Genomic DNA, 41153 nt, shown 5'->3' on the forward strand with positions numbered 1-41153 from the left:
GCGTGCTTCCTTGTACATGAGTCGATGAAGCGGGAGTTTTTCCGCTGTTCTTGTAGTTCGCGGAAACATTTTAAGTCCGACTTTGCCCGCGATCGACTTCATGCTTTCCGTTTTTCGTGTAGTCCTTTTCTGGGCGCGCATGAATTGCAGGTGATTTTTGCTACTGAAGGTGGCGATGGCCATCGGTGGGGAGCAACGATCTCGCCATGCAGTCCTTGCAGTTGACGATGGTCTCATTGACCTTCGTCTGCACATGAATGGCCAGGGAGCCGCAGGCACTGCAGCAGATTTCGGCAGTGCCGGGGCCGTAGGCTGCGCTCGGTAGTGCCGTGATGTAATTGCCAATCCTGCGCTCGCGACCGTAGTCGTCATGCTTGAGCAGCAGGTCGTGGAGGGCCTTGCTGAATCCGGAGCGGGGAGACCTGACGCTGTGCTTGTGCCATTTTGTTGTCCATGCACCTTCCACGGCCTTTTGCCCCAGCGCCAGCATGCTGTTGGGGATGCCATTGCTGGCTTGGGTCTTGCTCACCGAGCCCTTGTTGAAATACACGACTGCATTGTTCACAGCCAGTTTGGCGAGGTACCAGACCTGGCATACCGGTAGCTCTTCCAGCAGCTGCGCGATGACTTCACGGCCTTTCTTCCACGCCTGGAAGGGCAGGCTGTGTTCAGCGCAGTAGCTTTCCAGATAGCCGTAGACCTCTTCTAAGGCGAGGGTGTGGATGGCCTCGGCAATCTCTTCGCGCCAGGCGGGCATGGGGCCGCGCGACAGTTCGCGATGGATGGCGCGGTACAAGTCGGCGAGGTTCGTGCGTTGCCCGTCGCCCAAGCTGACATTGACCCGCCAGTAGACCCTATCGAACCGGGGCGTGGGTGTAGGCCCCGAATCGAAGGCATCGAGCGGCGACGTCGGATCAACCATCAACACTTTTGCCTCGCGCAGCGACTGCAGAACTGCCTGCTCCATCGCTTCTGACGGGGCGATGCAGGCATCACCTTTCACCGCCCGTGCCGGTAGAAGGCAGTCGAGGCGCCAATCGCTGCGGGCTTCGAACAACGCCATCAGTTGCAGCTTGTGGGTCAGGCTCAAGCTGGAAAATGGCACAGGGGTAACAGCCTCCAGCCCATGGAACGCTTGCACGCGCTGGCGCAACTCAGCTTCACGCTGCAGTCGCGCCTGCTCCCGTGCCAGCTGGCAAGGGCTGCACTGGCACGCCTGAGGGGGGCGGTGATAGTAGGGGAAGTGGTGCTGGTGCTCGCAGCGCGAGCAGAACGCCGGTTGCTTTGCCCCACCCAGGGCGGACTTGGCGGGGCGGCGCTGAAACAGCGGCGTGTTGCAGTATGGGCAGATGAGGTCTTCGATCAGTCGGGGTGGCAGGGCCTTGATGAGCTGGGTGGGTTTCAGGTCGATGGCATAGCGATCGAGCAGCACGGAAACTTTTTCGCCAGCGAGATACTGCGCGTAGAGTACTTCGATCTGTTCTGCGGTCAGGTGCTGCAGTTTTTTTTCAAGTTCCGACAAGCTTGAATCTCCCCTGGACTACGGTACCTAGCGTCGTTGGGGAAATCATAGGGAAGCGAATTACGGTGTGAAGCCACAAACGCCTGAGTGCTTCCCAAATTGTTGTAGGGCATTTCTTGATGATGCAGTGGTCGCCTCAGCCCACCCTCAACCAGATCGCCGACGCATCGTCACTCATCTTGAAGCGCGGGTAGCGCACGCAGGCGGCGTCGTCCTGCTCGATGCCGCGCAGGGTACGGGCCAGGTCGGCCAGCCCGTGGCTCAGCAGGCGGGTGATGAATGCGGCCGGGTCGTAGGCCCGGTAGGTGTCGAACAGTGCGGCAAAGCCGTCGCTCATCAGCAGCACATCGTCGCCCCTGGCCACCGGGGTGCGGCTGTAGCAAGTGCCGGCGCGGGCCTGTTCGGGTTCGACACCCAGCACGGCCCGCGGCCGTTCGCGGGCGGCGCGGCGGTCGGCCAGCACCGCCGGTGTGCGCACACCGAAGGCGCCGGTGCCGGGGCCCAGGGCAGCGGCTTCGGCGCGTTCGGCCTCGCGGTCGGGGGCCGGGGTGAGGAAGGCCACGCCCTGGGCGCTGCGGTGCAGCACCACGCAGTCGGCCAGGTGCGCGCAGACCAGTTCGTCGCCCTCCAGGGCCACGGCGGCGAAGGCCGCGCGGGGCAGTTCCCACGGGGCCAGCGGCTCGCGCTGGCGGGCTTGCTCGTAGTCCTGGGCCAGGGTGTCGAATACCTGCTCGCAGATACCTTGCAAAGGCCCGCAAGCGCCAGCGAAGGCACGCTGCGCCGCGCCCGCCAGCCAAGCCGCACCACCACGCTCGCCGAGCAGGCCGGCCGGGCCGAGGTCGGTGGCACCGTCGATGACCCAGGCATGGCGCTCGGCGCAGCCGAGACGATCGTCGTTGGGCACATCCGGCTTGCCGGCCAGGCTCAGGGTCTGGATCAGGTCGAAATGCATGGCGGTCTCCGCGTCAGTGGGGCTGGGTGCGGCACTGACCTTGAACGCTGCGGCGCCCTGCGTCAAACCTGGCATCGAGCCGTGCGCTTGTCGCCCAGAGTGTTTGCAGCAATGATCCATAGCCCAGCAACCTTTTTCGACGAGGCCGCCATGCCCATTGTGCTCGGTCAGCATCGCGCCGAAGAAAAGGCTCGCTGAGACTGATTGCGCTGGCTACGCGCAAGAACGATCAAGTCGTCCGCCAACACCCTTGGTAGTGTGGCGGCGCTGACTGAGGAGCAAGGGAATGCGAAGCATCGAACACATCCTGTGGTACATCGAGACGGCCCTGGACACCGACCTGGACCTGGGCCGTGTCGCCCGGCACTTCGGGCTTTCGCCGTTCGCCCTGGCACGCCAGTTCGCCGCCGCCACCGGCTGGCCGGTGATGCGCTATGTGCGGGCCCGGCGCCTGAGCCGTGCCGCGCAGGCCCTGCGCGGTGGCTGCCCGGACATCCTTGAAGTAGCGCTGGCGGCTGGCTACAGCTCCCACGAAGCGTTCACCCGGGCCTTCTGCGAGCTGTTCGGCATGCCGCCGAGCCAGCTGCGCGGCCAGGCCCACGACCCCTCTGCCTTGCTGGAGCCCCTGCGCATGAAAACCCTCGACTTCATCCCGCTTGCCGAACCGCGTTTCGAACACCGCGATGCCTTCATCATCGCCGGCCTCGGCGGGCGCTTCACCTTCGAGCGCAACGAAGGCATCCCTGGCCTGTGGCAGGCTTTCGACCCCTACGTCGGGCGTGTGCCCGGCCAGGTCGGCGACGCCACCTACGGGGTGTGCTGCAACCCCGGCGACGACGGCAGTTTCGAGTACATCGCCGGGGTCGAGGTGGCCCGCGCTGGCGACCTGCCGCCGAACTTCAGCCACTTCCGGCTGGCGGCACGGGACTATGCGGTGTTCCGCCACCAGGGCCATGTGTCGATGATCCACCAGACGGTCTACACCGTGTTCAACCAGTGGTTGCCGGCGTCCGGCTACCAGGCGGCCGATGCGCCGGAGTTCGAGCTGTACAGCGCCGATTTCGACCCGATTCACGGTGGCGGTTACGTCGACCTGTGGATCCCCCTGGCCGGCCGCTGATCGCGCACCGCCAGTGCCGGCGGGCACGGGGGCTAGACTCGTGGGACCTTCGCAAGACCACAGGAGACCTGCCCATGCCCCCTAAGAACAGCATCTGTCTCTGGTACGACACCGATGCCGAAGAGGCGGCGAATTTCTATGCCAGGACCTTCCCAGACAGCCGGGTGATCGCCGTGCACAAGGCCCCCGGCGACTACCCGTCGGGCAAGCAGGGCGATGTGATCACCGTCGAATTCACGGTAATGGGCATCCCCTGCATCGGCCTCAACGGCGGCAAGGCGTTCAGCCACAGCGAGGCGTTCTCGTTCCAGGTGGCGACCGACAGCCAGGAGGAGACCGATCGTTATTGGAACGCCATCGTCGGCAACGGCGGCCAGGAGAGTGTGTGCGGTTGGTGCAAGGACAAATGGGGGCTGTCGTGGCAGATCAGCCCGCGTGTGCTGACCCAGGCCGTCGCCGGCAGCGACCGGGCGGCAGCCAAGCGGGCCTGGGAGGCGATGATGGACATGGGCAAGATCGACATCGCAACCATCGAGAAAGCCATCAAGGGATGAGCCGTGGACCATTGGTCTGAATCCAGCGCTTCGGCCAATAAAAACATATTTTGATGCTTAAATTACCCTTGTTGGGGGCCATCCACTTCGAGGGTGTCGTCATGAACATCAAGATTGCTGCACTGCTGTTGCTCGCCCTGTGCGCGCAGCCGCTATACAACCAGGCCTTGGCCAGCACCGATGCGCCCGCCGCCGAGCCTGCGGCACTGAGCACGCGCCTGGCGTTGCGCGATTTGTGGGTCGAGCATGTGTTCTGGGTGCGCAACTACGCCGTTGCCAACCAGGCCGGTAACAAGGCTCAGGCCGACACGGCGGCCAGGCAGGTGGTAAGCAACGCCACCACCATCGCCAACAGCCTGGCGCCGTTGTATGGCCAATCGGCGGCGGAGCAGATGCTCAAGCTGCTGGCCGGGCACTGGGGCGCGGTCAAGCATTACAGCGATGCCACGGTGGCCAGGGACAAGTCCGGGCAGCAGGCGGCGGTCAACGAGCTGTCGGGCAACGCCAAGGCCATCGCGGGGTTCCTGGCCAAGGCCAACCCCTACCTGCCCGAACCGACCTTGCTGACCCTGCTCAGTGCCCACGGCGGCCACCATGTGGCGCAGATCGACCAGCTGGCCGCCCGCGACTATGCCGGCGAAGCACAGACCTGGCAGATGATGCGCCAACACATGTTGGTGCTGGCCGATGCCCTGGCCGGGGCCTTGGTCAAGCAGTTCCCCGACAAGTTCTGAACAGGAGCCTGCGCCAATGCTGGAAGGATTGGGCCGTACCCAGCGTGACCTGCTCTATGCGCTGTTGCATCAGCCGGCGGGCATGAGCATCGATGACCTGGCCCAGGCGCTGGCAATCACCCGTACCGCGGTGCGCCAGCACCTGGCGGCGCTGGAGCGCGACGGCCTGGTGCAGCGCGGTGCCACCCGGCCCACCGGGCGCCGGCCAGAGCAACTGCACCAGCTCACCGAGCAGGCCCGCGAGCTGTTCCCGCGGCAGTACCCCCTGCTGGCTAACCTGCTGATCGACGAGGTCGCCGGCCTGCTTGGCAACGACGCGTTGCTGGCGCTGCTGCGTGGCCTGGGGCGCAAGCTGGCTGCCGACCTTGAGCAGGAGGTGGTCGATGAGGCGCGGATCGTGCAGCACATGAACCAGGCCGGCTATGAAGCGGCGGTGTTCTTCCGCTCCTCCGGTGAGCCGGAGATCGTCGCCCACAACTGCGTGTTCCATCACCTGGCCAAGGCGCACCCGTCGGTGTGCGAACTGGACCTGGCGCTGATCGGCGCCCTGGGGGGCGGCGAGGCGCAGCACCTGGAATGCATGCTGCGCGGTGGGCAGGTGTGCCGCTTCGCCGTCAGGCGTCCGAGCGAGGTTGGCGGGTCGCCTGCCAGCACAGCAAAGAGCCCAGGGTGACCAGCAGGGCACCCTGCCAGAACTGTAGGGCCAGGTGCGCGCCGAGCCACAGTGCGGCGAACGCCGACGACAGCACCGGGGCAAAGTACGAGGCGGTGGCCAGCAGGGTCAGGTTGCCGCGCAGGATGCCTAAGTTCCACAACGCGTAGCCGCCAGCAATGGACAGGCCCGCCCCGAGCAGTTCCAGGCTGGCGCCGGTACTGAAGGCCGGCAGCGTTTCTGCGCTGATGGCGTACTTGAGCCACAGCACCGCCGCAGTGAGCAGGAAGAACAGCACCACATGGTTCTGCCCGTCGGCGTAGCGGCGGGTGATGTTGCAGTACAGCGCGAAGGTGATCGCGCAGCTGGCCGCCAGGCTATAGCCCAACGGGTTGGAGCGGATGTTGGCGAGCACGCTGGCCAGCGACAGGCCATCGCTGCCGACCACCCAAAGGATGCCGAGCAGTGCCAGCGCGGTGCCTGGCACGATGTACCAGCGCGCCGCCTGGCGGTTCATCACGATCGCCAGCAGCACGGTCAGGCTCGGCCACAGGTAGTTGACCACCATCAGCTGGATCGCCTGGGTGCTGTCCAGGGCATAGCCTAGCGCCAGTGACAGGCAAATCTCGTAGGCAACGAACAGCGCCGAGCCGCCGAGCAGGTACCAGGGCGAGGCCTTGCGCAAACGTGGCTTGCCCAGCAATACCAGCAGCAACAGCGCGCCCAGGGTGTAGATCAGCGCCGCGCCGCCAATGGCGCCGAAATGCTGGCTGACGCTGCGGATCAGGCCCGAGGCGGTACTCCACAGCAGAATGGCGGCGAGGCCGCAGAGGGTGGCGTTGCGTCCGGTAATCCTGGCCATGGGCGGGCTCGCTGGAAAAGGCGCGGAGTCTAACCGGGTAGACAGTTTGTATCCAAGCCTGGCGACAGAGCAGGAGGGGGCGGCGCATCCCTGCGCCTGGAAATATCAGAAGCTGTACTTGGCGGTCAGCATGAAGTTGCGTGGGTCGCCAAAGGTATCGCCACCGTAGTCCACTGAATCGGAAATCGACGAGTAGTAGTGCTTGTCGAACACGTTGTTGGCGTTGAGCTGCAGGTCCAGATGCGGGCTGACCTGGTAGCCGGCCATCAGGTCGGTAACCGCATAGCCGCCCTGGATCAGCCGATAGCTGCTGCCATCGGCCAGGGCGATGTCGTTGTACATGCGGCTCTGCCAGGTGACGCCGCCACCCACGCGCAGTTTTTCCAGCGGGCCCTGGAAGCGGTACGTGGTGTACAGCTTGAACTGGTGCTCGGGGGTGTCGGAGTTGAGTGGTTTGTTGATGTTCTGCGGGTTGTTCTGGTCCTTGACGGTGTGCACGCGGGCATAGGTATAGCCACCACCGATTTGCCACTGCTCGGTCAGCGCGCCCTGCAGTTCGAAGTCGATGCCCTGGCTGCGCACCTCGCCGGAGGCCTGGTAGCAGCTCAGCTGCGGGCAGTTCGGCAGTTTCACCTCGACCTGGCGGTTTTCCTGGTCGATGCGGAACACCGCCAGGCTGGCGTTCAGTGCGCCGTCGAAGTACTCGCCCTTGATGCCGACCTCGTAGTTCTTGCCGACGATCGGCGTTACCGGTTTGCCGGAGCCGTCGCGCCCGTCCTGCGGGGTGAAGATGTCGGTGTAGCTGACGTAGACCGAGTGCTGGTCATCCAGGTCGTAGATCAGGCCGCCGTAGCGGGTGACCTTGCGGGTGACCTTGTAGTCGCCGGCGTCGTTGTCGCGCTGGTCGTAGTCGTACCAGTCCAGGCGCCCGCCGAGGATCAGCTTGAGCGGGTCGGCCAGGCTCAGGCGGGTGGTGCTGTAGACGCCTTCCTGGTTGATCAGGTAGCGGTTGTTGCTGGTGTGCACGAAGCCGGGCTTGCCGCCACCGAGGGGGTAGTCGGTGTTGTACGGGCTGTAGTTGTCCTCGTTCATGTCGTAGAGGCGCTTGCTGGCGCCGACCACCAGTTCGTGGGTGCGGCCCAGGGCCTGGAACGGGCCGCTGGCAAAGGCATCCAGGCCCAGCTGGTTCTCGTCGTGTTTCGACTGGTAGACCGTCCGGCTCAGGGTCTTGGCGGCGTTCCAGCGCGACTGGTACGAGCCGCGGAACAGCGCGTCCTGTTCGCTGTAGTTGGCGTTGACCTGCAGCTTCCAGTCGTTGGCCAGGCGGTGGCGCACTTCGGCGAACAGGGTGTTGATCTCCTGGTCCTTGTTCTCCCAGTCGGTGCCCGGGTTGTACGAGCGCGACACGTCCAGGTGATGGCCGCCGAGGTCGCTGGGGATGGCGCCCCAGAAGAAGTTGGTCTTGTCCTTCTGGTGGGAGAAACCGAGGGTGAGGGTGGTGTCTTCGCTCAGGTCGGCTTCGGTGATGGCGTAGAACAGGCCGTGATCTTCTTCCTGGCCATCGCGAAAGCCGTTGGCGTCGCGGTATGAGGTGACCACTCGGCCGCGCAGGGTGCCGCTGTCGTTGAGCGGGCTGGAGGCGTCGAGTTCGCCGCGGTAGTTGTCCCAGCTGCCGGCGGCGCCGGTCAGGGTGACTTTCTGCTCGGCCAATGGGCGCTTGCGCACCAGGTTGATGGCGGCCGAGGGGGTGCCGGCGCCGGTGACCAGGCCGGTGGAGCCGCGCACCACTTCCACCCGATCGAACATCGCCAGGTTCGGCTGGGCGCCGACCACCCAGCCGGTGTACGCGCTGGGGATGCCGTCGTACATGATGTTGTCGACGTCAAAGCCGCGAGCGGTGTAGGTCTGGCGGCCCGGGCCGTTGGACTGGTTGAGGAACAGGCCCGGCGTGTACTTGGCCACATCGTTGATGCTGGTCATGGCCTGGTCGTCCATGCGCTGGCGCGTGATCACGGTCACCGACTGGGGTGTTTCGCGCATGGTCAGTGGCAGCTTGGTAGCGGTGGACATGGCCCCGGTGGTGTACGACTGCGAACCTTCGGTGGTGCTACCCAGGCGGCTGTCGTTAATGGCCGTGGCCCCCAGTTCGAGCACGGCCGGTGCATCGGTTTGCGGCGGTTCGGCGGCGACTGCCAGGGGCAGGGAGGCCATGCAGACAGCCATGGCCAGCAGGTTGCGCGTGGGCGTGAAGCGGCGGGGCAAGCGAAGCGGAGACATGCCGGGCTTTATCCTTATTACTAGTGCTTATGAGAACGATTAGCAATAAGTCTGTCAGGATTTCTCGCGCGCTCATAGCCCGGCCGGATATGAATTTGACGTTTTTTTCACAATTACCATTCGAGCGAATGGTTTTTGCAGGGCTGACGCACGCTGCTCAAGCCTCGGCGGAAGGCGACCTGAGAGGCCGCGCGGGGCTGGCGGTGATCTGTTTGCCACGCTGTTGCGCCACTTCCCGTGCCTGGCCGTCCCGCTGCTTGCCGTGGCGCGCCTGGCCCACCAGTTGCGGAATCAGCGGCCCTTCCGGCAGGTGGCGCCAGAACCGCCCGGGCAGATGCTGGCGCAAGGCATCAGGGTTGAGCCGGGCCGGGTTGAAGGTGTGGCGGTAATAGGTCAGCCACAGCTCGGCATCGGGGTCTTCGGCCGTGCGTGCCCATTGCTGCCAGGCTTCTGGGCAGCGCCGCTGGTATTCGAGCGACGTACCGTCGTAGCGCACGCCGTCGCGAGGCGTGGCGATCAACCAGCGCTGGCGCCCCAGGCGCTCGGCAAAGTGGCCGCTGGCGCTGTCGAGGATGTCGTGGGCCGGTTCGTGGTAGGCCACCAGGTCCAGCTGCAGGTGTTCGGCCAGCGCCGCAGGCAGTGGTACGAAGCGCACGAAGGCATGCAGGTGATGGGCTTCGCGGCCGACCTGCTTGATGCGCCGTTGCAGCTCGCTGCCCAGGCGGTCGCCGGCGAGCATGGCGGTGCGGTCGCCATGGGCGACGCGCCAGAGCACTTCGTACAGCAGGTTCCAGCGCTGTTCACCGCGGTAGCGCCCGGCCTGCTCCAGTTGGGCCAGCAAGGCCGCCGGCACCCGGGCATGGAAGGGGCCTGGGCCTTCGGGCAGCGCCTCTGGGACGGCCAGCAGGTCGTTCATCGGGCCCTGGCTCCAGGTGACTTCGGCCGGGTCGATACCGTGGCCGAGCAGGCGCCTGGCCTGGTCGCGCCAGGTGGCGAAGCAGTCGTCGCAATCGAGCGCGATCACCCCCACAACCCCATCTGCACGGGGGCCTGGGGTTCGCGCAGGCGCTCGCGCAACAGCCCGCTGCGCAGTTCGGCCTGGGCCGGTCGGTAGTCGCTGGTGACGATGAACGGGCGGGCTTTTTCCAGCACGCAGCGCAGCTGGATCAGGTCGTCGTAGCGGATCCGCCGTTCGCGGCGCAGGGCCACCATGCGTTGCACGCTGCGCAGGCCGATGCCGGGGATGCGTGCCAGCAGCGCCGGTTCTGCGCGGTTGACGTCGAGCGGGAACACCTCGCGGTTGGCCAGCGCCCAGGCCAGTTTCGGGTCGATGTCCAGCGCCAGGTTGCCGCTTGCGCCCAGCAGTTCGCCGGCCTTGTAGCCATAGCCGCGCAACAGGAAGTCGGCCTGGTACAGGCGGTGCTCGCGCAGCAGTGGCGGGGCCGCCAGGGGCACGCTGGCGGGGCTGTCGGGGATCGGGCTGAAGGCCGAGTAGTACACGCGCTTGAGGCCGTAGCCCTGGTACAGCGATTCGGCGTTGCGCAGCAGGGTGCTGTCGTCGGTGGCGTCGGCGCCGACGATCACCTGGGTGCTCTGCCCGGCGGGGGTGAAGCGCGGCGCCCGGGGCTCGTTGGCCACCGCTTGCTGGCCCTGATGGATCACGCCCATGGCCTGGCGGATGGTGCTGGCCTGCTTCTCCGGGGCCAGGCGCTGGAGGCTGGCGTCGGTGGGCAGTTCGATATTGACACTGAGCCGGTCGGCCAGGCGCCCGGCCTCCTCGATCAGCAGCGGGTCGGCATCCGGGATGGTCTTGAGGTGGATGTAGCCACGGAAGTTGTGCTCTTCGCGCAGCAGGCGCGCCACCCGGATCAGTTGCTCCATGGTGTAGTCGGCCGAGCGGATGATCCCGGAGCTCAAAAACAGCCCGCTGATGCAGTTGCGCCGGTAGAAATCCAGGGTCAGGCGCACCACTTCCTCAGGGCTGAAGCGTGCCCGCGGCACGTTGCTGGAGCGGCGATTGACGCAGTATTGGCAGTCGTACAGGCAGAAGTTGGTCAGCAGCACCTTGAGCAGCGACACGCAGCGCCCGTCGGGGGTGTAGCTGTGGCAAATGCCTGTTCCGTCGGTGGCGCCCAGCCCCTCACGGCCACGCGAACCGCGCTTGGGCGCACCGCTGCTGGCGCAGGAAGCGTCGTATTTGGCGGCGTCGGCGAGGATGCCGAGTTTGGCGATGAGCTGCATGGGATGATCCGAAATACTGAATATTCATACAGTATTTCGGGATTGAGCTGATGGCAAGTGTCCGTTGTCGAGACTTGCGGCATCAGCGTTGCCCTGTCGCTGCCAAGTCGCGATGGCCAACCGCAGCGCCCACAGACGCCTACCCGACTGTTTTACTCGGCTAAGCTTCATTTCAGTTTGTTTCAGGCTCACGACTCATTGAAAGGGTGCGCACATGAAGATCGTCGGTAAATCCCCATGGGCCCTGGCGGCCCTGTGCCTGGCCATGGGCCTGGCGACCGCCCAGGCTGCCGAGAGCAAGAAGGTCGATGTGATGTTGGTGGGCGGCGGCATCATGAGTTCCACCCTTGCCGTGTGGCTCAACGAGCTGGAGCCGGGCTGGTCGATGGAAATGGTCGAGCGCCTGGACAAGGTTGCCGAAGAAAGCTCCAACGGCTGGAACAACGCCGGCACCGGGCACTCGGCGCTGGCCGAGCTCAACTACACGCCGGAGAAGGACGGCAAGATCGACATCAGCAAGGCGGTGGAGATCAACGAATCGTTCCAGATCACCCGGCAGTTCCTCGCCTGGCAGGTGAAGCAGGGGGTGCTGAAGAACCCACGCTCCTTCATCAACACCACCCCGCACATGAGTTTCGTCTGGGGCGACGACAACATCCGCTTCCTGCGCAAACGCTACGAGGCACTGCAGGCCAGCCCGCTGTTCAAGCCCATGCAGTATTCCGAAGACCACGCGCAGATCGCCAAGTGGGTGCCGCTGATGATGGAAGGGCGCGACCCCAACCAGAAGCTCGCGGTGACCTGGACGCCGATCGGCACCGACGTCAACTTTGGCGAGATCACCCGCCAGTACGTGGGCTACCTGCAGACCCGGCCGAACTTCGACCTCAAGCTGTCCACCGAGGTCGAGAACATCACCCGCAACGACGATGGCAGCTGGCACGTCGAGTACAAGAGCCTCAAAGATGGCAGCACCGCCGCCACCGACGCCAAGTTCCTGTTCATCGGTGCCGGCGGCGCCGCGCTGCCGTTGCTGCAGAAGTCCGGCATCGACGAGGCCAAGGACTATGCCGGCTTCCCGGTGGGCGGCTCGTTCCTGGTCACCGACAACCCGGCCATCGCCCAACGCCACATGGCCAAGGCCTACGGCATCGCCGCCACCGGTGCGCCGCCGATGTCGGTGCCGCACCTGGATACCCGGGTGCTCGATGGCAAGCGGATGATCCTGTTCGGGCCGTTCGCCACCTTCTCCACCAAGTTCCTCAAGCAGGGTTCGCTGCTGGACCTGCTGGGCAGCACCACGATCCATAACACCTGGCCCATGGTGCGGGTCGGGGTGCGCGAGTTCGACCTGGTGCAGTACCTGGTCGGCCAGGTGCTGCAGTCCGACGATGACCGCTTTGCCGCGCTGCAGACTTATTTCCCCGAGGCCAAGCCTGCGGACTGGCGCCTGTGGCAGGCCGGGCAGCGGGTGCAGATCATCAAGAAGGACGAGAACCAGGGCGGGGTGCTCAAGCTGGGTACCGAGATCGTCACCGCCAAGGACGGCAGCATCGCCGGGCTGCTGGGCGCCTCGCCCGGGGCCTCGACTGCGCCGCCGATCATGCTCGACCTGCTGGGCAAGGTGTTCAAGGACAAACTGGCCACGCCCGAATGGCAGGCCAAGGTCAGGCAGATCATCCCGTCGTATGGCATCCGCCTGAACGAACACCCGGACAAGGTGCAGGAGGAGTGGGACTACACCAGTGCAGTGCTGCAGTTGGCGCCGCCCAGTGAGGTTGCCGCGCCCTGACTCAGCCTTGAGACCGCTTTGCGGTCTTTTCGCTGGCAAGCCGGCTCCCACCTCGACCGCGCTGGCCTCAAGCCCTGCGCGATCGGAGTGGGAGCCGGCTTGACGGCGATGGGGCCGTAGCGCATCCAGCGTCTTTACGCACCGACCTGCGCCGCCACCTCCCGCACCTGCTGACGAAACCAGCGCCGCAACGGATCGGCATGGGTTCGTTCATGCCAGATCTGCATCACCTCCACCTGTGGCAGCGCCAGCGGCAGCGGGTGGATGCACAGTTCGGCGTCGCGCTCGAGCGCATCGACGGCCAGGGAGCGCAGGCAAGTCAGCAGCAGGTCGGTGCCACTGACCAGTCGCGTCGGGGCGATGAAGCTGGACAGCCCAGCGACAATCCGCCGCTCATGGCCCAGGGCGCGCAAGGCGCGGTCGACACGGCCGTCGAGGTCGCCGGTCAGGGTGGTGATCAGGTGCTCGCAGGCGACGAAGGCCTCAAGGCTCAAGCCGTCGGTCAGCCTTGGGTTGCCCCGTGAAGCCAGCACCACGAAGTCCTCGCCAAGCAGCCGCTGCTGGTGAAAGGTGTCTGGCAGGCCGGTGTAGAAACCGGCGATGGCCAGGTCGCAGGTGCCTTTCTCCAGCGCCTCGCGGGGCAATTCGCCACGGGTGTTGTGGGTGACCAGGGTGAGGTTTGGTGCCTGGCTGCGCAGGATCGGCAGCAACCTGGGCAGCAACGTCTGCTCGAGGTAGTCGGTGCTGTACAGGTGCAGGCGGGCAGGGCGGGCGAGGAAGTTCTCGCCATCGCAGCGCTCGAAGAAGCTTTGCAGTTGACCAATCAGCACCTGCACCTGCGGCGCCAGTTCATGGGCCCGGGGCGTAGGCGTGAGCCCGCGTGGCGCGCGGACGAACAGCGGGTCGCCGAACTGGTGACGCAACTTGTTCAGCTTGTGGCTCAGCGCCGGCTGGCTGAGGGCCATGCGCTCGGCGGCACGGGAGGCGTTGCGCTCCTCGTAGAGCACCTGGAACAGGTGCAGCAGGTTGAGGTCTTTGTTGGTGATATTCATATTTTGAATCGTAGGAATAAGTGCTTTCGAATTATCGAATCCTAACGCGGTGGCTAGCATGGGCCCAGTCAATTCGAACCTGCACGGAACATACCCATGTCCATCGCCATTTTCGCCACGATCCACCCCAGCCCCGAGCACTATCAGGCAGCCGCCCAGGCCCTGCAGCTGATGGTTGAACACAGCCGTGCCGAGCCCGGCAACCTGCGCTATGACCTGTTTGTCCGCGAGGGTGAGCCCTTGGCATTCGAGCTGTTCGAGCTGTACGTCGATGAGGCTGCGGTCGAGGCGCATCGTAGCAGCGCTCATTACCAGGCCTACCGCGCCGCCACTGGCGCGTGGCTGGCCGCGCCTACCCAGGTAAAACTGGCCCGCCCACTGAACCTCGCACCCTTCAACTGATCAGGACATCTGCATGAAAATCTTCACACCCGTCGCCCTGGCCAGCGCACTGGTGGCCGGTGCTGCCGTCGCCGCGCCCAAGGGCGAAGTGCTGGTGCTGCTGTCCAGCGAACACCAGCTGGCGCTCCAGGATGGCAAGCAATACGCCACGGGCTATTACCTCAACGAATTCGGCGTGCCTGCCGACCAGTTGCTCAAGGCGGGCTACTCGCTGGTGCTGGTCACGCCCAAGGGCAATGCGCCGCGGGTAGACGAGCGTTCGATCGACCCGATGTACTTCGGCGGCGACAAGGCCGAGATGCAGCGCATCCGCCAGGTGGTCGAGGGCTTGCCGGGCATCCATGACACGCTGTCGGTAAAGGAAGTGCTGGCCGGTGACCTTGATCGCTACGCCGGGATCTTCATCCCGGGCGGCCATGCACCGCTGATCGACCTGGCCAACAACCCAGAGGTCGGTGCCTTGCTGCGCCATTTCCATCAGGGCGGCAAGCCCACTGCCGCCATCTGCCATGGCCCGATCACCTTGCTCTCGGCGCAGCAGGACCCGGCGGCCTACCGCGCTGCCCTGGCCCGTGGTGAAACCCCGGCGGCCAGCGACTGGAGCTTTCAGGGCTACCGCATGACCATCTTCTCCGACCCCGAGGAGCAGGTGTTCGAAGGCTCGCTCAAGGGTGAGCGCCTGCAGTTCTACCCGGCCAAGGCCATGGCAGGCGCGGGTGGCAACATGAGCTATGCCGAGGCCTGGCAGCCGCATGTTGTAGTCGATCGCGAACTGATCACCGGGCAGAACCCGTTCTCCGACAAGGCCTTGGCCAAGGCACTGCTGGAGCAGTTGGCGCGAGCCAGGAAGTAACGGTGCTTGAAGCGCTGAGGCCGGCGCGCCGCTGGTTGCTCAGCGCTTGGCTGGCCTGGTCAGGGCATCCACCATCAGCACCGCTGCGCCGGCCATGATGGCGATATCCGCCAGGTTGAACACGCCGGTGTGCAGCGTGCCGATGTTGAGCACCAGGTAGTCGACCACATGCCCCTCGCGAAACACCCGGTCGATCAAGTTGGACAGCCCGCCCACGGCGATGAACCAGGCGGCGAAGGCCTTGATCGGCGCCGCTTGCCAGTGCCTGAACGCCCAGACGCTGGCCCAGCAGCACACCGCGCCCACGGCGACCACGAAGATCAGTTGCTTGAGCAGCGCCGGCATGCCGGCACCCAGGCTGAGGAAGGCGCCGGGGTTGAGGCTCAGGGCCAGGTCGAGCCAGATGCTCTGGTTGCCCAGGACATAGCTGTGGTTATCGAGGGCTACCAGGGCGATCAGCTTCACCCACTGGTCAATGATGATGAAGGCAACGCCCAGGACGAGGACGAGGGTACGGCTGGAGAACATGGTGGCAATTCCTTTGCTGCACGGGTGCGGCCGTCCGGTAGTGGCGGGTGTGCCGGCAGCGCGGCGAAGATAGCGCAGGCGGGTCTAGACTTAAAGCCCGGGCCCGGTTCTGCTGCGGGCCTATCATCGATCCGACCACCGCCCCGGACCGGACGTCGCCGACGGTGGCCTTCCTGTAGAGGAGGTCAGGTCATGGACGAGGCAAGGCTTCACGAATTCATGGGCAAGCTGGTGGGCGACATGGGCGCGGCGGCGACCCTGGCCAACGTGGTGCTGGGCGACGAGCTCGGCCTGTACCGGGCGATGGCCGACAGCCAGCCGGTCAGCCCCGAGGTGCTTGCCGAGCGCACCGGGTGCCAGCCGCGGCTGGTGCGCGAATGGCTCAATGGCCAGGCCGCGGCGGGTTACGTGGTGCACGATCAAGGCAATTTCACCCTGCCTGAAGAGCAGGCCATGACCCTGGCGCTGGAAGACTCGCCGGCCTACATGGCCGGCGGCGCGGCGGTGCTGGCGGCGCTGTTCCACGACAAGGACAAGCTGGTGAAGGCCATGCGCGGTGACGGCGCGCTGGCCTGGGGTGACCACCACCCGTGCATGTTCAGTGGCACCGAACGGTTTTTCCGCCCGGGCTATCGCACCTTCCTGGTGGCCGATTGGCTGCCGGCGCTGGAAGGCGTGGTCAGCAAGCTGCAGGCCGGCGCGCAGGTGGCGGATGTGGGCTGCGGTCATGGTGCCTCCACCATCGTCATGGCCCAGGCGTTCCCACAATCGCACTTTGTCGGCTATGACTATCACGCGCCTTCGGTGGCCACCGCCATCGAACGGGCACGGGACGCCGGAGTGGGCGGGCAGGTGAGCTTCCAGCAGGCGTCGGCCAAGGACTACCCCGGCCAAGATCTGGACCTGGTGTGCTTCTTCGATTGCCTGCATGACATGGGCGACCCGGTTGGCGCGGCGCGGCATGCGTACAAGGCACTGAAGGCGGATGGCACGGTGATGCTGGTGGAGCCGTTCGCCGAGGACAGCCTGGACGCCAACATCAACCCGGTGGGGCGATTGTTCTATGCCGCGTCGACCTTCATCTGCACGCCCAATTCACTGTCCCAGGAAGTTGGGCTGGGACTGGGGGCGCAGGCAGGGGAGGCACGCTTGCGTGCGGTGTTCGAGGAGGCGGGGTTCAGCCGGTTCCGGCGGGCGACGCAGACGCCGTTCAACCTGATTCTGGAGGCACGCAAGTAATGCGTAAGCCTGCATCGGCCTGATCGCGGGGCAAGCCCGCTCCCACGAGGCTGTGACTGCGCAGAAAGAGAAGGGGCGCCATCTGGCGCCCCTTCTTGTTGCTGCTTAGGCTTGCGCGTCCCAGGGACGGTCGCCTTTTTCATCCTTGACGCGGGTCGGCAGGCCCATCACGTCCAGCGCCTTGAGGAACGGCTCGGCCGGCAGTTCCTCGACGTTGACCATGCGGCCGGCGTCCCACTCACCGCGGGCGACCAGCAGGGCAGCAGCCACTGGCGGTACGCCGGCGGTGTACGAGATGCCCTGGCTGTCGGTCTCGGCGTAGGCTTCTTCGTGGTCAGCCACGTTGTAGATGAACACTTCGCGCGGCTGGCCGTCCTTGGTGCCCTTGACCAGGTCGCCGATGCAGGTCTTGCCGGTGTAGCCCGGGGCCAGCGAGGCCGGGTCGGGCAGCACGGCCTTGACCACTTTGAGCGGCACCACTTCCAGGCCTTCGGCGGTTTTCACCGGTTGCTCGCTGAGCAGGCCCAGGTTCTTCAGCACGGTGAACACATTGATGTAGTGCTCGCCGAAGCTCATCCAGAAGCGCACGTTCGGCACGTTCAGGTTCTTCGAGATCGAGTGCACTTCGTCGTGGCCGGTGAGGTACAGGTTCTGCGAACCCACCACCGGCAAGTCGTCGGTGCGCTTGACTTCGAACATGGTGTTGCTGGTCCACTGGCTGTTCTGCCAGCTCCATACTTGCCCGGTGAACTCGCGGAAGTTGATTTCCGGGTCGAAGTTGGTGGCGAAGTACTTGCCGTGGGAACCGGCATTGACGTCGAGGATGTCGATCGAATCAATGCGGTCGAAATACTGCTGCTGCGCAAGTTTTGCGTAGCTGTTCACCACACCCGGGTCGAAGCCGACACCAAGAATGGCGGTAATGTTCTTCTGCTGGCATTCCTCGAGGTGTTTCCACTCGTAGTTGCCGTACCAGGGCGGGGTTTCGCAGATCTTGCCCGGTTCTTCGTGAATCGCGGTGTCCAGGTAGGCGACACCGGTATCGATGCAGGCACGCAGCACCGACATGTTGAGGAAGGCGGAACCAACGTTGATCACGATCTGCGATTCGGTCTCGCGGATCAGCGCCTTGGTCGCCTCGACATCGAGGGCATTGAGCGAGAAGGCCTGAATGTCGGCGGGTACCTTGAGGCTACCCTTGGCCTTGACGCTGTCGATGATGGCCTGGCATTTGGAGATGTTCCGTGACGCAATCGCAATACGACCCAGTTCGTCGTTATGCTGTGCGCACTTGTGGGCCACCACCTTGGCGACACCTCCTGCACCAATGATAAGAACGTTCTTCTTCAATTCAGCTGCTCTCCTTCATGAAAGCCCGTCTTACGACAGGCTCGAAACGTAGTCTTCGAAACCGAACTCGCGCACTACCTCGACGCTGCCGTCGAGTTGCTTGACCGCGATGGACGGCATCTTCAAACCGTTGAACCAGTTTTTCTTGACCATGGTGTAGCCCGCGGTGTCGACGAACGACAGGCGATCGCCAATGGCCAGTGGCTTGTCGAATTGGTACTCGCCGAAGATGTCGCCGGCCAGGCACGATTTGCCGCAGACCATGTAGGTGTGCGCGCCATCGTTGGGGGCCATCTTGGCGTTGAGGCGGTAGATCAGCAGGTCGAGCAGGTGCGCTTCGATCGAGCTGTCGACCACGGCCAGGTGCTTGCCGTTGTACAGGGTGTCGAGCACGGTCACTTCCAGCGAGGCGCTGTTGGTGATGGCCGCTTCGCCCGGCTCCAGGTACACCTGCACGCCGTAGGTTTGCGAGAACTGCTTCAGGCGCGCGCAGAAGGCGTCCACCGCGTAATCTTCGCCGGTGAAGTGGATGCCGCCACCGAGGCTGACCCATTCGACCTTGTGCAGCAGGTGGCCGAAGCGCTCCTCGATGTGGCTGAGCATCTTGTCGAACAGGCTGAAGTCACCGTTCTCGCAGTTGTTGTGGAACATGAAGCCGGAGATCTTCTCGATCACCTTCTCGATCTTCTCAGGGTCCCACTCGCCCAGGCGGCTGAACGGGCGCGCCGGGTCGGCCAGCAGGTAGTCGGAGCTGCTCACCTGCGGGTTGACGCGCAGGCCGCGCACCTTGCCTTCGGATTGCTCGGCGAAGCGCTCGAGCTGGCCGATGGAGTTGAAGATGATCTTGTCGCAGTTTTCGAGCATCTCTTCGACTTCATCGTCGGCCCAGGCCACGCTGTAGGCGTGGGTTTCGCCGGCGAACTTCTGGCGGCCGAGCTTGAGCTCGAACAGCGAGGACGAGGTGGTACCGTCCATGTACTGCTGCATCAGGTCGAACACCGACCAGGTGGCGAAGCACTTGAGGGCAAGCAGGGCCTTGGCACCGGAGTGTTCGCGCACGTAGGCGATCTTCTCCATGTTGCTCAGCAGCTTGGTTTTATCGATGAGGTAGTACGGCGTCTTGATCATTTAAAGGCCCCCGGCCAGGCCGGCCAAAAAAAGGACACGCATTGTGCCTTCACTTGCCACAGTTCGAAAGGGCGCAAGGTGCTTTTCGTCCGAGTCGCCGCTCATTGCATATACAAAGCGCCATCATGCGGTTGCCCGGGGCCCGCTTTTGGGGAGCGCCTGGGGTGCAATGGCCCTATTGAAACAGACGAATATGACCATCCTGATCAAAGGCCGGTAGCGAGGGGCGGGCAATGAAAGTAGGCGTTATTTCCGATACCCATGGTTTGCTGCGCCCCGAAGCGCTGGCGGCGCTCGAGGGCTGCGCGCTCATCGTGCACGCCGGTGACATCGGCAAGCCACAGGTGCTTGAGGCGCTTGCAGCGCTGGCACCACTGCGGGTGGTGCGTGGCAACAACGACGTGGCGCTGCCCTGGGCCCAGGGCTTGCCGGACGTGGACAGGTTTGAGGTGCAAGGCTGGCAGGTGCTGCTGGTGAACGACCTGGCCGATGTGCCGGCGCACCTGGACCAGGGCGTGCAGTGGGTGATCACCGGGCATTCGCACAAACCGCTGATCGAACAGCGGGAGGGCCGCCTGTACCTCAATCCGGGCAGCGCCGGGCCCCGGCGCTTCAGCCTGCCGGTGACCCTCGCGCTGATCGAGGTGGGTGCGGATGGGGTGATGCCTGAGATAATCCCTTTGCTCACCCCGGCGTCGATCAAGGCAGGTCAGGCCAGCAAGTCCTCGTGAAACGCGCCGTAGGGCAGTTCGGGGTGGGCGATCTGGATCTCCAGGATCCACAAGCCTGCGCCCGGCTGCCCGTCGAATGCGCCCAGGTCACCGGCCCGGTAGATGGCATGGGGGAAGTCGCTGACGCGGTGGCCCTTGATTTCCAGGTTCAGCTTCCAGCCCATTTCCCGTGCGCGCTCGGCGGCAAAATCGTACAGCTCGATGCCCGTCACCCCCTGGCTGCGCCAGTGCGCCTGGACCTCGTCGAACAAGGTCTTCACCGCTGCGGCGCAGGCGATCATCTGTGGGTCGTTACCGGTGACGAAGGTGGTGCCGGCATCGCCCTCATGGCCTTCCCAGACCACGCCCATGTCGATGAAATAGATGTCGTCCTCGCCCAGCACCGGGTCACCCTCGGAGCGCTGCTTGAAGGTCTTCAGGGTGTTGGCGCCGAAGCGAATGTGGGTGGGGTGCCAGATCCGCTGCATGCCCAGCGCTTCCAGCACTTGCTGGCCCAGCGCGCGGGCCTCGGATTCGCGCATGCCGGGGCGGATGCCCTGGGCGATGCGCTCGACGGCCTGCCAGGTCATGCGCTGGGCATGTTTCATCAGGTCCAGCTGATAGGGGGCACCCACAGCTTCCTTTGCAGTGTTGGTGGCAGTCATGCCGGTACTCCTCATCAGGGTGTATTTCGTTATGATTTTTTTATACAGCGATAAGCTTCGGCACCTCAGCCTCTGGGCGCAGGCCGCGCAGGAACAGGTCGGCCAGCGCCTGGGTCGACGCCCGCGTCGGCTTGAGCTGCGCCGAACTGCCGGGCGCCTCGCCGAAACGGAAACTGGCCAGGGGCGTGGACCAGAGGAACAGTAGCAGATGCTCCGGCGCGGTCCGGGCAATCAGGCCGCGCTCCATCCACTGCGCAAGGCAGGCCAGGTTCTGCCGGGCGCTGTGGCGCAGGGCCTCGCTGCGCTCGCCAGGCAGGCGCTGCCCGCCGTGGAGCATTTCCTTGAGCCAGACCCGCGTGGCATGGGGGTGCCGGCGGGCCACCTCGGCCTTGGCCTTGAAGTAGCGGGGCAGGGCGTGCTCTGGATGTGCCTCGGCCGCGAGGCTGCGCGAAGCCAGCAGCAAGGGCTCCATCACCAGGTCCAGTACGGCGGTGTAGAGCTGCTGCTTCTTGCGAAAGTAGTAGAAGACATTGGCCCTGGGCAGGCCGGCGCGGGTGGCGATGGCGTCGACCCGGGCGGCGGCGAAACCGTGTTGGGCGAACTCTTCGCTGGCGGCTTCGAGGATCAGTTGCAGGTTGCGGTCACGGATACTGGACATGGCTGAGGCAGGACTTCTGAATCGCTATGTTGAAAAGTATATAGCGATACCCAGTTGGCCTGCCATGGGCTTGTACCCGCGAGCAGGGCCTAGGCCACCTGTTCCAGCCAGGCGCGGATCTGCTCCAGTGTGGCGGTCGCGCCACCGCAGACGATCACCAGCACATTGCCGTAGGCCTGGAACACCTCTGGCCGCTGCAGCAACGCCAGCGCCGCGCCGCAGGCCGGTTCGACCAGCACCCGGTGATCGCGCAACAGCCTTTCGCAGGCTTGCAGCGCTTCGCGGTCGCTGACCAGGTGGCTATGCACGGTGTGGCCACGGCTGCAGGCCAGCGCCTGCTCGGCCACCCGCTTGGCCCCCAGCGAGGTGGCCACCGACTGGATGCCCGGCAGCTCCACGGTATGCCCGGCAGCCATGGCCGCGTGCAGCGACGCCGCGCCGTCGGTCTCCACCGCCAGCACCGGCACGTCATGCCAGCCATTGCGTTGCAGGCCCTCGACCACACCGCTGAGCAGCCCGCCGCCACCGACCGAGAGCACCACGGCATCGGGCTTGAAACCCGTCGCCGCCACTTCGTCGACCATGCTGGCATGGCCGGCCCACAGCAGCGGGTCGTCGAAGGGGTGGATGAAGGCATCGTCCGGCCCCAGCAGCGTCTGGGCATGGGCGTTGGCCTCCTGCCACGAGCTGCCGTGCACCACGACCTTGGCGTCCTCGAGGAGCAACAGCTCCTTGGCCCGCTCGGTGGTGGTTTCGGGTACCACCACGGTCACCGGCAGCCCCAGCTTGCGCCCGGCATAGGCCACCGCCAGCCCGGCATTGCCGCCCGACGACGAGACGAAATGTTGAGCGCCACGGGCCTGGTGTATTTCACAGGCATGCCCGACCCCGCGCAGCTTGAACGAGCCGCAGGGTTGCAGGGCCTCGAGCTTGAGCCACACCGGGCGGCCGGCACTCAGCGACAAGGGGCGGGATTCGATCAGCGGGGTTTGGATGTGCAGTGGCATGGGAGCTCCAGGTTTTTAGTCGCGGGCAGCCGGCGCGTGCTCGCCGCGCAGCTGCTCCAGGTAGTTGTAGATGGTGTAGCGGGTCACGCCGAGGGCCTCGGCGGCTTTCTCCACACCGCCCTTGACAATGAACAGCCCGCGCTCCTGCATCACCCGCACCGCCTCGACCTTGGCCTGCTTGTTCATCCGGCCCTGGCCGCTGCGTTGCAGCGAGTCGTGGATGATCTCGGCCATCAGCACGGCCATGTCGGCGGGCTCGCTGCTCACGACCGGGGCGGGCGTGGCGCCCAGTGGCTGGAAGTGCTGAAGGAAGGCCATGGCGGTATCGAGGCCGGTGACATCGGTGTTCACGCACAGGCTGGCAAACGGGTGCCCGCCGCTGTCGCGGAAGATCGCCGTGGCGCTGCGCAGGTTGCGGCCTTTGAGTGTGGTGGGGTAGTCGGGCAGCACCACCGGCTCGCAGCCTGGCTGGCCATTGGCGGCCTGCATCAATGCTTTGAAGCCTTGGTCCTGTTCGGGAGCGGCGAGGATCGGGCTGCCGACCTGGCGCCCGGAGAGCTGGCCGTTGGCGATGGCCACCACCGAGTGTTCGGGGTGGTCGAGGTCATGCAGGAGGATTTCGACGTTGCGCGGGACAACACTGCCCAAGGCCTGGAGGGTGGCCTTGAGTACGGTGAGGGTGAGCTGGCGCTCTTGGGAAGGCGTCATGGCGGCATCGCATTATCAACAGTTAGTTGATTTTTGCATGCCTTGTTGAAATATTCCAGCGGGGTAGAAAGCATCGCGGGGCAAGCCCGCTCCTACGCAATCGTGCGTTGTGAGCGTGCTTGCCCCGCGATGATCTGTCGATCAGGACAGCTTGGGCGTACGCGGCGGGATCATGCGGCGCGAGCCGGTCGCCTCGAAGGCAGCGGCAAATTTCAACAAATTGTTGTCGCTATAGGCCTTGCCGGCGAAGGTCAGGCCTACCGGCATGCCGATATCGGCCATCACGCCCATGGGCACGGTCACGGTCGGCACGCCCAGGTGACGGATCGCCAGGTTGCCGTTGGCCACCCAGATACCGTTGCTCCAGGCGATGTCCGCCGAGGCAGGGTTCACATCGGCATCGGCCGGGCCGACGTCGGCCACGGTGGGGAACAGCACCGCATCCAGGCCCTGGGCGTCCATCCAGTCTTCCAGGTCCTGCTTGCGGGTCTGCTCCAGGCCGCGCAGGCCGTCCGGCACGGTGGCGATCTGGTCCCAGGTCTTCAGGCCGCGCTTGGCCATGTTGACGTACTCGTCCATGCCGGCGGCCAGGTCATCCTCACGGTTGGGCAGGGTGCCCGGGTCGTGGGGGAAGATCTGCGGGCCGTCGACGTCGGCCAGGCGGTTGAGCTTGGGATCGTCGTTTGCCCGCAGGAAGTCGTCGAAGGCCCAGCCGGACAGCTCCCACAGCTCGTCATGGAGGAATTCCTTGCTGACGATGCCACGGTTGTACACGGTGGGTGCGCCGGGGCGATCGCCCTCGCAGTTGGACACCAGCGGGAAGTCGGTTTCGACCACTTCGGCACCGGCCGCTTCCAGGGCCTGGCGCGCCTGCTTCCACAGCTCGATCACGCTGGCGCGGGTGTTGATGCGCTGGCCGGTGGGGCCACCGATGCCCGGTTTTTCGGACGTGCCGGCTTCGGCGTCGGCGTTGATGTACATGCGCGGTACGGCGAAGCGCTTGCCCTTGAGCGAGGCTGCATCGGCCGCCAGCGCCAGGTACGAGGCCGGGCGCACGCTGGAGGCGGCGGGGATCGGCACCCATGGCTGCAGGCGCCACAGGTCGCCGCGCTGGTCGGCGTCGTCGGCCACCACCACGTCGAGGATTTCCAGCAGGTCGGCCATGGTGCGGGCGTAAGGCACGACCACGTCCATGGTCGGGGTCAGCGGCCAGTTGCCGCGCACCGAGATCACCCCGCGCGACGGGGTGTAGGCGCACAGGCCATTGTTCGAGGCAGGGCCACGGCCGCTGGACCAGGTCTCTTCGGCCAGGCCGAAGGCGCTGTAGCTGGCGGCGGTGGCGGTGCCGGCGCCGTTGGACGAGCCGGAGGCGAACGGCGCGGTCAGGTAGGCGGCGTTGTACGGGCTTTCAGCGCGGCCGTACACACCGCGCTGCATGCCGCCGTTGGCCATCGGAGGCATGTTGGTCTTGCCCAGGCAGATGGCGCCGCCGGCGCGCAGGCGCTCGACGGTGAAGGCATCGCGCTGGGCGACCAGGTCCTTGAATGCAGGGCTGCCGGAGGCGGCGGTCAGGCCTTTGACCAGGTAGCTGTCCTTGGCGGTGTAGGGGATGCCGTCCAGCGGGCCGAGGACTTCGCCACGGGCCCGGCGGGCATCGGAGGCCTCGGCCTCTTTCAGCGCTTCAGGGTTGCGCACCACCACGGCGTTGAGTGCGGTGGCGGTGTCCTTGCCGTCATAGGCGTCGATGCGCGCCAGGTAGGCCTTGACCAGCTCGACCGCTGTCGTGCGGCCAGACTCGAGCGCGTCGCGCAGCTCGGCAATGGAAACCTCGGTTACCTCGATCATGCTGTCACCACAGTTGTGCAGGTGGAAAAATCATGGCGGCGAGTGTAGCAAGAAGGCTTTGCCGGAGCAGGCATGCAGTGGGGAAATGCTTCGTTGCGTCACAGCATTGTGCTGGGCGTGGGTATTGCGCTGGTGCCATTCGCCGACAAGGCCGGCGAATGGCTCACTTCAGTTGCCCGGTCGTTTACAGCAGCTTGCGTTGCACCGCTTCGTCCAGGGTGCTGCGCGCCAGCTCACGGACCACGTCGCGGGTGTCGGCCTGGAACGGCAGGCCGACGATCAGCACCAGTTGCATCCAGGTGCGCACCGACTCGCTCTTGCTGATACGCCCGACTTCCTTGCCTTCTTTGTCCTTGAACACGGTCTGCAGGGTGAAGGTGTTCTTCGCCGTGGACGGAATGATGAAGAAGGTGAAGCCAGTGATGAACGCCGAGGCCATGACGAACTGCTCATGGTTGGTCAGGGTCGATTCGGCGTACAGGTCCGATTCGACCTTGCGCGTGCTGACCTGGGTGAAACGGCCGGATTCCTGGTAGGTCTCGCTGATGGCCTTCTCCCACATCTGCGCGTGGGCGCCGGCGGCGGCAGTGGCCGGATTGTCGTTGACCTGGTACAGCGCGGTGGTGCGCAGGTAGGCGCTGGGCTTGGCCGCTTCGCTGCTGGCCGCAGGCGGCCAGGTACCGACCGGGGCCAGGTCGCCGGTGGAATAAGAGACGCAGCCGCCGAGCAGCAATGCCCCCAGCAGCAGACCTTGTTTGAATACGTTCATGCATCGATTCCTGATTTAACGTTTTGCCAATTGCACGGTGGCGCTGTCCAGCAACTCGCCGACCAGCAGCGACAGCTGTTTGCCGCCCATGATGGTCGGTGCCCAGTAGTCGCCGCCGTACAGGCCGACGTTGTGTTTGAAGGTGATCTGGTCCTTGCTACGGGCCAGCTCGACGCCGTCGCGGTCGACGATCACCAGGTCGCCGGCCAGGTCGAAACTGTCCACGTAGATCGGGCCGTTGACCCAGATCCACAGGGTCAGGGTCAGCAGCGCACCGGGGAAATAGCCAGGGTGCGGCGCGCGACGGCCCTTGAGCGAGGTCAAGTCGAACTTCAGCACCACGTCCTGTTCGCCCAGGCGCGTGGGGTACTCGCTGACCGACTTGAAATAGCCGGCCTTGTCCACGTAGCGGTCGAGGTCTTTGGTCAGCGAGCGGCTGATGGCCTCGCGGGTAGCCTGGTCGAGGCCGGGGGCGGACACCGTGACATCGGCGACCTGTGCGGTGCGCGGGCTGGTGAGGGTAGCGGGGTGGACAGGGGCGTTGATGGGGCCGGTGACCTGGAAGGACACGCAGCCTCCCATCGAGAGCATGGCCACGAGGGCGGTGCATTTAAGGAATTGCTTCAAGCCGGTACATCCTTGCGCGAGAGAAAGGCCGAACAAGGATTACGGCTGCAAGGCGAGGAACTTTAGGGCAAAGTGCCACCATTGTATCCAGGCCGCCCAGCGTGGCTGAGCAGCCCTGTGTGATCAGCCCAGGTCGGCTGCCGAATGGCGCTCGGGAACCTGGCTCGCTTCATCGCCCCAGGTCCGGTTTACCCGGGTGCCACGCTGTACTGCCGGGCGTTGCGCGATGGCTTCGGCCCAGCGTTGCACGTTGGGGTATTCGTGCACCGCAAGAAACTCCGCGGCGCCGTACAGGTTGCCGCGTACCAGCTGGCCATACCACGGCCATACGGCGATGTCGGCGATGCTGTACTGGTCGCCACCCAGGTAGCTGCTTTCGGCCAGGCGACGGTCGAGCACGTCGAGTTGGCGCTTGGCTTCCATGGTGAAGCGGTTGATGGCGTACTCGAACTTCTCGGGCGCGTACACATAGAAGTGGCCGAAACCACCGCCCAGGTAGGGCGCCGAGCCCATTTGCCAGAACAGCCAGTTCAGGCTTTCGGTGCGGCTGGCCGGGTCCTTGGGCAGCAGGGCGCCGAATTTTTCTGCCAGGTACAGCAGGATCGAGCCAGACTCGAACACCCGCACCGGCGGTTCGACGCTACGGTCGAGCAGGGCGGGGATCTTCGAGTTCGGGTTGACCCCGACGAAGCCGCTGCCGAACTGCTCGCCTTCGCCGATGCGGATCAGCCAGGCGTCGTATTCGGCGCCGGTATGCCCCAGGGCCAGCAGTTCTTCGAGCAGCATGGTCACCTTGACGCCATTGGGGGTGGCCAGGGAGTAGAGCTGCAGCGGGTGCAAGCCCTGCGGCAGCTGTTTGTCATGCGTCGGGCCGGCGATCGGGCGGTTGATGCTGGCGAACTGGCCGCCGGAAGGTGCCTCGTGGGTCCAGACCTGGGGCGGGACGTAGGGGGGCTTGCTCATGCGCGGAAACTCCTGGAAGGCGTGATCGAGCATCTATGCCATGGGTTCGGCGCGAGGGGCAAATGCATTGGATGCATAGCTGATATCAAAGCTGAGAGTTTGACGTTGGATGGCTTATCGCGGGGCAAGCCGCAGTGGTGCACCGTCGCTCCCACGCTGAAACCGCGTCGTACCAACAAGGCGGACAGTGATGACCTTTCAGGAGTAACTGGCCCGAAACAGATGTGGGAGCTGGCTTGCCAGCGATGCGCCGCCACATTTGTTTCGGGCCAGTTATGCCTGTGAGAGCTTCGGCGCCTGCCCGCGATGCGGGCCTATCAGGCCACCGGAATCAGCGGATCAGCCGCCGCCAGCGCCGCCGCACGATCATCGGCGGCCGGTGGGTAGATCCAGATCGAGTTGATCTGGTGCTTGAGCACCTTGGCTTCGGCCTTGTCGGTGGGCGGCGACACCGTGCGCTCCCAGCCTTCGGTGTACACCGCGCCCCAGGCGCCGAGGTCCAGGCAGGTGACGTACTTGGGTTGGCTGTAGATCATCGGTGCCACGCCGATCAGTTCGGCGGCGGCGTTGTTGCCGGCGTAGCGGCCCAGCGGGATGGCGTGCTGGCAGGACATCACCGCATGGTTGCCGACTTCGTCGCACGCGGCGTAGGCCACGTCACCCGCGGCGTATACCGCGTCATTGCCGATGACCCTAAGATTGCCGTCGACGTGCAGGCGGCCCTGGCGGTCGCGTTCACCGCTGATCTGCTCGGTGAGCGGGTTGGCCTTGAAACCGACGGTCCAGATCACCGTGCTGGCTTCGATGCGCTGGCCGTTGTCGAGCACCACGCCGCCGTCATCCACCGAGGCCACCGTGGTCCCGCAGATCCATTCGATGCCCAGGTGGTCGCTGGCCTGCTCGATGGCCGGGCGGATGCCGTCACCCAGTGCGGCGCCGATTTGCGCGCCGCGGTCGACCACGATCACCCGTGGTTTCACGCGATCACCCAGGATCTTGTGCAGGCGCGACGGTAGTTCGGTGGCGGTCTCGATACCGGTGAAACCGCCGCCTGCCACCACCACGGTATTGCGTGCCGGGCTGTCGGGCCGGCCGGCGAGGGATTTCAGGTGTTGTTCAAGGCGCGACGCCGAGTCGATCTTGTCGACATCGAAGGCATGCTCGACACCGGCCATGTCGGGGCGGTTCAGCAGGCTGCCGCACGCCATGATCAGGCGGTCGTAGCTCAGTTTCGACTCGATGCCGCCGGGCGCGCGGTAGGTCACTTCACGGCTTTTCTCGTCGATGTGGCTGGCGCTGCCTTTGACGAAGCGCACATTGACCGCATCGAACAGCGCCTGCAGCGGCGCGGCCATGGTGTGCACCTCGGGTTCGTAGAAGCGCGGGCGTACATGCAGTTCGGCCTGGGGGGCGAGCACGGTGATGGCGACGTCGTCGCGCCCGTGCAGGTCAAGCTGGCGCGCGGCGCCCAGGGCGCTCCACAGCCCGGCGAAGCCTGCGCCAATGATCAGGATCTGTTTCATGAGGGTGCTCCTGGAGGTTCCGAATACCGCGGATGGTTGGAGTTGTCGGCTCGGGCACGGCAGTGGGAAAAGGGTACGCCTGGTGCTGCTGGGTGGGGCGTGGTCCGACCTGTGGCCCATCGCGGGGCAAGCCCGCTCCCACGGCACTGTGGGAGCGGGCTTGCCCCGCGATGGGGATTGCTGTCGCAGCAGGGATGCTAAGCGTGGCCGGCGTTGCGCCCTAGGCCAAAGAACCCTGGATTTCGGCCAGCGGCACGCTGCGGGCGAAGCGCGCGCGGTAGTCGCGCGGGGTGACCGCCAGGTGGCGCTGGAACGACTGGCGCATGCGTTCCTCGCTGCCAAAGCCGCAGTGGCGGGCAATCTGCTCGATGTGCTGGGTGGAGTTCTCCAGCAGGCGGCGGGCGGCTTCCAGGCGGAACAGCTCGATGGCCTTGGCCGGGGTGCGGCCGGTCTTCTGTTTGTACACCCGGGTGAAGTTGCGCAGGCTCATGCGCGCCTGTTCGGCAAGGCGTTCGACACTCAGGCGGGGGTCGCCCAGATGGTCGTTGAGCCACAGGTGCAGGGTGTCGAAGGCGGCGCTGTCCTCGCCCTGGGCCTTGAGCAACTCGCTGAATTGCGCCTGCCCGCCGGGGCGCTTGAGGAACACCACCAGCTCGCGCGCCACCTGCATGGCCACCTCGCGGCCGCAATCGGCTTCGACCAGGGCCAGGGCCAGGTCGATGCCGGCGCTCACCCCGGCAGAGGTCCACACCTGGTCCTGCTGCACGAAGATCGATTCGGCATCCACCTCGATGGCCGGAAAGCGCTGGTGCAGGGCCTCGCACATGGCCCAGTGGGTCGCTGCCCGGCGGCCATCGAGCAGGCCGGCGGCGGCCAGCAGGAAGGTGCCGCTGCACACCGAGGCGGTGCGCCGGGCGCGGGCGGCGACCAGGCGCAGCCAGTCGACCAGTTCGCCGTGTTCGGGGAGGGTGCGGACGATCTCCGGGGCGCCCGGCACCACCAGTGTGTGCAGCGGTTCGTGCAACCAGGGCGGCAAAGGCTCGGTACCGACCGCCAGCCCTTCGGCGGTGGGCACCAGGCCACCGGTGAGGCTGGCGGTGACCACCCGGTAGCCGGGCAAGCCGCGTTCGGCGCGGGCCTTGGTTGCGGCCCAGAACACCGTCTGGGCGCCCGTCAGGTCGAGCAGGCCCATTTGCGGATAGGCGAGGAACAGCACGGTGTGCGGCTGGTCGAGCGAATGCACGGGCGGGTCGGGAATTAGCGGGATATCGGTCATGGCGTGCTGCCTGGGCGAAAGGCTTGCCTTAGTCGACCAGTTCGCGCGGTGATGTACAAGCACCGGCGGCCTCATCGCGGGGCAAGTCGCATCGGCGCGCCGCTGCTCTGTGGGAGCGGGTTTACCCGCGAACACGGGCATAGCCCGTGCCAGGCAGCGAGGTGTCATCTTCGCGGGTAAACCCGCTCCCACAGGCACTGTGAACTCCTGGGGAATGCACGGACCCTGTGGGAGCGGCGGTGCGCCTATGCGACTTGCCCCGCGATGAGGCCCTTGCTCAGAAGCGGTAATCGACCGTGGCGAAGTACGACCGCGGCGCGCCCAGCAGCCACTGCTCGCCGCTGTAGGCCGACATCGCGTATTCACGGTCGAACAGGTTGTTCACCTGCAGCCCCAGGCGCACGTCCGGCAGCACCTGCCAGCCGATGTTGCCATCGACCACGGTATAGCCTGGCACCTGCTGGTCGTTGGCGGTGGTGGCGTAGCGCTGGTCGACGTAGCGCAGGCCGATGCCGGCATCGACAGCCTGGCCGAAGCCCTTGCTCAGCCACAGGTTGGCGGTGCGCCGTGGCACATCGGTGGGGCGGTTGCCCGAGCGGTCGTAGGCGATGCCGCCGCTCACTTCGTCGAACTCGTCGTACTTCGCCCGCACCAGCGCCGCATTGGCCGACAGCTGCCACTGGTTGCCCAGCGCCAGTTCCAGGCTTGCCTCCAGGCCATCGGAGGTCTGCTGGCCGGCCTGCTGTTTGGTGTGGGTGACCGGGTCACTGACCAGCAGCTTGTCCTTGACGATGTGATAGGCCGCCAGGGTCCATTCGCCACGGCCTTCCCAGAAGCGCTGCTTGAGGCCCAGCTCGGTCTGCTTGGCTTCGGTCAGGTCCAGGCGCTGCTCGGGGCGCAGGGTGATCAGGTCGCCGACGCCGTCTTCGCTGGTGGAGTACTGGCCGTACAACGACAGGTCGTCGGTGACGGCGAACACCAGCCCGGCGCGCCAGTTGCCGCCCTGCAAGCTGCGGTCGCTGCGGGTGCCGTCGAGCAGGTTGCTGCGGTCGATGTGGTTCTGGTCACGGCGAATGCCGGTGACCAGGGACAGGCGCTCGGTGAGCTGGGTGCGGTTTTCGGCGAACAGGGCGAAGGTGCTGGTTTTCGACAGCGACTGCGGCTGGGTCGGGCTGGCGCTATGGAAGGCACCGGGCGCGGGCTGCCAAGGATCGAGCGGGTCTGTGCTGCCGTCGTCGTAGGGCCAGTTGCTGTCGATGTTGAAGCGGATGCGGTTGTACTCGGCACCGACCACGGTCTTGCTGGCCAGGCCGAACAGTGAGTGGTCGAAGGTGAAGCTCTGGCGGTCGCCGATCTGCTCCTGGTTGTGCTTGATCTCGAGGAAGCTGCCGCGCTGCACTACCCCGTTGTCGGCGTCCCAGGCGTACTGCTCGGCGTTGCGCCAGTGGCGGCGGCTCTTGATGTAGTAGAGCTGGTTGCTGGCCGAGACGCTGTCGTTGATGGCCCAGTCGGTGGTGAAGCGTGTCCACTCATCATGGTAGCGCTGCACGTCGTTGCTGACGTTGTAGTTCTTCCTGGCCAGGCTGCTGCGCAAGTGGCCGTCGATCAGCGGCGTGCCGTAGTAGTTGGCCGGCTGTGCATCGCCACGCTCGTGGGCGAGGGTGAAGCTGAGGTCGTCGCTGGCATCGAAGCGCAGCGCGGCGCTCAGGGCCAGGCTGCGCGAGTCGGTGCGGTCGATGTAGCCGTTGCCGGCCTGCTGGTTGAGGGTGACGCGGTAGCTCAGGCGCTCGCTCAGGCTGCCGCCGCTGTCCAGGCCCAGTTGCTGACGGTCCCAGGAGCCGTAGCCCAGGCGCAGGTGGTTGCTGATTTCGCCGGCGAAGGGCTTTTTCGGGATCACGTTGACCACCGCGCCGGTGGCGCCTTCGCCGTACAGTACCGAGGCCGGGCCGCGGATGACGTCGATGCGCTCGACCATCCACGGGTCGACCGGGAAGGTCTGGGTGCCGGCACCGGTATACAGGCGTGCGCCGTCGAACAGGGTCATCACCGAGTTCTGCCCGCTGAAGCCGCGCGCCGACAGGCCGGTGCCGCCATCGCCGGGGGTGCCGATGAAGGTGATGCCCGGCGAGCGGGTTACGGCGTCCTGCACGGTCAGGTTGTTGCGCTGCTGGATCTGCGCCTCGCCGAGGCTGCTGGTGCTGGCGGGGGTGTCCAGGGCGCTGAGGTTCAGGCGTGAACCGGCCTGGGTCGGGGTGGCCAGGTCGACGGTTTGCGCATCGCGGCTGTCGGTGATGGCCGTGGAGGGCAGGGTGAGGGTGGTCTGCTGTTCGGCCTGGGCCGGCAGGGCGACGGCCAGGCAGGCCGCCAGGGAGTAACGCTTGCTGATACGGGACATGTCGTTCCACTGCTGCAGGAATGAATGGATCCCGGTGGAAAACACGCAAAAGGCGAACCGCGCACGCAGGCGCGCGCACGGATACCGGCCTGCGCCCGCCCACCGCGGGTTGCCAAGTGGAGCCTCAGGCCGGTCTCCGGGCTTGCGAGGGTCGTGAAGCCTTCACCTTCCCATGCTGGCGCACAGTGGTGTGTCGAAGGGTTCGCTCGCTTACCGTTGCGGGGGCAGCGCCGGACTTGTCGCATGAGGCGACGCACCGGCTTCCCGTTTCACCCTGCGCACGGCGGCGTAGGGCACCTGAAACTGGCGCGCATCTGACCATCGCGCGGGGAGTCAGTCAAGCTTTGGCGCGAACGGAAAGATCATGTGGGTCAAGGGGTTGTGCGGTTGACGTGCGGGCCTTATCGCCGGCAAGCCGGCTCCCACAGGGTAATGCCGTACTACTGTGGGAGCCGGCTTGCCGGCGATAAGGCCTGACAGGTGTCGCAGCTAATCCATGCCTCAGCGACCGCGCCGGCGCGACACCCGTGCTTCGATATTCTTGCGGCCGATCAGCAGGGGTGGCTTTTCCACGACGGGCTCATCGGCCAGCCACTTGTACATCACCAGGCAGTCCACCAGCCCCAGCTGGGCGTGGCGGAAGGCCCGGGGCAGGCGACCGACCGTCTCGAAACCAAGCTTGTGCCACAGCGCCACGGCCACTTCGTTGGTTGCCACCACCGAATTGAACTGCAGGGCGAGCAAGCCTTCCTGGCGTGCCAGTTTCTGCGAGTGTTCGCACATCAGCCGCGCCACGCCGCGGCCTCGGGCGTTCTCGCAGACCATGTAGCCGCAGTTGCCAACATGCGCGCCGGGGCCGGCGGCATTGGCCTTGAGGAAGTAGGAGCCGAGCAGCTCGCCGTCTTCTTCGGCCACCAGGGTGCGCAGCGGTGCTTCAAGCCACAGCGCCAGGGCTTGCTGGTAACTCAGGGCGGGGTCGAAGGCGTAGGTCTGGCGGGCCTGGACGATGGCCTGGAAGGTTGGCCAGAAGCGCGGGAAGTCTTCCGGGGTCATGGGGCGGATGTGGATCATGGCGGCTCCTGCGCGGGCTGGGCCGCCAAGTCTGGGTGTCGCGGCGCCGGCGCGCAAGGGCGCTGGCGCCGTGAAAGGGCTAGTTGGCGGCTTTGCCGACCGCATCCAGGGCTCGGGCCGAGTACACCAGGGCGGCGCCGGCGTTCATCGCCACCGCCACGCCGAGGGCCTCGGCGATTTCTTCGCGGGTGGCGCCGTGCTTGACCGCCTGCTGCGAATGCACGGCGATGCAGCCGTCGCAGCGGGTGGTTACCGCCACGGCCAGGGAGATCAGCTCGCGGGTCTTGGCGTCCAGGTGATTGGTCTTGGCCCCGGCACCACTGGCGGTCATGTAGCCGGCCACGGTGTCGGGAGACAGTTGCTTGAGATCGCCGATGCCGGCCATCAACTGCTTACGGTAGGCGTCCCAGTCCATCATGCTCATCGTCTTCACCTTGTCAGGTTGGTCGGGGGAGCTTTCAGGCTAGTCGATGATGGGGAGAGTGTTTTCATCTGGTGAAAACATCGCGGGGCAAGCCCGCTCCCACGTGCCCCATGCAATGAGGTCTGGCGTGGGAGCGGGCTTGCCCCGCGATGGTGTACGTACGGCGCTGTCTGGTCAGATGTAGATGAACACCAGCACCAGCGCCGCGACCACTGCCCACTTTTCCAGGTAGTAGCGCATGCGGTTGCGTTTCTTCAGCGCCTTGCCGCGTTCACGGATCTTGTAGATGCGGGTGAACAGGCGGTTGATGCCGCCAGTCTTGTCATTGGCATCGTTGGGTGCGGCGGCGGCGGCCATGACGTTGCGGCTGAACCAGCGGTTGAAGGCGCTCGCCCAGCGGTACTTGAGCGGGCGTTCGACGTCACAGAACAGGATGATGCGGTTGTGCTCGGTGGTGTTGGCGGCGTAGTGGATGTAGGTCTCGTCGAACATCACCGCTTCGCCGTCGCGCCACGAATACTTCTCGCCGTCGACATCGATGTAGCAGCCGTCGTCGTTGGGTGTGTCCAGGCCCAGGTGATAGCGGTAGGAACCGGCGTACGGGTCGCGGTGGCGTACCAGTTTGGCGCCCGGTGGCAGGGTGGCGAACATCGCCGCCTTGACCGTGCCGATACCCTGCAGCAGCTCGGTGGTGCGCGGGCACAGGCTCATCGCCGAGGGGTGGCTCTCGCCGTACCACTTCAGGTAGAAACGCTTCCAGCCGGTCTTGAAGAATGAGTTGAAGCCGACGTCGTCGTAATTGTCGGACTTCTTGATCTCGCCGGCATGCAGCAGTTGCTGGGCCTCGGCACGGATCTCCTGCCAGTGGTCCTTGAGCGGTTGCAGCTCGGGGAACGCCTCGACCGGCAGGTAGGGCTTGGCCGGGAGCCTGGAGAACAGGTAAAGGAAACTGTTGATCGGGGCGAGGAAGCTGGAGTGGTCGCCCAGCTGGCGGGTCAGCTTGTGACGAACCCGACCGCGCAGGTGAACATAGGCGATCGAGAGGACGAAGATCAGTACGAGTGCAATTTTCATGGACGGTTACTTGTCTAAAAAATGGCCATGCGCCATGGCATAAGCTCGCCAGCATAAACAAACATCGTCAGGGATTGTACTTATTGTTACGTAAATTCCGGGCGACTTAGGTGTAATGGCCTACAGCTTGCGCAAACGATTCAACTGGTTTTTTCCATGCACTTTGTGTTTTGGATTGCCCCAATCTTCTGACAAGGAACGCCCTATGGTCCAGGAATCCCGCCCCAGCGGCGCACCGTTCAAGCGCCTGTTCTTCGCCCTTTCAGTCAGTGATGGTCAGCGCCGCGCCATCGCCCAGTGGCGCCGTGGCCTCAACCTGCGCAGCGGCAAGCCGGTGCCGGCGGACAACTTCCATGTGACCTTGTTGTTCCTGGGGGATGTGGATGCGGCACTGGTGCCGGCGGTGTGCGCCGCCGTCGAGCCGTTGCAGCGCCCGGATGCGCCGCTGCGGGTGGTGCTCGACCGGTTGCAGGTGTGGCCGCGGGCAAGCGCCCTGGTGCTTGAGCCCGAGCAGGCGCCAGCGGCCCTGCGCCAGTTGGTCTATGCCCTGCAGCAGGCAGTGCTGCCGCTGGGTATCGAGGCGCAGGTGCGCGAGTACCGGCCGCACCTGACGCTGTCGCGGGACTTTCGCGGGCCGCTGCCGGAGGCGGCGCAAGCGCCGGAGTTCTTCCTGGCGGCGCGCAGCTTCACCTTGTACGAGTCGCGCAAGGGCCAGTACTGGCCGCTGGCCGAGTGGCCCTTGGCGGATTGAGGCGGATCAGAACTGCGGCGTGTATTTGACCGTGAACATGAAGTTGCGTGGCTCGCCGAAGTTGTTGCTGCCATTGAGCTGGTTGAAACCGGCCACCCAATATTTCTTGTCGAACAGGTTGTTGGCATTGACCGCCAGGTTCACCTCGGGTGTCAGCTGGTAGGCCAGGCGTGCGCTCCAGACCGTGTAGCCTGCCACTTCATAGTTGCGCTCGTAGCCCAGGGTGTGGCTCTGGCTGGTGAAGCCAAGCCCGGTGCTCCAGCGCTGGCCGTCCAGTGGCAGGGTGTAGTCGGCCCAGGCGCGCAGCATGTGCTTGGGGGTCCACTGGCTGAATACACGGCCCTTGTTGTCCGGGTCGTCGAGGAACTTGGTGGTGTTGTAGGTATAGCCGGCAAACAGTTGCAGGCCGCTGAGCACTTCGCCGCTGACCTCGGCTTCGACGCCCTGGCTGCGCACCTTGCCTGCAGCGGTCGAGCAGTACCAGTCATCGCAGGCAAAGCCCGAGGCGACATCGGTGACGGCACGGTTTTCCTGGTCATAGCGGAACACCGCCAGCGAGGCATTGACCCGGCCGTCGAGCAGTTCGCCTTTCAGGCCGGTCTCGTAGTTGCTGCCCACCACCGGCTTGAGCGGCGCGTTGCCCACGGCGCGCTCGGTCTGCGGCACGAACACATCGGTGTAGCTGGCGTACCAGGCCCATTCACGGGTCAGGTCGTAAACGAAGCCGGCATAAGGCGTGACCTGCCCGGTCTCGGTCATGCGGCTGGTCGGGTGTTGGTTGCCGGGCTCGTCAGGGCCGTTGAAGTCGGTCGAATCCCAGCGGTAGTCGAACCAGCTGACCCGCGCGCCGAGCACCAGGGTCAGGTCCTCAACCGGCTTGACGCGCCAGGCGCCATACAGGCCTTTCTGGCGGATGTCGTAGCTGGCGCGGTTGGCGCGGCCCATGTCGCCGGCGAGCAGGCTGTCGCGGCTAGGTTCCGGGCGGTTGTGATCGATGGCGAAGATGTTGTCGTCGGGATCGTCGACGAAGTTGCGCCAATAGGCATCGTCGGACGTCAGCTTGGCGTAGTTGCCACCCAGGGTCACCTCGTGGGCCACGGAGCCGGTATCGAAATGCCCGACCACATTCATGTCCAGGCCGAGCTTGGTGTTGTGGAAGTCGGTGATCCAGTCGGCATAGCTGACGCCCGTGCCATCGGGGGCCAGGCCTTGGTCGATGGTCTGCACGCGCTGGTGGGTAGAGGTATTGGTTTCGTCCATGCGCACGGCGGCGGTCTTGAATGTCCAGTCGTCGTTGAAACGGTGCTCGAGGTCGAGGTAGTAGGTGGTGACGTCGGTCTCGGCGCGGCTCCAGCGCGCACCGGTATAGGTGGAGCGAGGCAGGTCCACCGCCTTGCCGGTCGCATAGCGGGGGATGCCGCGCAGCATCGGGCGCGACTGCTGGCGGCTGTAGCTGATGCCGCCCCCGACGGTGGTGGCGTCGTTCAGGTCGATGTCCAGGGCGCCGTACAGGGAGTGGTTCTTGCTCCACTTGTAATCGATGTAGCTGTCGCTCTGGTCTTCGTCCAGCACCACGCGCCCACGTACCCGGCCATCACTGGTCAACGGGCCGCCGGCGTCCAGTTGCAGGCCGTAGTGATCCCAGGAGCCCGCCTTGCCGGTCAGGGCGACGGTCGGGGTGGCCTGGCCGCGCTTGCGCACCAGGTTGATCGCGCCACCTGGGCTGCCGGTACCTTGCAGCAGGCCGGAGGCGCCCCGCAGGATTTCCACGCGGTCGAAGAACACCAGGTCCTGGGTCGCCCAGTTGCCCAGCGAGTAGTTATTGCGCTGGATCGGCACCCCGTCGTACTGCCAGTCGTCGATCTGGAAGCCGCGCGAGGTGATGACCACGCCCGGGCCGATGCCTTGGGCACCGACCAGGCCGGTGGTGTGGTTGACGGCGTCCTGCAGATCGGTGATGCCCTGGTCGTCCAGCTGCTTGCGGGTGATGACGGTGACCGACTGCGGGATCTCTTTGAGCGTGTGCACGCCCTTGCCGAGGGTGACGGCACGTGCGGCGTAGCTGCCGCTGCCTTCACTGGTGGCGTCCAGGTAGTTGTCGCTGATGCTGGTGCTGCCCAGCTCCAGCGCGTTGCCCTCCAGGCTGGCCGGCGCCACGCTGAAGTGGCCGCTGGCGGTCACCCGCAGTTGCAGGCCGCTACCGGCCAGGGCGGCCTGCATGGCTTGTTCGGCACTCATTTCACCGACCACGGCCGGGGCCTGCTTGCCGCGCACCAGGCCGGGCTCCAGGGCGATGATGTGCCCGCTCTGGCTGGCAATGCGGTTGAGCGTGGTGGCCAGGTCTGCCGCCGGCAGGTTGAACGACTGAGTCTGCGCCTGGGCAAAGCCGCTGAGGCTGCTCAGGGCGATGACGAGGGGCAGGGCGCGGGGCCATAGGTTGTGCACGGTGTTCTCCCGAGTTTGAAGTTGGCTGTCAGGAGTTAGGTGCAACGAGAAATGAAAACCGGACACCACTGCGAATGATTTTCAAAAATATTTTCAACCCGAAGCCGCCGGCCCGATCAGGGTCAGCCACGGGCCGTAGTGTTCGATGCGGATCGGCAGGGTTTCGCCCAGGGCCTGCAGGGCCTCCCGGGGTTGGTCCAGCGGGAACACGCCCTGTACGCGCAGGCTGCGCACTTCGGGAGCCAGGCGGATAAAACCGGGCTGGTAGTCGCGCAGGGCGTCGATCACCTGGTGCAGCGGCTCGTCGAGCACCTCCAGGCGGCCTTCGAGCCAGGCTGCGCGCTGGCGTTGTTCCTGCGCGAGCAGTTCGATACCGCTGCTGCGCAGCAAGGCGGCCTGGCCTTCCTGCAGGTCGAGCTGGCGGCCGTCGGCGAGGCTGGCGCGCACGCTGTGTTGCAGCACCACCACACGGGTCGAGCCCGCTTCCTGGCTGACCAGGAAGCGGGTGCCGAGGGCCTGCACCTGGCCTTGCGCGGTGCGTACCCGCAGCGGGCGTTGCGGGTCGGCCGCGACCTGGATCAGCAGTTCGCCGCGGCGCAATACCACCAGGCGTTGGCCGGCATCGAACAGCAAGTCGACCGCACTGTGGCTGTTGAGGCTCAGGCGGCTGCCATCGTCGAGGGTGTAACTGCGCCGCTGGCCGCTGGCGGTGTGCAGGTCGGCCCGCCAGCCCAGGGCCGCGTCACTGCGCCAGCCGGCCCATAGCCCGCCGCCCAAAAGACCAAGGCCGGCCATGGTGCGCAGCACGTCGCGGCGGCTGCGGGTGGGTTGCAGCAACAGGCGGCGGGTCGCTTCGGTCTGGCCGGGTGCGCGTGCATCGAGGCCGCGCAGTACCGCGCAGGGGCGGCCAAGGCGCTGTTGCAGCAAGTCCCACGCTTGTTGGTGCCGAGGGTCCTGGCCCAGCCAATGCTGCAGGCGCGCGGGCAGGCTGGCGTCATGCCCGCCAGCGTTGAGTTCCACCATCCAGTCGATGGCCTGTTCGCTGATGCTGTCGAGCACTTGGCGGCTCATGGTTGTAGCTCGCACAGGTAGCACTGGCGCAGCGCCTGCTTCATGTAGCGGCTGACGGTGCGCTCGGACAGGTTCAGCTTGGCGGCAATGTCGACGTAGCTCAGGCCATCGAGCTGGCTATAGAGGAAGGCCGCCTTGACGATATCCGGCAGGCCGTCGAGCACCTGGTCGATGGTGACCAGCGCCTCGAGCAGCAGCAGTTGTTCCTCGGCCGAGGGGGCCACTGGCTCCGGCAACAGGGCCAGGCGGTCCAGGTAGGCCTGTTCGAGTTGGCGGCGGCGGTGGCGGTCGAAGATCAGCCGGCGGGCGATGGTCGACAGGTAGGCGCGGGGCTGCTGGATGCTGTCGGGGTCGACCCGCGCGCCGAGCATCTGGCAGAACGCTTCGGCGGCAGTGTCCTCGGCGTCGGCACGGTTGCGCAGGCGCTTGTTGATGTGTTGCAGCAGCCAGCGATGGTGGTCGCTGAAGAAGAAGCCCAGCTTGCGGGTTGAAGTGCTGTCCAACGACCGGTTTCCCGAGTGTGAGTGTAAATCGTTCTCAATAGTAGCCGGGTCGTTCGGGTTGCTGCAATGGGGCGGTGGACTGCCGGTGAGCAGACGCCGGATTTAGCACCCGCGATGCATTTGGCACTCGGAATCGTCTTGGGCGTGCCAAAGACAGCGCTTCACGGTGCCAAAGCCACCGCCTCCTCACACGTTCGTTCTCCCTTCTATACCACCCCTTGCTCCTTGGTTTGGCGCTGCTCCAGCAGGGCCCGCGCCATGTTGACCATGTGCATCAGGGCAAATACCACATCCCGTGTCGTGCCCTGCAGGTGGGCGCCCGTTTCCTGGGCGGTGGCTGCAGCGCAGCGCAGCAGGGCCATGGCGTGTTCATTCGCCTGCTCGCCGGTGACGCCTTCGCGCAGTGTCCAAAGTGGGCGCTGCAGCTCCGACGGGGTAGGGGTGGGGTTGAGGTAGAAGTCGAGGGCGCGGCGAGCGGCCTCTTCGTCGAGATCTATTTCTTCTTTTTTCGAATTGCTCATGACTGCACCTATGAAATCCGTTCCAGGACAATGAACGGATCATGTTAGGTCATTCTGTATTATTGGTGCGTGCTAAGATAATTCAGAATGTGTGTTGATGCCGTTCATCCAGTCCGTATCGTTCACAGCCATGGAAAACTGGATCGAATTTCTCTCGCGTTACAAGCGCGAGCACAACCTCAAGCAGTACCAACTGGCCGAACGCTTAGGGATGACCCAAGGCGGTCTCGGCCATTGGTTGCGTGGCACGCGCCGGCCGACCCTGGAGACCGTCAACGAGAAGCTGGAGCAGCTTGGGCTAGTGTCCCTCGAGGCCAGGGTGATGGTGGTCGAACGGAGCATCACCCGCGAAAGTAGAGGCGTTTATGCGGTGGACAGGCCGTTGCCGGTGAACGCACTGCGCCATGCCAGTTTCTGCTTCCCGGTGATGAGTTGGGCCGATCTGCAGGGCGCATTGCCCGAGTCCAGTGAAACCCAGGAACTGACTGGCTATATGCCTGCCGGCAACGCGTTCTGGTTACCGGTGGAGAATGACGCGATGAACGCCGCCAGTGGCAGGAGCTTGCCGCAGGGGGTGCTGGTTTTGGTGGATGCCGGGATCGAGGTTGCGCCAGGCAGGCTGGTGGTGGCCCGGCAACCGGGCAAGCCAGCAGTGCTGAGGGAGTTGATCGAGGAGGGCGGGCAGCGGATGCTCAGGCCGCTGAATACCTTGTATCCCACCGTGCTGTGCGAGGAGGGGTGCGAGTTCCTTGGTGTTGTGGTGCGGATGCACGGGGTGCTCTAGGTTTGCGCGGGGACCGAGTTGGGGCTGCGAGGTGCCAGGCGGTGGCCTTGCAGCGCTCTTGAGATCGAGCGCCGCCCGCGCGGCGCATCGCTGGCAAGCCAGCTC

The 41153-nt window shown here is 65.3% G+C and carries 39 protein-coding genes and 1 riboswitch; of the genes, 11 read left to right on the forward strand and 28 right to left on the reverse strand.

The annotated features are described in order from the left end of the window. Window positions 1-160: 160 nt before the first annotated feature. Together ACQ4N9_RS09245 and ACQ4N9_RS09250 are read right to left on the reverse strand one after the other, a co-directional pair. Window positions 161-1522, reverse strand: a complete 1362-nt coding sequence (locus ACQ4N9_RS09245) for a hypothetical protein (RefSeq protein ID WP_125859318.1) — start codon at window positions 1520-1522, stop codon at window positions 161-163. A 136-nt stretch (window positions 1523-1658) separates the two neighbouring features. Beyond that, on the reverse strand, window positions 1659-2549 hold the full coding sequence (locus ACQ4N9_RS09250; protein ID WP_390967789.1) for a protein phosphatase 2C domain-containing protein: 891 nt from the start codon (window positions 2547-2549) through the stop codon (window positions 1659-1661). Between the two features lie 211 nt (window positions 2550-2760). Between ACQ4N9_RS09250 and ACQ4N9_RS09255 the strand changes: the two genes are divergently transcribed. The 4 genes from ACQ4N9_RS09255 to ACQ4N9_RS09270 all read left to right on the forward strand — a co-directional run bounded on the left by ACQ4N9_RS09255 (window position 2761) and on the right by ACQ4N9_RS09270 (window position 5555). Next, complete coding sequence (locus ACQ4N9_RS09255) at window positions 2761-3594, forward strand: AraC family transcriptional regulator (RefSeq protein ID WP_125859315.1); 834 nt, start codon at window positions 2761-2763, stop codon at window positions 3592-3594. Between the two features lie 74 nt (window positions 3595-3668). Further along, entirely contained in the window at window positions 3669-4148 is a 480-nt protein-coding gene (locus ACQ4N9_RS09260) for a VOC family protein (RefSeq protein ID WP_390967790.1), read from the forward strand. Window positions 4149-4249: 101 nt separating this feature from the next. After that, entirely contained in the window at window positions 4250-4882 is a 633-nt protein-coding gene (locus ACQ4N9_RS09265; protein WP_390967791.1) for a hypothetical protein, read from the forward strand. Between the two features lie 16 nt (window positions 4883-4898). Beyond that, window positions 4899-5555 carry a helix-turn-helix transcriptional regulator gene (locus ACQ4N9_RS09270; RefSeq protein WP_390967792.1) on the forward strand — a complete coding sequence of 219 codons (657 nt, stop codon included), beginning with the start codon at window positions 4899-4901 and terminating at the stop codon, window positions 5553-5555. Here ACQ4N9_RS09270 and yddG read toward each other — a convergent pair. The 4 genes from yddG to ACQ4N9_RS09290 all read right to left on the reverse strand — a co-directional run bounded on the left by yddG (window position 5497) and on the right by ACQ4N9_RS09290 (window position 10914). Continuing rightward, window positions 5497-6396: an aromatic amino acid DMT transporter YddG gene (yddG, locus tag ACQ4N9_RS09275; RefSeq protein WP_390967793.1), complete on the reverse strand. Its 900-nt coding sequence runs from the start codon at window positions 6394-6396 to the stop codon at window positions 5497-5499. The two genes, ACQ4N9_RS09270 and yddG, sit on opposite strands and share 59 nt — an antisense overlap. Window positions 6397-6501: 105 nt before the next feature. After that, window positions 6502-8673 carry a TonB-dependent siderophore receptor gene (locus ACQ4N9_RS09280; protein WP_390967794.1) on the reverse strand — a complete coding sequence of 724 codons (2172 nt, stop codon included), beginning with the start codon at window positions 8671-8673 and terminating at the stop codon, window positions 6502-6504. Window positions 8674-8830: 157 nt separating this feature from the next. Continuing rightward, complete coding sequence (locus ACQ4N9_RS09285) at window positions 8831-9703, reverse strand: TIGR03915 family putative DNA repair protein (RefSeq protein WP_390967796.1); 873 nt, start codon at window positions 9701-9703, stop codon at window positions 8831-8833. Further along, complete coding sequence (locus tag ACQ4N9_RS09290; protein ID WP_390967797.1) at window positions 9694-10914, reverse strand: putative DNA modification/repair radical SAM protein; 1221 nt, start codon at window positions 10912-10914, stop codon at window positions 9694-9696. Before ACQ4N9_RS09290 ends, ACQ4N9_RS09285 begins: the two co-directional genes overlap by 10 nt. Before the next feature lie 214 nt (window positions 10915-11128). On the opposite strand from ACQ4N9_RS09290, the gene mqo reads away from it, so the two are divergent. Beyond that, the gene (mqo, locus tag ACQ4N9_RS09295; RefSeq protein ID WP_390967798.1) at window positions 11129-12706 is read left to right on the forward strand and encodes a malate dehydrogenase (quinone); all 1578 of its coding nucleotides are present in this window, start codon (window positions 11129-11131) and stop codon (window positions 12704-12706) included. 134 nt (window positions 12707-12840) lie between these two features. Here the strand turns inward: mqo and ACQ4N9_RS09300 are convergent, their stop codons facing one another. Beyond that, a complete protein-coding gene (locus ACQ4N9_RS09300; RefSeq protein ID WP_347149690.1) occupies window positions 12841-13758 on the reverse strand; it encodes a LysR family transcriptional regulator in 918 nt (305 codons plus the stop codon). A gap of 96 nt (window positions 13759-13854) precedes the next feature. Between ACQ4N9_RS09300 and ACQ4N9_RS09305 the strand changes: the two genes are divergently transcribed. Both ACQ4N9_RS09305 and ACQ4N9_RS09310 read left to right on the forward strand, forming a co-directional pair. Continuing rightward, complete coding sequence (locus tag ACQ4N9_RS09305; RefSeq protein WP_347149689.1) at window positions 13855-14160, forward strand: putative quinol monooxygenase; 306 nt, start codon at window positions 13855-13857, stop codon at window positions 14158-14160. A 13-nt stretch (window positions 14161-14173) separates the two neighbouring features. Then, entirely contained in the window at window positions 14174-15013 is an 840-nt protein-coding gene (locus ACQ4N9_RS09310) for a type 1 glutamine amidotransferase domain-containing protein (protein ID WP_390967799.1), read from the forward strand. Window positions 15014-15052: 39 nt separating this feature from the next. On the opposite strand, the gene ACQ4N9_RS09315 is transcribed toward ACQ4N9_RS09310, so the two are convergent. Beyond that, on the reverse strand, window positions 15053-15541 hold the full coding sequence (locus ACQ4N9_RS09315; protein ID WP_125464693.1) for a signal peptidase II: 489 nt from the start codon (window positions 15539-15541) through the stop codon (window positions 15053-15055). A 192-nt stretch (window positions 15542-15733) separates the two neighbouring features. Here ACQ4N9_RS09315 and ACQ4N9_RS09320 point away from each other — a divergent pair, with 192 nt between their 5' ends. After that, window positions 15734-16780, forward strand: coding sequence for a class I SAM-dependent methyltransferase (locus ACQ4N9_RS09320; protein WP_390967800.1), 1047 nt, complete (start codon window positions 15734-15736; stop codon window positions 16778-16780). Between the two features lie 105 nt (window positions 16781-16885). Here ACQ4N9_RS09320 and ACQ4N9_RS09325 read toward each other — a convergent pair whose 3' ends face one another. After that, a complete protein-coding gene (locus tag ACQ4N9_RS09325; protein ID WP_125464691.1) occupies window positions 16886-18130 on the reverse strand; it encodes a saccharopine dehydrogenase family protein in 1245 nt (414 codons plus the stop codon). 30 nt (window positions 18131-18160) lie between these two features. After that, window positions 18161-19258, reverse strand: a complete 1098-nt coding sequence (locus ACQ4N9_RS09330) for a carboxynorspermidine decarboxylase (RefSeq protein WP_390967801.1) — start codon at window positions 19256-19258, stop codon at window positions 18161-18163. A gap of 233 nt (window positions 19259-19491) precedes the next feature. Between ACQ4N9_RS09330 and ACQ4N9_RS09335 the strand changes: the two genes are divergently transcribed. Beyond that, window positions 19492-19989: a metallophosphoesterase family protein gene (locus ACQ4N9_RS09335; protein ID WP_430932703.1), complete on the forward strand. Its 498-nt coding sequence runs from the start codon at window positions 19492-19494 to the stop codon at window positions 19987-19989. On the opposite strand, the gene ACQ4N9_RS09340 is transcribed toward ACQ4N9_RS09335, so the two are convergent. From ACQ4N9_RS09340 to lpxO, 14 genes are all read right to left on the reverse strand, one after another. Beyond that, on the reverse strand, window positions 19968-20633 hold the full coding sequence (locus ACQ4N9_RS09340) for a M24 family metallopeptidase (protein WP_390967803.1): 666 nt from the start codon (window positions 20631-20633) through the stop codon (window positions 19968-19970). The genes ACQ4N9_RS09335 and ACQ4N9_RS09340 overlap by 22 nt on opposite strands. Before the next feature lie 40 nt (window positions 20634-20673). Continuing rightward, window positions 20674-21291, reverse strand: coding sequence for a TetR family transcriptional regulator C-terminal domain-containing protein (locus tag ACQ4N9_RS09345; RefSeq protein ID WP_323828819.1), 618 nt, complete (start codon window positions 21289-21291; stop codon window positions 20674-20676). A gap of 89 nt (window positions 21292-21380) precedes the next feature. Further along, a complete protein-coding gene (locus tag ACQ4N9_RS09350) occupies window positions 21381-22298 on the reverse strand; it encodes a pyridoxal-phosphate dependent enzyme (RefSeq protein WP_390967804.1) in 918 nt (305 codons plus the stop codon). A 15-nt stretch (window positions 22299-22313) separates the two neighbouring features. Next, a complete protein-coding gene (locus ACQ4N9_RS09355; protein WP_390967805.1) occupies window positions 22314-23006 on the reverse strand; it encodes a helix-turn-helix transcriptional regulator in 693 nt (230 codons plus the stop codon). A 141-nt stretch (window positions 23007-23147) separates the two neighbouring features. Beyond that, window positions 23148-24851, reverse strand: a complete 1704-nt coding sequence (locus tag ACQ4N9_RS09360; protein WP_390967806.1) for an amidase — start codon at window positions 24849-24851, stop codon at window positions 23148-23150. Between the two features lie 184 nt (window positions 24852-25035). Further along, window positions 25036-25620, reverse strand: coding sequence for a hypothetical protein (locus ACQ4N9_RS09365; protein WP_322360610.1), 585 nt, complete (start codon window positions 25618-25620; stop codon window positions 25036-25038). A 15-nt stretch (window positions 25621-25635) separates the two neighbouring features. After that, complete coding sequence (locus ACQ4N9_RS09370; protein ID WP_390967935.1) at window positions 25636-26211, reverse strand: hypothetical protein; 576 nt, start codon at window positions 26209-26211, stop codon at window positions 25636-25638. A 159-nt stretch (window positions 26212-26370) separates the two neighbouring features. Beyond that, on the reverse strand, window positions 26371-27210 hold the full coding sequence (gene yghU / locus ACQ4N9_RS09375) for a glutathione-dependent disulfide-bond oxidoreductase (protein WP_390967807.1): 840 nt from the start codon (window positions 27208-27210) through the stop codon (window positions 26371-26373). Window positions 27211-27527: 317 nt separating this feature from the next. Then, window positions 27528-28733 carry an NAD(P)/FAD-dependent oxidoreductase gene (locus tag ACQ4N9_RS09380; protein ID WP_390967808.1) on the reverse strand — a complete coding sequence of 402 codons (1206 nt, stop codon included), beginning with the start codon at window positions 28731-28733 and terminating at the stop codon, window positions 27528-27530. 220 nt (window positions 28734-28953) lie between these two features. Further along, window positions 28954-30009 carry a GlxA family transcriptional regulator gene (locus ACQ4N9_RS09385; RefSeq protein ID WP_390967809.1) on the reverse strand — a complete coding sequence of 352 codons (1056 nt, stop codon included), beginning with the start codon at window positions 30007-30009 and terminating at the stop codon, window positions 28954-28956. 277 nt (window positions 30010-30286) lie between these two features. Further along, window positions 30287-32404, reverse strand: coding sequence for a TonB-dependent receptor (locus ACQ4N9_RS09390; RefSeq protein ID WP_390967810.1), 2118 nt, complete (start codon window positions 32402-32404; stop codon window positions 30287-30289). 110 nt (window positions 32405-32514) lie between these two features. Beyond that, a riboswitch (cobalamin riboswitch) is annotated at window positions 32515-32720 on the reverse strand. A 185-nt stretch (window positions 32721-32905) separates the two neighbouring features. After that, a complete protein-coding gene (locus ACQ4N9_RS09395; RefSeq protein WP_390967811.1) occupies window positions 32906-33475 on the reverse strand; it encodes a GNAT family N-acetyltransferase in 570 nt (189 codons plus the stop codon). A 79-nt stretch (window positions 33476-33554) separates the two neighbouring features. Continuing rightward, window positions 33555-33899 carry a carboxymuconolactone decarboxylase family protein gene (locus ACQ4N9_RS09400; RefSeq protein ID WP_125464675.1) on the reverse strand — a complete coding sequence of 115 codons (345 nt, stop codon included), beginning with the start codon at window positions 33897-33899 and terminating at the stop codon, window positions 33555-33557. A 174-nt stretch (window positions 33900-34073) separates the two neighbouring features. After that, entirely contained in the window at window positions 34074-34973 is a 900-nt protein-coding gene (gene lpxO / locus ACQ4N9_RS09405; RefSeq protein WP_390967812.1) for a lipid A hydroxylase LpxO, read from the reverse strand. Between the two features lie 205 nt (window positions 34974-35178). Here lpxO and thpR point away from each other — a divergent pair, with 205 nt between their 5' ends. Further along, window positions 35179-35724 (forward strand): RNA 2',3'-cyclic phosphodiesterase, encoded by a 546-nt coding sequence (thpR, locus tag ACQ4N9_RS09410; RefSeq protein ID WP_125464674.1) that lies wholly within the window; start codon window positions 35179-35181, stop codon window positions 35722-35724. A 6-nt stretch (window positions 35725-35730) separates the two neighbouring features. Here thpR and ACQ4N9_RS09415 read toward each other — a convergent pair whose 3' ends face one another. The 4 genes from ACQ4N9_RS09415 to ACQ4N9_RS09430 all read right to left on the reverse strand — a co-directional run bounded on the left by ACQ4N9_RS09415 (window position 35731) and on the right by ACQ4N9_RS09430 (window position 40264). Then, on the reverse strand, window positions 35731-38169 hold the full coding sequence (locus tag ACQ4N9_RS09415) for a TonB-dependent siderophore receptor (RefSeq protein WP_390967813.1): 2439 nt from the start codon (window positions 38167-38169) through the stop codon (window positions 35731-35733). A gap of 93 nt (window positions 38170-38262) precedes the next feature. Beyond that, entirely contained in the window at window positions 38263-39240 is a 978-nt protein-coding gene (locus ACQ4N9_RS09420; RefSeq protein ID WP_390967814.1) for a FecR family protein, read from the reverse strand. Further along, window positions 39237-39743: a sigma-70 family RNA polymerase sigma factor gene (locus ACQ4N9_RS09425; RefSeq protein WP_110993183.1), complete on the reverse strand. Its 507-nt coding sequence runs from the start codon at window positions 39741-39743 to the stop codon at window positions 39237-39239. The genes ACQ4N9_RS09420 and ACQ4N9_RS09425 overlap by 4 nt, the downstream gene beginning before the upstream one ends. 206 nt (window positions 39744-39949) lie before the next feature. Further along, the gene (locus tag ACQ4N9_RS09430) at window positions 39950-40264 is read right to left on the reverse strand and encodes a DUF6124 family protein (protein ID WP_390967815.1); all 315 of its coding nucleotides are present in this window, start codon (window positions 40262-40264) and stop codon (window positions 39950-39952) included. Between the two features lie 130 nt (window positions 40265-40394). Between ACQ4N9_RS09430 and ACQ4N9_RS09435 the strand changes: the two genes are divergently transcribed. Then, entirely contained in the window at window positions 40395-41048 is a 654-nt protein-coding gene (locus tag ACQ4N9_RS09435; RefSeq protein ID WP_390967936.1) for a LexA family protein, read from the forward strand. The last annotated feature ends 105 nt before the right edge of the window (window positions 41049-41153 follow it).

The sequence above is a fragment of the Pseudomonas sp. ES1 genome (assembly GCF_050586605.1).
Classification (GTDB): domain Bacteria; phylum Pseudomonadota; class Gammaproteobacteria; order Pseudomonadales; family Pseudomonadaceae; genus Aquipseudomonas; species Aquipseudomonas sichuanensis.

What these genes read in the sequence shown, in the direction of transcription:
- ACQ4N9_RS09305 (WP_347149689.1), top strand. Translation starts at nt 13,855, where the DNA reads ATGTCCATCGCCATTTTCGCCACGATCCACCCCAGCCCCGAGCACTAT.
- ACQ4N9_RS09300 (WP_347149690.1), bottom strand. Translation starts at nt 13,758, where the DNA reads ATGAATATCACCAACAAAGACCTCAACCTGCTGCACCTGTTCCAGGTG.
- ACQ4N9_RS09280 (WP_390967794.1), bottom strand. Translation starts at nt 8,673, where the DNA reads ATGTCTCCGCTTCGCTTGCCCCGCCGCTTCACGCCCACGCGCAACCTG.
- ACQ4N9_RS09255 (WP_125859315.1), top strand. Translation starts at nt 2,761, where the DNA reads ATGCGAAGCATCGAACACATCCTGTGGTACATCGAGACGGCCCTGGAC.
- yghU (WP_390967807.1), bottom strand. Translation starts at nt 27,210, where the DNA reads ATGAGCAAGCCCCCCTACGTCCCGCCCCAGGTCTGGACCCACGAGGCA.
- ACQ4N9_RS09420 (WP_390967814.1), bottom strand. Translation starts at nt 39,240, where the DNA reads ATGAGCCGCCAAGTGCTCGACAGCATCAGCGAACAGGCCATCGACTGG.
- ACQ4N9_RS09270 (WP_390967792.1), top strand. Translation starts at nt 4,899, where the DNA reads ATGCTGGAAGGATTGGGCCGTACCCAGCGTGACCTGCTCTATGCGCTG.
- ACQ4N9_RS09355 (WP_390967805.1), bottom strand. Translation starts at nt 23,006, where the DNA reads ATGACGCCTTCCCAAGAGCGCCAGCTCACCCTCACCGTACTCAAGGCC.
- ACQ4N9_RS09315 (WP_125464693.1), bottom strand. Translation starts at nt 15,541, where the DNA reads ATGTTCTCCAGCCGTACCCTCGTCCTCGTCCTGGGCGTTGCCTTCATC.
- ACQ4N9_RS09380 (WP_390967808.1), bottom strand. Translation starts at nt 28,733, where the DNA reads ATGAAACAGATCCTGATCATTGGCGCAGGCTTCGCCGGGCTGTGGAGC.
- ACQ4N9_RS09400 (WP_125464675.1), bottom strand. Translation starts at nt 33,899, where the DNA reads ATGAGCATGATGGACTGGGACGCCTACCGTAAGCAGTTGATGGCCGGC.
- ACQ4N9_RS09335 (WP_430932703.1), top strand. Translation starts at nt 19,492, where the DNA reads ATGAAAGTAGGCGTTATTTCCGATACCCATGGTTTGCTGCGCCCCGAA.
- ACQ4N9_RS09350 (WP_390967804.1), bottom strand. Translation starts at nt 22,298, where the DNA reads ATGCCACTGCACATCCAAACCCCGCTGATCGAATCCCGCCCCTTGTCG.
- ACQ4N9_RS09430 (WP_390967815.1), bottom strand. Translation starts at nt 40,264, where the DNA reads ATGAGCAATTCGAAAAAAGAAGAAATAGATCTCGACGAAGAGGCCGCT.
- ACQ4N9_RS09340 (WP_390967803.1), bottom strand. Translation starts at nt 20,633, where the DNA reads ATGACTGCCACCAACACTGCAAAGGAAGCTGTGGGTGCCCCCTATCAG.
- ACQ4N9_RS09265 (WP_390967791.1), top strand. Translation starts at nt 4,250, where the DNA reads ATGAACATCAAGATTGCTGCACTGCTGTTGCTCGCCCTGTGCGCGCAG.
- lpxO (WP_390967812.1), bottom strand. Translation starts at nt 34,973, where the DNA reads ATGAAAATTGCACTCGTACTGATCTTCGTCCTCTCGATCGCCTATGTT.
- ACQ4N9_RS09385 (WP_390967809.1), bottom strand. Translation starts at nt 30,009, where the DNA reads ATGACCGATATCCCGCTAATTCCCGACCCGCCCGTGCATTCGCTCGAC.
- yddG (WP_390967793.1), bottom strand. Translation starts at nt 6,396, where the DNA reads ATGGCCAGGATTACCGGACGCAACGCCACCCTCTGCGGCCTCGCCGCC.
- ACQ4N9_RS09390 (WP_390967810.1), bottom strand. Translation starts at nt 32,404, where the DNA reads ATGTCCCGTATCAGCAAGCGTTACTCCCTGGCGGCCTGCCTGGCCGTC.
- ACQ4N9_RS09435 (WP_390967936.1), top strand. Translation starts at nt 40,395, where the DNA reads ATGGAAAACTGGATCGAATTTCTCTCGCGTTACAAGCGCGAGCACAAC.
- ACQ4N9_RS09370 (WP_390967935.1), bottom strand. Translation starts at nt 26,211, where the DNA reads ATGCTCTCGATGGGAGGCTGCGTGTCCTTCCAGGTCACCGGCCCCATC.
- mqo (WP_390967798.1), top strand. Translation starts at nt 11,129, where the DNA reads ATGAAGATCGTCGGTAAATCCCCATGGGCCCTGGCGGCCCTGTGCCTG.
- thpR (WP_125464674.1), top strand. Translation starts at nt 35,179, where the DNA reads ATGGTCCAGGAATCCCGCCCCAGCGGCGCACCGTTCAAGCGCCTGTTC.
- ACQ4N9_RS09395 (WP_390967811.1), bottom strand. Translation starts at nt 33,475, where the DNA reads ATGATCCACATCCGCCCCATGACCCCGGAAGACTTCCCGCGCTTCTGG.
- ACQ4N9_RS09320 (WP_390967800.1), top strand. Translation starts at nt 15,734, where the DNA reads ATGGACGAGGCAAGGCTTCACGAATTCATGGGCAAGCTGGTGGGCGAC.
- ACQ4N9_RS09345 (WP_323828819.1), bottom strand. Translation starts at nt 21,291, where the DNA reads ATGTCCAGTATCCGTGACCGCAACCTGCAACTGATCCTCGAAGCCGCC.
- ACQ4N9_RS09290 (WP_390967797.1), bottom strand. Translation starts at nt 10,914, where the DNA reads ATGCAGCTCATCGCCAAACTCGGCATCCTCGCCGACGCCGCCAAATAC.
- ACQ4N9_RS09310 (WP_390967799.1), top strand. Translation starts at nt 14,174, where the DNA reads ATGAAAATCTTCACACCCGTCGCCCTGGCCAGCGCACTGGTGGCCGGT.
- ACQ4N9_RS09360 (WP_390967806.1), bottom strand. Translation starts at nt 24,851, where the DNA reads ATGATCGAGGTAACCGAGGTTTCCATTGCCGAGCTGCGCGACGCGCTC.
- ACQ4N9_RS09260 (WP_390967790.1), top strand. Translation starts at nt 3,669, where the DNA reads ATGCCCCCTAAGAACAGCATCTGTCTCTGGTACGACACCGATGCCGAA.
- ACQ4N9_RS09365 (WP_322360610.1), bottom strand. Translation starts at nt 25,620, where the DNA reads ATGAACGTATTCAAACAAGGTCTGCTGCTGGGGGCATTGCTGCTCGGC.
- ACQ4N9_RS09250 (WP_390967789.1), bottom strand. Translation starts at nt 2,549, where the DNA reads ATGCCAGGTTTGACGCAGGGCGCCGCAGCGTTCAAGGTCAGTGCCGCA.
- ACQ4N9_RS09330 (WP_390967801.1), bottom strand. Translation starts at nt 19,258, where the DNA reads ATGATCAAGACGCCGTACTACCTCATCGATAAAACCAAGCTGCTGAGC.